Annotated in this window: 35 protein-coding genes (1 of these 35 running past the window's edge); 16 read left to right on the top strand and 19 right to left on the bottom strand. The window is 69.8% G+C overall.

Going from position 1 to position 57,671, the window contains the following annotated elements; all coding sequences use genetic code 11:
- From KY572_RS33690 to KY572_RS33680, 3 genes are all read right to left on the bottom strand, one after another.
- Positions 1 to 1,030, bottom strand: the 5' portion of a protein-coding gene (locus KY572_RS33690) for an AAA family ATPase (protein ID WP_224247774.1). It extends 227 nt beyond the left edge of the window; 1,030 of the gene's 1,257 nt are visible here — the first part of the coding sequence; it begins with the start codon at positions 1,028 to 1,030; its stop codon lies beyond the left edge, outside the window.
- A 91-nt stretch (positions 1,031 to 1,121) separates the two neighbouring features.
- Complete coding sequence (locus KY572_RS33685) at positions 1,122 to 2,027, bottom strand: flagellar motor protein MotB (RefSeq protein ID WP_224247773.1); 906 nt, start codon at positions 2,025 to 2,027, stop codon at positions 1,122 to 1,124.
- A 104-nt stretch (positions 2,028 to 2,131) separates the two neighbouring features.
- Positions 2,132 to 3,754 (bottom strand): ABC-F family ATP-binding cassette domain-containing protein, encoded by a 1,623-nt coding sequence (locus tag KY572_RS33680; protein ID WP_224247772.1) that lies wholly within the window; start codon positions 3,752 to 3,754, stop codon positions 2,132 to 2,134.
- A gap of 187 nt (positions 3,755 to 3,941) precedes the next feature.
- On the opposite strand from KY572_RS33680, the gene KY572_RS33675 reads away from it, so the two are divergent.
- The 3 genes from KY572_RS33675 (at position 3,942) to KY572_RS33665 (ending at position 9,958) form a co-directional block, all read left to right on the top strand.
- The gene (locus KY572_RS33675; protein ID WP_224247771.1) at positions 3,942 to 6,395 is read left to right on the top strand and encodes an ABC transporter permease; all 2,454 of its coding nucleotides are present in this window, start codon (positions 3,942 to 3,944) and stop codon (positions 6,393 to 6,395) included.
- Between the two features lie 114 nt (positions 6,396 to 6,509).
- Entirely contained in the window at positions 6,510 to 8,963 is a 2,454-nt protein-coding gene (locus tag KY572_RS33670; protein WP_224247770.1) for an ABC transporter permease, read from the top strand.
- 20 nt (positions 8,964 to 8,983) lie between these two features.
- On the top strand, positions 8,984 to 9,958 hold the full coding sequence (locus tag KY572_RS33665) for an NADPH:quinone oxidoreductase family protein (RefSeq protein ID WP_224247769.1): 975 nt from the start codon (positions 8,984 to 8,986) through the stop codon (positions 9,956 to 9,958).
- A gap of 27 nt (positions 9,959 to 9,985) precedes the next feature.
- On the opposite strand, the gene KY572_RS33660 is transcribed toward KY572_RS33665, so the two are convergent.
- From KY572_RS33660 to fusA, 3 genes are all read right to left on the bottom strand, one after another.
- Positions 9,986 to 11,917, bottom strand: a complete 1,932-nt coding sequence (locus KY572_RS33660; protein ID WP_224247768.1) for an ABC-F family ATP-binding cassette domain-containing protein — start codon at positions 11,915 to 11,917, stop codon at positions 9,986 to 9,988.
- 19 nt (positions 11,918 to 11,936) lie between these two features.
- Positions 11,937 to 13,412 (bottom strand): DEAD/DEAH box helicase, encoded by a 1,476-nt coding sequence (locus tag KY572_RS33655; RefSeq protein WP_224247767.1) that lies wholly within the window; start codon positions 13,410 to 13,412, stop codon positions 11,937 to 11,939.
- A gap of 119 nt (positions 13,413 to 13,531) precedes the next feature.
- Positions 13,532 to 15,646 (bottom strand): elongation factor G, encoded by a 2,115-nt coding sequence (gene fusA, locus KY572_RS33650; protein ID WP_224247766.1) that lies wholly within the window; start codon positions 15,644 to 15,646, stop codon positions 13,532 to 13,534.
- 213 nt (positions 15,647 to 15,859) lie between these two features.
- Between fusA and KY572_RS33645 the strand changes: the two genes are divergently transcribed.
- Both KY572_RS33645 and KY572_RS33640 read left to right on the top strand, forming a co-directional pair.
- Positions 15,860 to 16,222 carry a nuclear transport factor 2 family protein gene (locus KY572_RS33645; protein WP_224247765.1) on the top strand — a complete coding sequence of 121 codons (363 nt, stop codon included), beginning with the start codon at positions 15,860 to 15,862 and terminating at the stop codon, positions 16,220 to 16,222.
- Positions 16,223 to 16,373: 151 nt separating this feature from the next.
- On the top strand, positions 16,374 to 19,862 hold the full coding sequence (locus KY572_RS33640) for a GMC family oxidoreductase N-terminal domain-containing protein (RefSeq protein WP_224247764.1): 3,489 nt from the start codon (positions 16,374 to 16,376) through the stop codon (positions 19,860 to 19,862).
- Here the strand turns inward: KY572_RS33640 and KY572_RS33635 are convergent.
- On the bottom strand, positions 19,819 to 24,027 hold the full coding sequence (locus KY572_RS33635) for a protein kinase domain-containing protein (protein ID WP_224247763.1): 4,209 nt from the start codon (positions 24,025 to 24,027) through the stop codon (positions 19,819 to 19,821). The genes KY572_RS33640 and KY572_RS33635 overlap by 44 nt on opposite strands.
- Positions 24,028 to 24,186: 159 nt before the next feature.
- Here KY572_RS33635 and KY572_RS33630 point away from each other — a divergent pair, with 159 nt between their 5' ends.
- Complete coding sequence (locus KY572_RS33630; protein ID WP_224247762.1) at positions 24,187 to 24,498, top strand: hypothetical protein; 312 nt, start codon at positions 24,187 to 24,189, stop codon at positions 24,496 to 24,498.
- 12 nt (positions 24,499 to 24,510) lie between these two features.
- On the opposite strand, the gene sthA is transcribed toward KY572_RS33630, so the two are convergent.
- Positions 24,511 to 25,911: a Si-specific NAD(P)(+) transhydrogenase gene (gene sthA / locus KY572_RS33625; protein WP_224247761.1), complete on the bottom strand. Its 1,401-nt coding sequence runs from the start codon at positions 25,909 to 25,911 to the stop codon at positions 24,511 to 24,513.
- A gap of 214 nt (positions 25,912 to 26,125) precedes the next feature.
- Between sthA and KY572_RS33620 the strand changes: the two genes are divergently transcribed.
- Positions 26,126 to 26,635 carry a trypsin-like serine protease gene (locus KY572_RS33620; RefSeq protein ID WP_224247760.1) on the top strand — a complete coding sequence of 170 codons (510 nt, stop codon included), beginning with the start codon at positions 26,126 to 26,128 and terminating at the stop codon, positions 26,633 to 26,635.
- Here the strand turns inward: KY572_RS33620 and KY572_RS33615 are convergent.
- Positions 26,632 to 27,438, bottom strand: a complete 807-nt coding sequence (locus tag KY572_RS33615) for a pseudouridine synthase (RefSeq protein WP_224247759.1) — start codon at positions 27,436 to 27,438, stop codon at positions 26,632 to 26,634. The genes KY572_RS33620 and KY572_RS33615 overlap by 4 nt on opposite strands.
- Before the next feature lie 41 nt (positions 27,439 to 27,479).
- Positions 27,480 to 27,692 carry a hypothetical protein gene (locus KY572_RS33610; protein ID WP_224247758.1) on the bottom strand — a complete coding sequence of 71 codons (213 nt, stop codon included), beginning with the start codon at positions 27,690 to 27,692 and terminating at the stop codon, positions 27,480 to 27,482.
- A 258-nt stretch (positions 27,693 to 27,950) separates the two neighbouring features.
- Here KY572_RS33610 and KY572_RS33605 point away from each other — a divergent pair, with 258 nt between their 5' ends.
- Positions 27,951 to 28,949 (top strand): DUF1028 domain-containing protein, encoded by a 999-nt coding sequence (locus KY572_RS33605; RefSeq protein WP_224247757.1) that lies wholly within the window; start codon positions 27,951 to 27,953, stop codon positions 28,947 to 28,949.
- 25 nt (positions 28,950 to 28,974) lie between these two features.
- On the opposite strand, the gene KY572_RS33600 is transcribed toward KY572_RS33605, so the two are convergent.
- A complete protein-coding gene (locus KY572_RS33600; protein ID WP_224247756.1) occupies positions 28,975 to 29,697 on the bottom strand; it encodes an RNA methyltransferase in 723 nt (240 codons plus the stop codon).
- A 283-nt stretch (positions 29,698 to 29,980) separates the two neighbouring features.
- On the opposite strand from KY572_RS33600, the gene KY572_RS33595 reads away from it, so the two are divergent.
- On the top strand, positions 29,981 to 35,710 hold the full coding sequence (locus KY572_RS33595; RefSeq protein WP_224247755.1) for an Ig-like domain-containing alpha-2-macroglobulin family protein: 5,730 nt from the start codon (positions 29,981 to 29,983) through the stop codon (positions 35,708 to 35,710).
- 7 nt (positions 35,711 to 35,717) lie between these two features.
- A complete protein-coding gene (pbpC, locus tag KY572_RS33590; protein ID WP_224247754.1) occupies positions 35,718 to 38,090 on the top strand; it encodes a penicillin-binding protein 1C in 2,373 nt (790 codons plus the stop codon).
- Between the two features lie 613 nt (positions 38,091 to 38,703).
- On the opposite strand, the gene KY572_RS33585 is transcribed toward pbpC, so the two are convergent.
- Positions 38,704 to 39,453 carry a hypothetical protein gene (locus tag KY572_RS33585; RefSeq protein ID WP_224247753.1) on the bottom strand — a complete coding sequence of 250 codons (750 nt, stop codon included), beginning with the start codon at positions 39,451 to 39,453 and terminating at the stop codon, positions 38,704 to 38,706.
- Between the two features lie 5 nt (positions 39,454 to 39,458).
- On the bottom strand, positions 39,459 to 40,061 hold the full coding sequence (locus tag KY572_RS33580; RefSeq protein ID WP_224247752.1) for a DUF2378 family protein: 603 nt from the start codon (positions 40,059 to 40,061) through the stop codon (positions 39,459 to 39,461).
- A 126-nt stretch (positions 40,062 to 40,187) separates the two neighbouring features.
- On the opposite strand from KY572_RS33580, the gene KY572_RS33575 reads away from it, so the two are divergent.
- Positions 40,188 to 40,604, top strand: coding sequence for an MAPEG family protein (locus KY572_RS33575; protein WP_224247751.1), 417 nt, complete (start codon positions 40,188 to 40,190; stop codon positions 40,602 to 40,604).
- Between the two features lie 7 nt (positions 40,605 to 40,611).
- On the opposite strand, the gene KY572_RS33570 is transcribed toward KY572_RS33575, so the two are convergent.
- Positions 40,612 to 41,337: a DUF2652 domain-containing protein gene (locus KY572_RS33570; RefSeq protein WP_224247750.1), complete on the bottom strand. Its 726-nt coding sequence runs from the start codon at positions 41,335 to 41,337 to the stop codon at positions 40,612 to 40,614.
- 206 nt (positions 41,338 to 41,543) lie between these two features.
- Here KY572_RS33570 and KY572_RS33565 point away from each other — a divergent pair, with 206 nt between their 5' ends.
- Together KY572_RS33565 and KY572_RS33560 are read left to right on the top strand one after the other, a co-directional pair.
- Positions 41,544 to 43,538: a clostripain-related cysteine peptidase gene (locus KY572_RS33565; RefSeq protein ID WP_224247749.1), complete on the top strand. Its 1,995-nt coding sequence runs from the start codon at positions 41,544 to 41,546 to the stop codon at positions 43,536 to 43,538.
- Positions 43,535 to 44,254, top strand: a complete 720-nt coding sequence (locus KY572_RS33560; protein ID WP_224247748.1) for a hypothetical protein — start codon at positions 43,535 to 43,537, stop codon at positions 44,252 to 44,254. Before KY572_RS33565 ends, KY572_RS33560 begins: the two co-directional genes overlap by 4 nt.
- A gap of 18 nt (positions 44,255 to 44,272) precedes the next feature.
- Here the strand turns inward: KY572_RS33560 and KY572_RS33555 are convergent, their stop codons facing one another.
- Entirely contained in the window at positions 44,273 to 46,030 is a 1,758-nt protein-coding gene (locus KY572_RS33555; RefSeq protein ID WP_224247747.1) for a CotH kinase family protein, read from the bottom strand.
- A 304-nt stretch (positions 46,031 to 46,334) separates the two neighbouring features.
- Here KY572_RS33555 and KY572_RS33550 point away from each other — a divergent pair, with 304 nt between their 5' ends.
- Positions 46,335 to 46,808, top strand: coding sequence for a hypothetical protein (locus tag KY572_RS33550; RefSeq protein WP_224247746.1), 474 nt, complete (start codon positions 46,335 to 46,337; stop codon positions 46,806 to 46,808).
- A gap of 57 nt (positions 46,809 to 46,865) precedes the next feature.
- On the opposite strand, the gene KY572_RS33545 is transcribed toward KY572_RS33550, so the two are convergent.
- The 3 genes from KY572_RS33545 to KY572_RS33535 form a co-directional block, all read right to left on the bottom strand.
- The gene (locus KY572_RS33545) at positions 46,866 to 49,112 is read right to left on the bottom strand and encodes a hypothetical protein (protein WP_224247745.1); all 2,247 of its coding nucleotides are present in this window, start codon (positions 49,110 to 49,112) and stop codon (positions 46,866 to 46,868) included.
- Positions 49,109 to 49,906 (bottom strand): tetratricopeptide repeat protein, encoded by a 798-nt coding sequence (locus KY572_RS33540; protein ID WP_224247744.1) that lies wholly within the window; start codon positions 49,904 to 49,906, stop codon positions 49,109 to 49,111. The genes KY572_RS33545 and KY572_RS33540 overlap by 4 nt, the downstream gene beginning before the upstream one ends.
- Before the next feature lie 316 nt (positions 49,907 to 50,222).
- A complete protein-coding gene (locus KY572_RS33535) occupies positions 50,223 to 53,693 on the bottom strand; it encodes a M61 family metallopeptidase (protein WP_224247743.1) in 3,471 nt (1,156 codons plus the stop codon).
- A gap of 182 nt (positions 53,694 to 53,875) precedes the next feature.
- On the opposite strand from KY572_RS33535, the gene KY572_RS33530 reads away from it, so the two are divergent.
- Both KY572_RS33530 and KY572_RS33525 read left to right on the top strand, forming a co-directional pair.
- On the top strand, positions 53,876 to 55,327 hold the full coding sequence (locus KY572_RS33530) for an LVIVD repeat-containing protein (RefSeq protein WP_224247742.1): 1,452 nt from the start codon (positions 53,876 to 53,878) through the stop codon (positions 55,325 to 55,327).
- A gap of 92 nt (positions 55,328 to 55,419) precedes the next feature.
- Positions 55,420 to 56,442, top strand: coding sequence for an EAL domain-containing protein (locus KY572_RS33525; RefSeq protein WP_456077673.1), 1,023 nt, complete (start codon positions 55,420 to 55,422; stop codon positions 56,440 to 56,442).
- Here KY572_RS33525 and KY572_RS33520 read toward each other — a convergent pair.
- Complete coding sequence (locus KY572_RS33520; protein ID WP_224247740.1) at positions 56,432 to 57,283, bottom strand: hypothetical protein; 852 nt, start codon at positions 57,281 to 57,283, stop codon at positions 56,432 to 56,434. The two genes, KY572_RS33525 and KY572_RS33520, sit on opposite strands and share 11 nt — an antisense overlap.
- Between the last annotated feature and the right edge of the window lie 388 nt (positions 57,284 to 57,671).

Here is a 57,671-nt window from a genome sequence, read left to right as displayed (position 1 = left end):
GCAGGGATACGCGTTGGAAGCGGTCGAGGAGGACGACGGACTCCGCTGGGATCTGGCTCAGCACCTGGGGCGAGTGCGTCGTCAGGATGAACTGGCAGTTGGGGAAGGTCTGGCCGAGTTGCTCAACGACCAACCGCTGCCAGCCAGGGTGGAGGTGCAGCTCGATCTCGTCGATCAGCACGACGGCTTCGGCCGAGAGTGGCTCCTGAAGCCTGGGGTTGGCGATGGCCAGGCGGCGCGCCAGGTCCCCGGCCAGGGCGAGCAGTCCCTTCTCCCCGTCCGAGAGCTGGCCCAGCTCCAAGGTGGTTCCGTCCTTCTGGACGACCATCGTCCCGTGAGCCCGTTGCACACGAAGCCCAGAGAACCCGGGGACGAGCCTTTCGATGGCCGCGCGGACGGCTTCGAGCTGGCGGTCCCGGTGGCTGGGATTGACCTGGAGCCGTTCCTCATTCTCCAGGTCCTCTCGCTCGCGGAACCACTCGAAGAAGCGTTTGAAGTCCCGGCGGGTTCCACCCAGCGCTTCGGTGTATGCATCGAGAAAGGAACTCAGCTCGATGTCGAGTCCACCTCGGTTCGGCTCGTGCTGCAGCGGAACGTCCGTGGCTGGAATACGATTGACCGGGTAATACATTGCCAGCGGGACCCAGAGTTGCTGTCCCTCGAGAATCCTGCTCTCTGTCTCGGAGACAAGCGCCTTGACTCCTGACAGATCGCTTGACGCCTGCTGAGGAAATCCCCTGCGCATGTGCGCCAGCGACCACCGGAAGGTCTCCCCATGGAAGGTGACTTCCAGTGAGTTGAGGGTGTAGGGCTTGGCGAGTGCAATATCGGCTTCAGTGAGCTGGGGGCGCTTCCCACTCTCTTTCAGGAGTTCCGGTGGAATCTGTCCCAGTAGCAACGCCAGGCAGTCGAGGATCGAAGTCTTTCCGGCTCCATTGACTCCGACGAGCACTGTCACCTGCCCATGGAAATCCAGGGCGAGTTCGCTGAACCCGCGGAAGGACTTCATCTCAAGGCGGCGGACCTTCATCGAAGAAATCGACTCCCGGATAGAGGGGCTGACGCTACAGCCCCATCTCGGCGAAGGCGAGAAAAGCCCCCGGGGCGCCAGGCCCCGAGCGTCAGTCGATCTTGCCGGTGGAGAAGGAGGCGCCGGCGATGACGCGGAAGGCGGGGGTGTCCATGGCCACGCCGACGCCCGGCCCGCCGAGCACGTAGAGGTCCAGCCAGGACAGGGCGTGGCGGCGGATGGCCAGCAGCACCTCGGTGCTCATGCGGCCTCCGGAGAGCGGCAGGCCGAGCAGCACGCTCAGCTCGCCGCGCGTCTTCTTGCCGCCGAGCGACGTCACCGTGGCCGCCAGCCGCATCTCGTTGCCGATGATGTCGTTCTCGCGCCCGGAGTAGGAGCTGATGTCCAGCTTCTTGCGCAGCAGCGTTCCCACCTCGGCGCCGAGCTGGAACCGCTGCGACTGGAGGCCGAGCTGGAGCCGGGGCAGCAGCGCGAAGTCCCCCTTGCCGAGGGCCGCGGCGCTGCCCACGGGCAGTCCCGCGCTCACGTCCACCGCGAGGTTCACCGGCGCTCCCCGCTTGACGCTGAGCAGGCCGGCGCGAGCCCCCACCCAGGGCGTGTCCAGCCCGGAGCGGGCCGGAGGCAGCATCCCCTGCCGGCGCGTGCCGGACTGGGCGAGGATGAACGGAGCCTGCGCCCCCACCTGCAGCCACGACAGCACGCCGTAGGCCGCGGTGACGTGGGTGGTGAACTTGCCCTCCACGAGCGCCTGGTTCGTCTGCGGATCCCAGCTCTCGTCGAAGGCGAGTGGTTGCTGCTCAAACTGGAACTGGACCGAGGAGCGGAACACCCCCTGGTCGAGCGTGCGGCCCGTACCTACGACGAGCGAGCCGAGCGCGCCGGGATCGAACTGGAGCCGCTGCAGCGTGAAGGCGGGCAGGCGCTCCTGAGCGGCGGCGGCGGTGGACAGCAGGGACAGCGCGAGGACGAAGATCGAACGGACAGGGGAGCGGGACATCGAGCGCATCTTTCGTGACGGGAACGCCGGATGCACTCTACGGCCTACGCAAAACGTCTGGAGTAGAAAATGCCTGGACGCGCAGTCCAGGCACTCTCCGCGTCTCAGTTTCTCAGGCCCGGAGCCTCGTGGCCGGTGCGCGCGACGTACTCGGTGTAGCCGCCGCCGTACTGGTGCACGCCCTCGGGCGTCAGCTCCAGCACCCGGTTGGAGAGCGCGCCCAGGAAGTGCCGGTCGTGGCTGACGAAGAGCATGGTGCCCTCGTAGTTGGCCAGCGCGGTGATGAGCATCTGCTTGGTGGCCATGTCCAGGTGGTTGGTGGGCTCGTCCAGCACCAGGAAGTTGGGCGGATCGAAGAGCATCTGCGCCAGCACCAGCCGCGCCTTCTCGCCACCGGAGAGCACCCGGCACTTCTTGTCCACCTCGTCCCCCGAGAAGCCGAAGCACCCGGCCAGCGCCCGCAGCGAGCCCTGCGAGGCCCGCGGGAAGCGATCGATCAGGGACTCGAACACCGTCAGCTCGCCCTTGAGCACCTCCATGGCGTGCTGGGCGAAGTAGCCCATCTTCACGCTGGAGCCCACCGTCACCGCCCCGTCGTCCGGCTGGGACTCGCCGGAGATGAGCTTGAGCAGCGTGGACTTGCCCGCGCCGTTCACCCCCATCACGCACCAGCGCTCGCCGCGGCGCACCAGGAAGTCCAGCCCGTCGTAGATGCGGCGCTTGCCGTAGCCCTTCACCACCCGCTCCAGCTTCGCCACGTCGTCGCCCGAGCGCGGCGGCGGCTGGAACTCGAAGAGCAGCGTCTGCCGGCGCTTGGGCGGCTCCACCTTCTCGATCTTCTCCAGCTTCTTCACCCGGCTCTGCACCTGGGCCGCGTGCGAGGCCCGCGCCTTGAAGCGCTCGATGAACTTCAGCTCCTTGGCCAGCATCGCCTGCTGCCGCTCGAACTGCGCCTGCTGCTGGCGCTCGTTCTGCGCGCGCTGCTTCTCGTAGAAGTCGTAGTTGCCCGAGTACGTCGTCAGCGAGCCGCCGTCGATCTCGATGATCTTCGTCACGATGCGGTTCATGAACTCGCGGTCGTGGCTGGTCATCAGCAGGGCGCCCTCGTAGCCCTTGAGGAAGTTCTCCAGCCAGATGAGCGACTCGATGTCGAGGTGGTTGCTCGGCTCGTCCAGCAGCATGGCGTCCGGACGCATCAGGAGGATGCGGGCCAGCGCCACGCGCATCTTCCACCCGCCGCTCAGCGCGCCCACGTCCCCGTCCATCATGTCCTGGTTGAAGCCCAGGCCCGCGAGGATCTCCCGCGCGCGGCCCTCGAGCGCGTAGCCGCCCAGCTCCTCGTAGCGGCCCTGCACCACGCCGAAGCGCTCGATGAGCTTGTCCATCTCATCCATGCGCTCGGGGTCCGCCATGGCCGCCTCCAGCTCCTTGAGCTCGGAGGCCACCTTGGACACCGGGCCCGCGCCGTCCATGGTCGCGGCCACCGCCGACATCCCGGACATCTCGCCCACGTCCTGGTCGAAGTAGCCCACGGTGACGCCCCGGTCGACGGAGACCTGGCCCTCGTCCGGCAGCTCGCGCTGCATGATCATGCGGAAGAGGGTGGTCTTCCCCGCGCCGTTGGGGCCCACCAGGCCGATCTTCTCGCCCCGGTTGAGCTGGGCGGAGGCCTCCACGAAGAGGATTTGCTGGCCGTGCTGCTTGCCGATGTTGTCGAGCCGGATCATGAGATGTTCGAAGGGTTGAGAGGCGGCCTACCTAGCACAGACCTGGGGCTGGGAAGGGGATGGCCTGCAACGCGTGGCACCGCCCGAGCCTTCCCCCCAGCCTCCAGCCATCCCACCGCTCCTCACCTGGGGCGGCGCAATGGAATTCCAGTGTGCTCGTAGAGCAGGCTACCGGACAGGGGATTTCATGGCCGCACTGCTCGAAGACCTCCGCTTCGCCGTTCGCATTCTCCGCAAGAACCCCGGCTTCACGGCCGTGGCCATCCTCACGCTGGCGCTGGCCATCGGGGCCAACACCGCCATCTTCAGCGTGGTGAACGGGGTGCTGCTGCGGCCGCTGCCCTTCCCGGAGCCCGACCGGCTCTTCCAGGTGTTCCGCCGCTCGCCGGACTGGGTGGCCACGTCGCTCTCCGAGCCCCAGTACGCCTTCGTGGCCAGCCAGAGCCAGCCCTTCTCCGGGGTGACGGCCTACCCGGCGATGAACAGCGGGTTCAACCTGACGGGGGACGGCCTCCCCGAGCGCATCATGGGCACCCGCGTGACGCGCTCGTTCTTCGAGGTCATCGGGGTGCGGCCGGCGCTCGGCCGGACCTTCCATCCGGAGGAGGACGTGCCGGGCGGGCCCCACGTGGTGGTGCTGGGGCACAGCCTGTGGCAGCAGCGGTTCGGCGGCAGCCCGGACATCATCGGCCGCTCCCTGTCGTTGAACGGGGACACGTTCACCATCGTCGGCGTGGCGCCGCCCGGCTTCGGCTTCCCGGACTCCGCGCAGCTCTGGACGCCGCTGCAGCTCAACCCGGCGAGCACGGACGATGGGCACTACCTCATGGTGGTGGGACGCCTGAGGCCGGGCGTGCAGCCGGAGCAGGTGAGCGCGATGCTGGCCGTCCAGGGCGATCAGCTCCGGGCGAACCGGGCCGCGGCGCTGGATCCGGAGCGCAAGCTGGACGGCGCGCCGCTGCAGACCATGAACGCCCGGCACGTGAAGCCGGCGCTGCTGGTGCTGCTGGGCGCGGTGGCGCTGGTGCTCCTCATCGCCTGCGTGAACCTGGCCAACCTCCAGCTGGCACGGGCCGCCAGCCGAGAGCGGGAGCTGGCCGTGCGCACGGCCCTGGGCGCCAGCCCTCAGCGCATCATGGGCCAGCTGCTTACCGAGAGCGTCCTCCTGGCCACCGCGGGCGGAGTCCTGGGGCTGCTGCTGGCCACCTGGGCCATTCCGTCGCTGCTCGCGCTGGCACCCCAGGGGCTGCCGCTGCCCGAGACGGTGGGCATCGATGGGACGGTGCTGGCCTTCACGCTCGGGGTGTCCGTCGTCACCGGCCTGCTCTTCGGCCTGCTGCCCGCGCTGCAGGCCTCCCGGCCGAACCTGCAAGGCTCGCGCAAGGTGAGTGCGTCGCGCGCCACCTCCGGCCCGGGCGGCAACCGGACGCGGAAGCTGCTGGTCGTGAGCGAGGTGGCGCTGGCCGTCATCCTCCTCATCGGCGCGTCGCTGCTGGTGAAGAGCTTCGCGGCCCTGAACGCCACGGCACCCGGCATCGACGCGCAGCGGGTGCTGACGATGAAGATCTCGATGCCCGAGGGGCGCTATGGCACTCCGCAGGCGCTGGAGTCCTTCATCCACCGCGTGCTGGAGCGGGTGCAGGCCCTCCCGGGAGTCGAGGCGGCGGCCTACGCGGCCACCCTCCCGTTCGAGGACGGCGCCGACATGGAGTTCGCCATCGAGGGGCGCTACCGGGGGCCCGAGAGCAAGGAGGGGGTGGGGGACGCGTTCTACCGCCCGGTGACGCCCGGCTACTTCCAGGCCCTGAAGATCGAGCTGGTCCGGGGCCGGCTGCTGGATGACAAGGATCGGCACGGCAGCGTGCCCGTGGTGGTCATCAACGAGGCCGCGGCGCGCAAGTTCTGGCCGGGGCAGGATCCCATCGGGCAGCGCATCACCATCGGCCACTCGGTGCCGCACATCGGAGACAAGGTGCCGCGGGAGATCGTCGGCATCGTGCGCAACGTGCGCGAGGTGGGCCTGCAGGATGAGGCTCCGGCCATCACCTACGTGCCGCCGGGGCAGATGCCTCCTGGAATGGCGGCGCTGTTCGTGCGCCTGCTACCCCAGAACCTGCTGGTGCGCGCGCCGGGGGACACCGCGCCGCTGGCGGCCGCCGTGCAGCGGGAGATCCATGCGGTGGACTCGATGCAGCCGGTGACGAATGTGATGCCCATGGGAGACATCCTCGCCCGCTCGCTGGGCTCGCAGCGCTTCAACACGCTGCTGCTGGGGCTGATGGCGGGCCTGGCGCTGGTGCTGGCCGCAGTAGGCATCTACGGCGTGCTGTCGTACCTGGTGAACCAGCGGACCCGGGAGCTCGGGGTGCGGCTGGCGCTGGGCGCCACCCGGGGCGAGGTGGTGATGCTCGTGCTGCGCCAGGGTCTGTCCACGGTGGGGATCGGCGTGGCGCTGGGCATCGCCGGGGCCGTGGGGCTCACGCGACTCATGGAGCACCTGCTGGTCTACGTGAGCGCGCTGGATCCGGTGGCCTTCATCGCGGCGCCCGTGGTGCTGGTGGGCGTGGCCCTGGTGTCCACGTGGCTGCCGGCCCGGAGGGCCTCGCGCGTGGACCCCATGGTGGCGCTCCGGTACGACTAATCGCGGACTCCCTGCACTCCCCGTTGCTCTCCTGGCGGAAGAGTATGCATCCGCCCCCGGCCATGCGATCGTCTCGCGGGACCCTCGTCGGGAGGGGCTCCCTAGAGGGATTGCATGGCCGAGCTGGCCGACGATCTGCGATTCGCCGCCCGTCTTCTGCGCAGGAGCCCAGGGTTCACCGCGCTCGCCATCCTCTCGCTGGCGCTGGCCATCGGAGCCAATACCGCCATCTTCAGCGTGGTCAACGGCGTGCTGCTGCGGCCGCTGCCGTTCCGGGAGCCCGAGCGCCTGTTCCGGGTGATGCGCCACGACTCGTTCCGGGATGACGCCCCGCTCTCCGTGCCCCAGTACGCGTTCCTGATGCGCCAGGAGCAGCCGTTCTCCCAGATGATGGCCTGGCTCGTCATCGAAGGGGGCTTCAACCTCACCGGCAATGGTCCTCCCGAGCGCATCTCGGCCGCGCGCGTGACGGCCTCGTTCTTCGAGGTGCTCGGCGTCTCGCCGGCGCACGGCCGGGCCTTCCATCCGGAGGAGGACGTCGAGGGCGGGCCGCGCGTGGTCCTGCTGGGACACGAGCTGTGGCAGCAGCGCTTCGGGGCGCGCCCCGACATCGTCGGGCAGGCCATCGCCCTGAACGGCGAGGACCACACCGTCGTCGGCGTCGCGCCGCCAGGCTTCAACTTCCCGCACCAGGCCCAGCTCTGGGCGCCGCTCCGGCTCGATCTCGCCACCACGGAGGATGCGCACTACCTGGGGGTGGTGGGCCGGCTGAAGCCCGAGGCGAAGCCCTCGCAGGTGGAGGCCCTGGTGAGGGCGCAGGGGGAGCAGCTGCGCGCGAGCCGTCCCGGAGCGGTCCGCCCCGGGCAGCGGCTGGAGGCGGGAGATCTCAACTCCATGCGGGTCCGAGAGGTGAGGCCGGCGCTGCTGGTGCTGCTGGGCGCGGTGGCGCTGGTGCTCCTCATCGCTTGCGTGAACCTGGCCAACCTCCAGCTGGCTCGGGCCGCCCGCCGGGAGCGGGAGCTCTCGGTGCGCGCCGCGCTGGGGGCGAAGCCGAGCCGCATCCTTCGCCAGCTGCTCACCGAGAGCGTGCTCCTGTCCGCCACCGGTGGCGTGCTGGGGCTGGCGCTGGCCGCGTGGGCGCTGCCCGTGCTGCTCGCGCTGTCTCCCGAGGAGCTCCCGTTGCCGGAGGAACTCCGCATCGACGGGGTGGTGCTCCTCTTCACCGGAGGGGTCTCGGTGCTGGCCGGCGTGCTCTTCGGGCTGTTGCCGGCGTGGCAGGCCTCTCGGATGGATCCAGTGGGCTCGCTGCGCGTGAGTGCCTCGCGGGTGACGCCTGGCGTTCCGCGCAGTCGCATGCAGTGGGTGCTGGTGGTGGGGCAGGTGGCGCTCGCCGTCATCCTGCTGGTGGGCGCCGCGCTGCAGGGGAAGAGCTACTTCCTGCTGAGGAGCGTCGACCCCGGCTTCGATGGCCGTGACGCGCGGATGGTGAAGCTCCCCCTGCCCGAGACGCGCTATGGCTCCATCGAGGCCATCGAGGACTTCACCCAGCGAGTGCTGGGGCGGCTGAGGGGCCTGCCCGGAGTCCAGGCGGTGGGCTTCGCGCTGACGCTGCCGCTGGAGTCCGGGCTGCGGCTCAACTTCACCATCGCGGGCCGCAAGCAGGGGCCGGGCAGCGAGTCGGAGATGGGGCTGGCGCACTACCGGCCCGTGACGCGCGGCTACTTCGATGCCTTGAAGATCGAGCGGGTCGACGGGCGGCTGCTGGACGAGCTCGATCGCCACGGGAGCCTGCCCGTGGTGGTCATCAACGAGGCGGCGGCGCGCCGCTACTGGCCGGGGCAGGACCCGCTGGGCAAGCGCGTCACCTTGGGGAGCTCCATCCCGCAGCTCGCCGACCCGGAGCCCCGGGAGATCATCGGCGTGGTGCGCGACGTCCGCGAGCTGAACCTGGAGGATGCGCCGGAGCCCGTCGCCTACGTTCCCCTGGGGCAGATTCCCCAGCCGCTCCTGACGCGGTTCGTGAGGATGCTGCCGCAGAAGCTCGTGATCCGTGCTTCGGGGGACACCGAGGCGCTGGCGGAGGCCGTGCGCAGGGAGATCTGGGCGGTGGATCCCGCGCAGCCGGTGTCCGCCATGCAGGGCATGGAGCAGATCCTCGATCGCTCGCTGGAGCAACCGCGCTTCACCGCGCTGCTGCTGGTGCTGATGGCGGCGCTGGCGCTGGCGCTGGCCGCGGTGGGCATCTATGGCGCGCTGGCCTATCGGGTGAACCAGCGGCTCCGGGAGCTCGGGGTGCGCCTGGCGCTGGGAGCCACGAGGGGCGCGCTGATGTGGCTGGTGGTGCGCAGGGCCCTGTCCGCGGTCCTGGTGGGCGTGGCGCTGGGCCTGTCCGCGGCCTTCGGGCTCACGCACCTGCTGGAGCACCAGCTCTACGAGGTGAGCGCGCTGGATCCGATGGCCTTCATCGTGGCGCCGGTGGTGCTGCTGGTGGTGGCGCTGGTATCCACGGGGCTGCCGGCGCTTCGGGCCGCCCGAGTCGACCCCATGGTGACCCTGCGAGCCGAGTAGACAGGAGACGAGGAGACGACATGCGTGCACTGCAGCTTCAGCGGCTGGAGGGCCCCGAGGGGCTCTCCCTGGTGGACCTTCCGGAGCCAGAGGCGGACGATCAGGTGCTCATCGACGTGGCGGCGGCCGGGGTGAGCTTTCCGGACCTGCTGCTGACTCGCGGGCTGTACCAGATGAAGCCTCCGCTGCCCTTCGTTCCGGGCGTGGAGGTGGCGGGCGTGGTGCGGAAGGCTCCGGCGGGAGCGGCCGTGAAGGCGGGAGACCGGGTGATGGCCTTCATCATGTTCGGCGGCTTCGCCGAGGTGGCCAAGGCCCCGCCCGAGATGTGCTTCCGCATCCCCGAGCGCTGGAGCATGGAGGCCGCCGCGGGCATGGTGATGAACTACCACACCGCCCACTTCGCGCTGCACCGGCGCGGCCGGCTCCAGAAAGGCGAGACCGTGGTGATCCACGGCGCCGCGGGAGGCGTGGGAACGGCGACGATCCAGGTGGCGCGCGGGGCGGGTGCCCGGGTGCTCGCCGTGGTCAGCGATGAGCGCAAGGCGGAGGTGGCGCGGCGAGCGGGCGCGCAGGAGGTGCTCCTGTCCACGGGCGACTGGGTCCAGCAGGTGCGCGAGAAGACGGAGGGCCGAGGCGCGGACGTGGTGATGGATCCGGTGGGCGGAGACATCTTCGACCGGAGCCTCAAGTGCCTGGCGCCCGAGGGCCGACTGCTGGTGGTGGGCTTCACCAGCGGGCGCATCCCGGAGGTGACGGTGAACCGGCTGCTGCTGCGGAACATCGACGTGGTGGGCGTGGCGTGGGGGGCGTTCCTGATGCACGACCCCGCCGTCACGCGGACCATCGCGAAGGAGCTGGCCGCGCTCGCGGACCAGGGCATCGTCGAGCCGCTGGTGGGGCCCGTGTACCCGCTGGAGCAGGGCGCTCAGGCGCTGAAGGATCTGGAGCAGCGGCGCGCCACCGGCAAGGTGGTCCTGCGCGTGCGGCCCGGCTGACGGCGGACGTGGGGCAGGGGCTCCAGGTCAGGCGCCGCTGACGAGGTTCTGCAGCTCCTGCCAGCGCGCGTACAGCCGGTCCACCTCGGAGGTCGCCGCCTCCAGCTCGCGCTGGAGCTCCGGCACCTTCGAGGCGCTGCTGTAGACGGCAGGGTCGGCCAGCTTCGCCTCCAGCTCCGCCTTGCGCGTCTCGGCCGCCTCGATCGCCGCCTCCATCCCGTCCAGCTCCCGCTGCTCCTTGTACGAGAGCTTCCCGGGCTTGCGCGCCGACCTGGGCGCCTCGGACGGCGACGGGGCAGGGGCCTCCTTCTTCGGCGCGGGTGGCGCGGCCTCCGCGGCCTTGGCCGCCTCCGCCTGGTCCTTCAGGCGCCGGTACATGGCGTAGTTGCCCTCGTACCGGACGACGCGGCCGTCGCCCTCGAAGGCCAGGACGGACGTGGCCACCTTGTCCAGGAAGTACCGGTCGTGCGTCACCAGCAGGACGCTGCCGGTGAAGCTCAGCAGCAGGCCCTCCAGGACGTTCAGCGTGACGATGTCCAGGTCGTTCGTGGGCTCGTCCAGCACCAGCACGTTGGCGCCTTCCAGGAAGAGCCGCGCCAGCAGCAGCCGGTTGCGCTCGCCTCCGGACAGCGCCGCCACCTTCTGGCGCTGCATCGGCACCGGGAAGAGCAGGTCGTCCAGGTAGTCACGCAGGGCGATCTTCTTGTCACCCAGCTCCACCCAGTCCTCGCCGTGCGAGGCCGCCTCGTAGACCGTCTGCTCCGGATCCAGCGTGGCCCGCGTCTGGTCGTAGTACGCCACCTTCGTGTTCTTGCCGATGACGAGCTTCCCGTCATCCGGCGGCAGCTCGCCCAGCAGCACGCGCAGGAACGTCGTCTTGCCCACGCCGTTGGGGCCCACCATCCCCACGCGCTCGCCGCGCTGGAGCCGGAAGTCCACGCCTCTCAGCACGCGCCGCTCGCCGAAGGACTTCTGGATGCCCTCCGCCTCGATGACGGTGTGTCCCAGCCTCGGGGCCGACAGCACCTGCAGCGCCGCCACCTTGGGACGCTCGAAGCCCTTCTCCGCCATCAGCTTGCGCGCCCGCTCGATGCGCGCCTTGCTCTTGGTGCGCCGCGCCTCGGGGCCTCGCCGCAGCCACGCCACTTCCTGGGCGATCCAGCGCTCGCGCTTGTGCTGGGCGATGGACGCGTTCTCCTGCGCCACCAGCTTCTGCTCCACGTACGCCTCGTAGTTGCCGGGGTACGAGATGGCGCCCGCGCCAGGCTGGATCTCGACGATCCTGTCCACCAGCCCGTCCAGGAAGTAGCGATCGTGCGTCACCAGCAGCAGCGCGCCGGGGAGCTTGTCCAGCTCCTCCTCGAGCCAGTCCACCGTGTCCGCGTCCAGGTGGTTGGTGGGCTCGTCCAGCATCAGCAGGTCGGGCCGCGTCAGCAGCGCCCGGGCGATGGCCACGCGCTTGCGCAGGCCGCCGGACAGCTGCGCCACCGGGCGGTCCCAGTCCTTCACGCCCAGCCGATCCAGCAGCGTCTTCGCGTGGTGCTCGGTGTCCCAGCCGCCCAGCTGCTCGATGCGGTCCGACAGCGCCGAGAGCTGCTCCAGCAGCTTCTCGTGCGCCTCGGCGGGGGTGGACTCCAGCTTGCGGCTGAGCTCCGCGTGCGCCGCCAGCGCCTCCTTCAGGGGCCCCTGGGAGACGGACAGCTCCGAGGCCACCGTGGCGCCCTCGGGGAACTCGGGCTCCTGGGGCAGGTAGGTGACGCGAGCGCCCCGGCGGAGCTGCAGCTCCCCCGCGTCCGCGCGCGACACCCCCGCCAGGATCTTCATCAGCGAGGACTTGCCCGAGCCGTTCACGCCCACCAGGCCCACGCGCTCACCCTCCTCGATGGTGAGGGTGAGCCCTTCGAAGACGGTGCGGCTTCCGAAGGTGAGCTGGACGTTGGCGGCGCGGAGCAGGGTCACAGGCCCCTCTTACCTCACCTCAGAGCCACTTCGGTGAGGTGCGCACGGGAGGAGGCGGCGGCCGGGAAGCCGTCGAGGCCGGCGCGGACGCCGCTCCCGAGGAGGACCGGCCCTCCGAGCCCCGGTGCTGTCCACCCTGAGCCTGCCGGGAGCCGCCCTGGCCTCCCGAGCGCCCCTGGCCCCGTCTGCGCCCACGTCCCCCGTTGCGAGGGCCGTGTGCCTGGCCTCCACCGCCCCGGGACTCGCCGGAGCGCTGGCCGCCGCCGTGGTGCCGCTGGCCGCCCTGGGAGCGCTGGCCCCCCTGCGCCTGCCCGGCCGGCGCCGAGTCCAGCGAGGTGGGCGCCGGAGCGGACGAGCCCGAGCGGAACGGGTGGTCCGTCACCACCGGCACGTGGCGCCGGATGGTGCGCTCGATGTCCTTCAGGTACGCGCGCTCCTCCGTGTCGCAGAAGGAGAGGGCGATGCCCGCCGCCCCCGCGCGCCCCGTGCGGCCGATGCGGTGCACGTAGGACTCGGGGATGTTGGGCAGATCAAAGTTGATGACGTGGGTGATGCCCTCGATGTCGATGCCACGGGCGGCGATGTCCGTCGCCACCAGCACCCGGCAGCTCCCATCCTTGAAGGAGTCCAGCGCCCGCTCGCGCGCGTTCTGGCTCTTGTTGCCGTGGATGGCCTCCGCCGTGATGCGCGCGGCCATGAGCTGCTTCGTCACCCGGTTGGCGCCGTGCTTGGTGCGAGTGAAGACCAGCGCGCGGCGGATGGTCGTGTCGCCCAGCAGGTGCACCAGCAGGTGGCGCTTCTGCTCCCGCTCCACGAAGTAGAGCTTCTGGTCCACCTTCTCCGCCGTGGTGGACTGCGGCACCACCTCCACCCGGGCCGGATCCTTCAGCAGGCTCTTGGAGAGCGCCTGGATCTCCGGCGGCATCGTCGCGGAGAAGAACAGCGTCTGCCGCTTCTGCGGCAGCTGGGCGATGACGCGCTTCACGTCATGGATGAAGCCCATGTCCAGCATGCGGTCGGCCTCGTCCAGCACGAACACCTCGAGCGCCTTGTACGAGACGAACCCCTGGCTCATCAGGTCCAACAGCCGCCCGGGCGTGGCCACGAGCACGTCCACGCCGCGGCGCAGCGCCTGCTCCTGCGCGTTCTGCCCCACGCCGCCGAAAATCACCGCCCACGTCAGCTTCGTGAAGCGGCCGTAGGCCTGGAAGCTCTCGACGATCTGGCTGGCCAGCTCGCGGGTGGGGGTGAGGATGAGCGCGCGGATGGGGCGGCCGTGCGCGGGAGGGACGGGGCGTCCCGTGGAGAGCCGGTGGAGGATGGGCAGCGCGAACGCCGCCGTCTTGCCCGTGCCCGTCTGCGCGCACCCCAGCACGTCCCGGCCCTCGAGCGCGGGCGGAATGGCCTGCTGCTGGATGGGGGTGGGAGTGGTGTAGCCCTCTTCCTTCACCGCGCGGAGCAACGGCTCGGCAAGCTTCAGTTCATCGAACGTCATGTTTTCCTGTCGCGGGTGGCGGGCACCCGCACAGGCGGAGCCGGAAAAACGGAGAGGGCGCCTCCACCCGCGAGGCGCCCTCCCGCGACTGCATGAATGCTGCGTGAGGCTCGAGCGGACTACTTGCGCGCGGCCTGCTCGGCGGCCAGCTTCTCGCGGTAGGCCGCCATCAGCGCCTCGGCCTCGTTCTTCGGCACGGGCGAGTACTTCGCGAACTCCATGGTGAACTCACCCTTGCCCTGAGTGGCCGAGCGCAGGTCCGTGGAGTAGCCGAACATGGTGTTCAGCGGCACCTCGGCGACGGCCACCAGGTAGCCCTCGCGGTTCTCGGTGCTGATGATGGTGCCGCGGCGCTGGTTGAGCTGACCCACCACCGAGCCCTGGAAGTCCTCAGGGGCCTGCACTTCCACCTTCATCACCGGCTCGAGGATGATCGGCTTGGCCGCGGCGTAGCCCTCACGGAAGCCCATGATGGCCGCGGTCTTGAACGCCATTTCGCTCGAGTCCACCGCGTGGAACGCGCCGTCGTTGATGACCACGCGCACGCCCACCACGGGGAAGCCGATGAGGCTGCCCTTCTTCACCGCCTCCTGGAAGCCCTTGTCGCAGGCGGGGATGAACTCGCGGGGGATGGAGCCGCCCACGATGTCATCCACGAACTCGTACTGCTGCACGGCGTCGGACGGCAGCGGCTCGAGGTAGCCGCACACGCGCGCGAACTGACCGGAACCACCGGTCTGCTTCTTGTGCGTGTAGGCGAACTCGCCCTTCTGGCTGATCGTCTCGCGGTAGGCCACCTGCGGCTTGCCGGCGATGACTTCGCAGTTGTACTCGCGCCGCATGCGCTCGATGTAGATCTCCAGGTGCAGCTCGCCCATGCCGCTGATGATCGTCTGGGCGCTCTCCTCGTCGCGGTGCACGCGGAAGGTCGGGTCCTCCTTGGTGAACCGGTTGAGGGCCTTGGAGAAGTTGGCCGTGCTGGTGCGCTCCTTGGGAGACACCGCGAGCGAGATCACCGCGTCCGGCACGTGCATGGACGTCATCGTGTACTGCACGGTGCCGTCGGTGAACGTGTCGCCGGAGGCGCACTCCACGCCGAACAGGGCGATGATGTCACCGGCCTGTCCCTCGTTGATGTCGTTCATCTCGCTGGCGTGCATGCGCACGATGCGAGGAACCTTGACCTTCTTCTGGTTCGACTGGTTGATGATGAAGTCGCCCTTGGACACGCGGCCCTGGTAGACGCGCATGTACGTCAGCTGACCGTAGCGACCGTCCTCCAGCTTGAACGCAAGGCCCACGAAGGGCTTGGCCGGATCGGACTCGAGGACGACCTGCGCCTCGTTGTTCTTCTGGTCCAGCGCGACGTTGGTGGCTTCCTTGGGGTTGGGCAGGTAGCCGCACACCGCGTCCAGCAGCAGCTGCACGCCCTTGTTCTTGTAGGCCGAGCCGCACATGACCGGCGTCATCTTCAGGGCGATGGTCGCCCGGCGGATGGCGGCGCGGATCTGATCGTCGGTGATGGCCGCGTCGGCCAGGAACAGCTCGCCGAGCTGGTCATCCACCTCGGCCACGCCCTCGATCATCTGCTGACGGCGCTGCTTGGCCTCGTCGACCATGTCGGCGGGGATGGCCTCCTCGCGGATCTTCTCGCCGTTCTCACCGTCGAAGTAGAACGCCTTCATGCTGACCAGATCGATCAGGCCCTGGAAGCGGTCCTCGGCGCCGATGGGGAACTGGAGCTTCACCGGGTGGTGGTGGAGCTTCTCCTTCAGCTGGGCGGCCACGCGGTCATAGTTGGCGCCGGCGCGGTCCATCTTGTTGACGAACGCGATGCGCGGAACCTTGTAGCGCTTCATCTGCCGGTCCACGGTGATGGACTGGGACTGAACGCCGGACACGGAGCAGAGCACCAGGATGGCGCCATCGAGCACGCGGAGCGCGCGCTCCACCTCGATGGTGAAGTCCACGTGTCCCGGGGTGTCGATCAGGTTGATGTTGTGGTCGCCCCACATGGCGTACGTGGCGGCGGACTGGATGGTGATGCCCTTCTCGCGCTCGAGATCCATCGAGTCCATCTTCGCGCCGACGCCATCCTTGCCACGGACCTCGTGGATCTCGTGGATGCGGCCCGTGTAATAGAGGATGCGCTCGGAGAGAGTCGTCTTGCCCGAGTCGATGTGGGCGGAGATGCCGATGTTGCGAATCTTTTCGATGGGTACGTTGGAGGCCACGATCCGGTCCTTCTGTTCTTGAAAAACGCCTGGGGGAACAGGGCAGGCGGGGCCTCTACTTCCCACAGGTTGAACTTTCCAGCCAAATCCGCATGCCGATGGGGGCACACGTGCACCCACCCCCGCCTACCGATCTGGTCTGACACCTTATATAGGGGAGGCCCGGCCGCTGCAGCGCGAGGCGCCCGCCGAGCATTTCCGAGGGGATCAACCATGAGTGCGAGCGAAAACTTCTCCGTGGCCCGAGCCTGGCTGCGTGCTTTCAACGCCCATGACGTGGAGGCGCTGGTGGCGCTCTATGCGGAGGACTGCACGCACACCTCGCCGAAGATCCGGGTGCTGCACCCGGAGACGGGCGGCAAGCTGGTGGGCAAGCAGGCGCTGGCGAAGTGGTGGCGGGAGGCGATCGCCCGGCTGCCCGGGCTGCGCTACGAGGAGACGGCGCTCACGGCGGACGAGGACCGCGTCTTCATGGAGTACCTGCGCCACGCTCCCAACGAGGCGCCCATGCCGGTGGCGGAGGTGCTGGAAGTGAAGGGCGGCCGGATCGTCGCCTCGCGCGTGTACCACGGCTGAGCCGGGGCCCTTCGCCCGCCGAGCAGGCAGGGCGGAGGGGCTCGGGCGTCACATCGGAGCCGCGCCGGATCTGCCCTGGGGGGAGGAAGGCGGTGCTTCGTGGGCCTGGATGCGCCAGGTCCCCGCGGGCCCGTTCTCCCAGGAGGCTTCCGTGGCACCCTTGTTCAGTCTCCGAGGCCAGGCGGGCGACGATCCGCTCGATCGGTTGTCGGCGAGAGGGCGCTTTCTGCTCTCGATGGGCGTGACCGCCGGGGTGACAGTGGCGCTGGTGCTGGTCATCACCCGCGTGCTGGACGTCGTCCGCTTTCCCAGCTCCTGGCTCATGGTGGGCGAGGTGGCGACCTTCAGCCTGATCTTCGCGCCGCTGGTGGTGGCCTTCCGCAAGTCGAGCTCGCTCCTTCACTACGCCCTGGTGCTGGTCCCGCTGTACGTGCTCGACCTGTATCTGGAGCACCACTATCGGGCCCAGGGGCTGCCCGCGCTCTGGGACTACACGCCGGGCACGTTCGTCGAGCGGCTCCAGCCTCCCGCGCTGCGCTTCCTCCTCACGCTGTCGGTGGATGCGGTGCTCATCGGCCCCGTCTGCCTGTGGCTCAGCCGGCTCGTGGCTCGGGCGGTGTCCCCTGGCGGCGAGCGCTCAGCCGGCGCGCCGCTCTTTCCCAGGGAGTGGACCGAGGAGCCGGTGGCCCGCCCTCCGCGTGACAGCGGCTTCTGGGTGCTGCGCGTGCTGGGGCTGGCCTACCTGGGCTACCTGGTGCTGCTGCTGCTCGGGGGGGTGGGGCCCGCGGCCTGGCCCGCCCAGGTGCGGATGCTCTTCGACATGACGTACCAGAACGCGTGGCTCGCGATCAGCACCGTGGCGAAGATCAGCCTGATGGCGAGCCTGGCCTTCGTCGGCGCCTACCACCGGGGGCTGAGGTGGACGTGCACGCTCGCCATGTTCGTCGGGCACGCCACCTCCGTGGCCGGCTCGCTGGCCTTCCACGCGCTCACCCCGGCGACGACGCCCTATCGGGACTTCCTGCTCGTCTCGGCGGGAGTGGATGGCGTCATGCTCCTGCTCTTCCTCTGGGTGATGGCGCGCTCCCGGAAGGAGTCCCTCACCCGTGGGAGCGAGACGCTCCCCGCGTCGTTCTCGCTGCCCACGCAGATCTGGCGGTACGTCCTGCTCACGATCGCGGGCTATGCGGGGCTCGTCGTGGTGGTCTCGCTCCTCGGGCGCTTCGGGCTGCTGCCCGTGGCGGAGTGGAACGCCCTGTTCGCGTCACCGGACCCGGGGCTGGGCAACTCCCTCACGCTCTACGTCACCCTGGCCCTGGTGTGTGGCCTGATGGCGCGCTCCCAGCGCGTGCGCGAGGGGCTCACCGGTACGCTCTTCTTCTCGCTCGGGATGGCCAGCCTCGTGGGGCTCGTGCTGCTGGGCGTCGGGGGCGCCACGGTGCTCCGGCCGGGCGGCGAGGTGCTCCCCATCCCCGGCTACCTCCTGGCCCACACCCTGGAGTTCGCGGCGGTGGTGGCCGTGCTGGCGGCCCTGCGCAGCCTCTACTTCAACGTGGAGTACACCATCACCAGCTTCCATGCCCCCAGCGCCCAGGCCATCGCCAGCATCCACGATGCGCTGCTGCCCGCGGGCGAGCGCGCGGACGTGCTCCAGGCGGTGGACCGGTACGCCGCGGAGATTCGCGGGCGCAAGCGCGGCCTGATCAACTTCCCCTTCTGGCTGGTGGAGATGGTCCTGCCGCCGCTGCTCGGGCTGCGCCCCACCTTCTCGGTCATGTCCCCCGAGGAGCGGAAGTTCTTCCTGCGCAAGCGCCTCCTGCGGCCCGAGGAGGAGCGGCGCCGCGCCTTCGTCCCCGAGGTGGCGCACCTGGCCTTCCAGCTCGCCGTCTCCGCCCAGTCGCTGGTGCTGTTCGCCGCCTACGCGGGGCGCACCCAGCACGCGCGCATCGGCTACGTGCCTCCGGGAGCCCGGGCCCGCCTGCAGCCCGAGGAGACTCCCTCCGCGCCGCCGCCCTCCGCCGTGGCTCCGCTGCCTCGGAGCGAGCGCGATCCCGCCAACTGGCGCCCCGAGGGAGGCCGGGAGCGCAGGACCCTGGCCCCGCGCGTGGCGACGCCGCTCGAGGGCCGCGCGCTGCTGCCGGACGTGGTGGACTACCTCATCGTAGGCTCGGGGCCCGGGGGCGCGGTGATGGCGTACCGCCTGGCCAGCGCGGAGCCGGGCGCCTCCATCGCCGTGATCGAGCGGGGAGCACGCTACTCGCCCCTGCAGGACTTCACCGAGTACGAGCTGGAGATGGTGGCGCGGCTCTACAAGGAAGGCGGCATCCAGCAGACGAAGCGCGCCGACATGATCATCCTCCAGGGCGAGTGTGTCGGCGGCACCAGCGTCATCAACAACGCCGTCTGCTACCGGATGCCCGAGCGCGTCCGGACGCGCTGGGAGCAGGAGTATGGGCTGGACCTGAGCGCGCTGCCCGGGGAGTACGGGCGCATCGCCCAGGAGCTGGAGATCGGCCCGCTGTCGCCGGAGGGCATCAACCAGGTGGTGCGCGCCTCCTTCGAGCGGGCGGTGGACACCCTCAACACGGAGCGGGGCGGTGGCGCGCTGGAGCCCGCGCGCGTGGTGGAGGCCAACGCGCCGCAGTCCGTGGGAGACGGGCTGTGGAACCTGGGCAACAAGTACCTGTGCAAGCGCTCCATGCTGGAGACGTACATCCCCTGGGCGGAGGCTCGCGGGGTGGACTTCATCCCCCTCAGCGATGCCGTCAGCTTCGCTGCCTCCGGGCGGCGCGTGGAGTCGCTGCTGGTGCGCTCCGTCGGCGGGGCGCTGCACCGCATCCGGGTGCGCAAGGGCCTCGTCATCGCGGGTGGGGTGATTGCCAGCAGCCACCTGCTCATGCGCAGCGGGGTGGACGGCGCCGTCGGCCAGCGGATGAGCTGCAACTTCGCCCTGCCCGCCGCGCTCGAGCTGCCCGCGGTGGTGGATGCCTTCGATGGGGATCAGATCACCCTGGGCAGCGCGGATCCTCAGGGCCGCGCCATCTTCGAGACCTACTTCAATCCTCCTGGCGCCTTCTCCCTCACGCTGCCGTTCTACTTCGACCGCCACCGCGCGGTGATGGAGCGCTACCGGCACCTGGTCAGCTTCGGCGCCCTGGTGGGCTCCGAGTCCAACGGACGCATCGAGCGCCGTGGAGATCTGCTCAACGGTCGGTCCTTCACCTGGCAGCTGGGCCCCGAGGATGAGGCCCATGTGCGCTATGCGCTGGTGACGCTGCTGGAGCTGGCTCGGGGCGCGGGAGCCCGCCGTGTCATCCTGCCGACCCGGCCCGGGGTGGAGATGGAGCCGGAGCCTCACCTCATCCGCGAGTTCGCCCGCCGGCTGTCGCTGCGGCCGCTCCGAATGGAGGACCTGCTCGTCAACACCGCGCACCCCCAGGGCGGAAACCTCATGGCCGGTGGGCGCTCGGCGCATGCCTCGGAGCGGGTGGTGGACGAGTCCTTCCGTGTCGTCGGCTTCGACAACGTGTACGTGTCGGACGCGTCGGTGTTCCCCACCAGCGTCACCGTCAACCCGCAGTGGACCATCCTCGCGCTCAGCTCATTGGCAGCCCGGCAGGTGCTCCAGGCGCAGGCGTGAGGGAGAGCTGGGAGAGCAGCGCCCGGGCCTCCTGGAGATCCGGGGGCTCCTGGCGCGTGTGGAGCCGGTCGCAGTGCCTCCGCAGGAGCCGCCGCGCCCGCTCTGGCTGGCCGCGGTCGCGAAGCTGTCGAGCCAGGCTGGCCGACACGCGCAGCTCGACGAGCCGGTTGTGCTGGCGCCAGGCGATGACGAGCGCCCGCTCGAGCTGGCGTCGGGCCTCATCCTCCTGGCCGAGCTGGCGCAGCAGCTCACCATGGATGCGCGCCTGCTCCGCGTCCTCCATGTGGACCCCTGTCTTCCGGGTCCACTCGAGGGACTCGTGCAGCGCCTGGAGCCCTTCCTCCGTGTGTCCCCGCCGCAGGTGGAGCTCGGCGACGCGAGCCAGGGCCGCGGGCAGGTGCGTCCACCAGCCGCTGCGCGTCCACTGCTCGATGATCTGCCGCATGAGGCCGAACCCATCCTCGACGTGTCCCTGCTCGGCGAGCGCCCAGCCCCGGGTGAACAGCACCACCAGCAGCCAGGCGTCGAAGTGGTGCTCCCGGCAGAGCGCCAGCGCCCGATCCGCCCGCTCCAGGGCACACGTGGCATCTCGAAGGTGCACGCAGCTCAGGGCCGTGTAGGTGAGCGCGAACGCGGACGTTCGGGGATCGCCCAGTCCTCGCGCCAGGCGCAAGGCCTCCCGGGTCTGCCGCCGGCCCAGGGTGAGCTGGCCCAGGAGCGCGTGGATCCCCGAGGCGATCACCAGCGCGCCCACCGCCGGATCGATGCCGTACTCCAGGAGCAGGGCGGGGTGCTGCTCGGGGCGGAAGCGTGCGAAGGCCACCGCCCGCCGGCTCTGCTCCGCGGCGGCCACCAGCTCTCCGCGCATGAGCAGCGCGGTCGCCATCATCCGATAGCCCTCCACCAGGATGGCCGCGTCCCGGGTGCGCCGGCCCCGGGCGACCATGGCCTCGGCCAGGCGGTGCATCCGGTCGAACTCGGCCCGCCCGAAGTAATAGGAGGAGATTCCCCAGGTGAGCAGCCCCAGGCGGAACGTCCCTTCCTGGCCCTCGAGCAACAGCTCCTCCGCGCGCGCATAGGCCCGCTCGACTTCGGGAGCGCGGAAGCCCTGGATCCGCATCAGCGACATTCCCATCATGAGCTGGAGCAGCAGCTCGTGCCGATGGCGCTCCGCCTCGTCCGGCAGCGCTCGCAGCAGCTTCATCGCCTGGGTGAAGTGTCCCACCGCCTCCGGATCCGCCGAGCGTCGCTCGGCCAGCTCTCCCGCTCGTGTCCACCAGCGCAGGGCGGGCCCGGCGGCTCCCGCCTGGGTGTAGTGGTGGGCGAGCACCTCCGGCCGCTGCTCCACGACGTCGGGGAAGTGCTCGGTCAGCGCCTGGGCGATGCGCGCGTGGTGCTGCCGCCGCGAGCTCCGCGTGAGGGACAGGTACGCGGCCTCCTGGAAGAGCACGTGTCGGAACTGGTAGCCGGGTGGGGTGGCGGCCTCCTGGCGCGTGAGCAGTCCGGACTCGAGCAGGCCCGCCAGCTCCGGCTCCAGCGCCTCCGGGGCCTCATCCCAGAGCCAGGTGAGCAGGGCGGCGCTGAAGTCCCGCCCCACCACGGCGCAGCGCTGCGCCAACGCACGCTGCCGGGGCGGCAGGCAGTCCAGTCTTGCCAGCAGCAGCTCGTGCAGGGTGATGGGGATGGAGGGCCGCTCGATCGCGGCGCCGGAGTGGGGGGCGCGTGTGAGCACCATTCGCGCCATCTCCTCCACGAAGAGGGGCACGCCATCCGTCCGCGCCACGAGATCCGTCACCACCTCGGTGGGCAGGGCCTGGCCTCGGGCGACCTCCTTCACCAGGGCGGCGGCCCGCTCCGCCGGCAGGCGCCCCAGCACGAGCCGGTGCAGGGCCGGAGGTGAAGGCCAGGGCGGCTGGAACTCGGGACGGGCGGTCAGCACCAGCAGCAGGCGCTTCCCCTCGAGCCTCGGGATCAGCAGGCCCAGCAGCGCCACCGTGGAGGGATCCGCCCAGTGCACGTCCTCGAGGATGGCGAGGATGGGACACCCGCCCGAGACCTTCCATGCGAGGGACAGCAGCGCCGCGGCCAGCTGCTCGCGCCAGGCCTTCTGTTGGGCCGGCTCCAGCCGGGGGATGAGCAGGAGCGCGGAGGGAGACGGGCAGAGCAGCTGCGCCAGGATCCCCGCGTGCTGCGGCTCCAGGCCCAGCGTGTCCAGGTGCTCTCGCAGGGATGCCTCGTGCGCCTGGGGGCCCAGGTGGAGCAGGGAGCGCAGCAGCTCGATGACGGGGTGGAAGGCGCTGTTGCGGAGCTGGGGCCAGCACTGGCTCCGCGCCATCGCCGCCTCCTCCGGAAGCACCTGGCCACACAGTTCCTGGGTAAGGCGGGACTTGCCCAGGCCCGCGTCGCCGATGAGCAGCACGCAGCCGCCCTGGCCGCGCATGGCCTGCTCCCAGTGCTCGGTGAGCGCTCGCAGCTCCTGCTCCCGTCCCACCAGGGGGGTGAGCCTGCCGGCCTGCAGCACCCGGGTGAACCGCAGCGGAACCTGACGGGGGCCCCGCACCCGGTGGCGCTCCACCAGGGGCCCATCCGCCCCGCCATCGAGCGAGCGGGGACCCAGCGCCTCGGCCTCGAAGGCGCCGCGCACCAGCGTCCACGTGGTGCCGCTGAGCAGCACCGTGCCGGCCATGGCCTGTCGGGCCAGCCCCGCGGCCACGGCGGGCGCCTCGCCCTGGATGGCCAGGAGCCCGGCGGGATGGGAGTCCGAGAAGCTCCGGTCCAGCACCACCGCGCCCGTGTGCACGCCCACGCTCACGGTCAGCCGGGAGTGGGGCAGGTGGGGCAGGGCTTGCTGTAGGGCCGCGGGCACCGTCCCGGTCAGATCCAGCGCGGTGCGCACCGCCTGCTCCGAGTCATCCTCATGCGCTCGGGGGTAGCCGAAGCACGCGAGCCCCTGGTTGCCCAGGCATGACACCACGGAGCCTCCGTGCGCGCTGATCCGCTGGGAGAAGAGGCGGTGGAAGGCGGCTTGGAGATCGCCCGCGTCCTCGGCATCCAGCTCCTGCGCGCCGCCGGAGCCTCCCAGCTGGCAGGCGAGCAGGGTGAGCTGGCGGCGCTGCTGGGGCGTGGGCGTCGGCTTCGCAGGCGCGGGGCCGAGCTGCTCGCCGAGCTGCTCCAGGAGCAGCACCACGCGCTGGTGGAGTTCCACCGCGGTGGGGAAGCGGGCCTCGGGGGACTTGGCCAGGGCTCTGGCCAGCAGCGCCTCGACGGCCTCGGGAAGCTGCGGGAGGCGCTCGAGCACCCAGGGCACGGGCTCCGGGGCCATCACCTTCTCACGGAGTTCCTCCACCGAGTCCGTCGGGTAGAGCGGCTCGCCCGTGAGCATCTCGTGCAGCAGGACACCGGCCGCCCAGACGTCCGTCCGTGCATCCTGGGGGGCGCCGCGCCACTGCTCTGGAGCCATGTACGGGGGCGAGCCGGCCATGGGCAGGTGTGGCGGCACGGAGGCGGTGGCCGTCGAGGTGACGTGCGCCAGGCCGAAGTCGAGCAGCTTCACCCGGCCCTCGCGCGTGAGGAAGATGTTGCGCGGCTTGAGGTCGCGGTGGATGACGTGCCGCGCATGGGCGTGGGCCAGTCCCGCGGTGATGGCCTCCAGCAGCTCCAGCGCCCGGCGTACCCCCAGCCGCCCGCGTCGCAGCAGCACGGACAGCGGCTCTCCCTCCAGGTACTCCATCACCAGGAAGGGCACCCGAGGCGCCCAGGACGGGGTGTCCCACTCCGCGACATCGAAGATGCGGACGATGTGCTCGTGGTCGAGCTGGGCCACCGCTCGCGCCTCCTGCTGGAGCAGCGAGCTCATCAGCCCTCCAGGCAGCTTGCCGCGAGGCAGGAGGAACTTCAGCGCCACGGTGCGCTGCAGCGCCTCGTCCCACGCTCGGAAGACGCAGCCCATGGCTCCGCCGCCCAGCTTCTCGAGGATCTCGAAGCGGTCTCCGCTGGGGCCGCCCAGCCGCATGCCTGGGGTGGGCAGCCGCAGCGGCGTGGGTGGCTCGGCGATGGCCTGGAGCAGCGAGTCCTCGAAGTCCTGCTCCTCGCCCGCCTTGGAGGATTCCGTCGTGCCCGAGAGGGAGGTCTCTGGCTCGTTCCCCTGGTTGGCTTCCATGTGCATGACAGGCCCTGGCAGGGATTCTCGAAGAGGATGCGCACTCCCCGTGCACACCACCACCTGCCGCGCAGGGCGCGACGGTGGACACTCGGTGGAGCGAAGACTCCCCCGCCCGAGGAGGGATGAAGTAGGGTGTCACCCCGGCTCTTGGCGGAGGTACACGTGGCGAACCCCGACGCATTCGACAGGGACTTTGGCTATCTGATGCCCTTCCTCGACAAGGTGGCGGCGGCGGCCACCGAGCTGGAGGATCCCGCGGCCCGCGATGAGCTCTCGCGCATCCTCTCCGAGGAGAAGGTGCGCTGGAACCGCGTGCGAGAGCTGCTGCGGGGGGCCGCGGGCGGCAAGGGCACCCCCTCGAGGCCTGCCTCGGCGCCGGCGCAGACCCTGGCGCGCTCCTCCGCGGATGGCATCAACCGCGTGGCGCCCCTGATGACGGGGCTCACGGTGGGCAGCCTCAAGAACAGCCGCTGAGCGGCGCCTGGCTCACCGCGCCCCGGCCTGGAGCTGCTGGAGCGCGTCGTAGGTGGCCGTCTTGTAGGCCTCCGAGAGCGTGGGGTAGTTGAAGCACGTCTCCACGAAGAGCTGCGTGCCGGCACCGGCCACCAGCGCCGTGAGGCCCACGTGCACCAGCTCCGCGGCCTGCTCGCCCAGCACGTGCACGCCCAGCAGCTTCAGGCTCTCGCGGTGGAAGAGCAGCTTCAGCAGCCCGTGCATCTCTCCGATGATCTGTCCGCGCGGGTTGGTGACGAAGGCGGCGCGGCCCGCCACGTAGGGGACGCCCTTGGCGCGCAGGGACTCCTCCGTCTCGCCCGCCATGGAGACCTCGGGGATGGTGTAGATGCCGTAGGGCAGCACCTGGGCGGGCTTGAAGGGCTGGCCGAAGGCGTAAAGCACCGCCAGGCGCGCCTGCTCCATGGAGGTGGAGGCCAGGGCTGGGAAGCCGATGACGTCTCCCACCGCGTAGATGTGGGGCACGGACGTCTGGTACGCGGGGCTCACCTCCACGTGGCCGCGAGGGCCCACCTTGACGCCGAGCTCCTCCAGCCCCAGCCCCGCGGTGTTCGCGGAGCGGCCGGAGGCCACCAGCACCTGATCCACCTCCAGCGTCTCTCCGCCGGAGAGCGTCAGCCGGATGGGCTCGGCGGCCTGCTCCGGCACGTGGATGGACTCCACCGAGTAGCCGAAGCGCATCCGCACGCCGAGCGCCTCCATGCGCTGGCGCAGCAGCCCGGAGAACTCGTCGTCCAGGAAGGGCAGCAGCTCCTTCTTCAGGTCCACCAGCGTCACCGGGGTGCCCAGCGCGGCGAACATGCAGGCGTACTCGCAGCCGATGACGCCGCCGCCCACCACCACCAGCGCGCGTGGCAGGGAGGACAGATCGAGGATCTCGTCCGAGTCGTGAACGCGGGGATCGCCGAAGGGGTAGAGCGGCGGCCGGTAGGGCGAGGAGCCGGTGGCGATGAGGACGCACTCGGTGGTGAGCCGGCGGTCGGGCTGGCCCTGGCGGCGGACGAGGACGGTGTGGGCGTCCGAGAGCGAGCCCTGGCCCTGTATCAGCTCCACGTTGTTGCACTGGAGGTTGTGGCCGATGCGCGTGCGCTCGGTCTCCTTCACGCGGCGCTCGCGGTAGAGGAAGTCGGACACCGTGGCCTGGTGGCGCAGGGTGCTCTCCACGCCGTAGAGGCCGCGGGCGCGGTAGCCGGAGAGGTAGAGGGCCGTCTCGCGCAGCGTCTTCGAGGGCAGGGTGCCGGTGTTGGCCGCGGTGCCGCCGAGCACGGGCTCGCGCTCCACCACCGCCACGCGCTTGCCCAGGCGCGCCGCCTGCACGGCGCCCTGTTCCCCCGCGGGGCCAGAGCCAATCACCACCAGATCGAAGTCAGCCATTCCCGGAGCACCCTTCCACTGAGCAGGCGGAAGGTACGCGAGCGGGGCCGGGGTTTGAAGGAGCTTGCACGGCGAGTGTGGGCCTCAGGGCCCGAGCTGTTCGTTGAGGAAGGCCCCCGTGCGGCGCATGGCGTCCCGGCTGCTCTCCACGCCAGGGACGTGTCCTCTCCAGCGAGGCGGATCTCGCGCTCATACTCGGGAATACAGCGGGACGGTGCGGGCCCACCCGGATCTCGAGCTCCTGTACGATGAGCAGAACCTCGTGTGGAGCAGCGCGGATCTCGCCGTGGTCTTCCTGTCCACGCCCGTGGATGAGGAGGAGAAGCTTCCGGTCTACAAGCTGGCGGATGCGGAGGTCCGAACGGGCGATCGCATCACGATGGTGGGGTTCGGATTGGGAGAGACGGGGCGCCCCTTCGGGGAGCGCCGGTATGGGGAGAACAGGGTCTCCTGGATTCGGAGGATGGAGTCCGGCAGCGTGGAGTTCATTGCTGGCTCTCAGCGCCTGGAGGATGGGTCCGCCGCCTCGCATGCCTACGGGGGTGACAGCGGCGGAGGCTGCTTCAGCGCGGGCGACAACACCGTGCTCGTGGGCGTCATCGGATCGAGAGCTGAAAGCGCGAAGAAGGGGTCGTTCTCGGTCATGACCAGTGTCTTCGCGCATCGGAAGTGGCTGGAGGCGCAGATCCAGGAAGCGGCCAGCCTGGACGCCACCGCGCGCTAGTTCTGGCCGCTGTAGCGCAGGCCGTGGGAGATCTCCTCAGGGGTGAGCTCGCGGAAGGTACCTTCGGGCACGTCCAGCAGCACGTCGCCCACGGCCTCGCGGTGCAGCGCCTTCACGGGCAACCCCACGGCTCCGAGCATGCGCTTCACCTGGTGATGGCGGCCCTCGGTGACGGAGACCTCCACCGTGTGGGCATCCCGGAGCTTCACCTTCGCCGGCCGGGTCGGCCCGTCCTCCAGCATCACGCCTCGGCGCAGCGGCTCGAGCTTCTCCTCGTCCGCAGTGCCCTGCACCGTGGCCACGTACCGCTTGGGCAGGTGCGTCTCCGGAGACGTGGCGTGGGCCACGAGCTTCTCGTCATTGGTGAAGAGCAGCAGCCCCGTGGTGCCCCGGTCCAGCCTGCCGATGGCATGCCAGGTGTAGCGGGACAGCTCATCCGGAAGCTGGGGAAGCAGCACCTCGTAGACCGTGCCCGTGCGGTGCTGGCTCACGGTGGAGGTGAGCACGTCCGCGGGCTTGTGGAAGGCCAGCACCCGCGTCTCCACCTCGCGCTGCACTTCCACTCCGTCCACCCGGAGCACGGCGCCCTCCGGCACCGGGGCGAGCGGCTGCTTCGCCACGCGGCCGTTGATGCTGACGCGGCCGGCGCGGATGGCATCCTCCGCCTCGGCGAGCGGGAAGACTCCGGCCCGGGCGAGCGCTCGCGACAGCCAGTCAGGCTTCGCTTTGCCCTCCCAGCGGCTTCGGCTCGGGGGCTTGTCGTGGGATGCCGAGGGCCGACGGGGAGGGGGCTTGCGGGCCATGGGAGGGCACTGTACCCGCTACGGCGCGCCGGGAGCGCCTTTCAGTGCCGGGTGGACTCAGGAGGATGGTCCGGATCCTCTCCCTCGGCCGAACCGGGCGTCTTGCCGGGCTCTCCCGCAGGCATCTTCCGCTCCTTGTCGGGGCCCTCGGCGGAGTGAGGCGTGCGGTTCGGTGCCTCCGACGGCGCGTCGCGCTTCGGCTCCTGCTCCGGGCTGGCGCTCATACCGGTGTCTTCGTAAGGCATGTGATCCATGTTGTCTTGCTCCCGATGGGATGACCTTTCCCAGGAAGGTAGGTCCCCCAAGGGGAGCCGGTACGCGCTGCCTCCCTGCTCGTCCGGCGAGCCAGGAGGGGAGGGCTTTGGCGCGCTCTGTCCGAACTGGGCTGCTTGTCATACCAGTTCGCTACCGGTCCGAGCACAGGGCGCCCAAGGTTTCACGGGGGCGGAATCGGCTTGCGGTCGCTCGACAGGTCGATCACCCTCCGCGCTCCGCCGCCCTTGGAGGACTGCATGTCGCGCGTTGCCCTCTTCCTCATCCTGCTCGCCACGCCGGCTCTCGGCTCCGAGCCTCCCAGCCCCCGTCGACCCGTCAACACCTACTCCATCGTGGCGCGTGACCCGGCTACGGGTGAGCTGGGGGTGGCGGTGCAGTCGCACTGGTTCTCCGTAGGGCCGCTCGTCGCCTGGGCCGAGGCGGGCGTGGGCGCCGTGGCCACCCAGTCCTTCGTGGATCCGTCCTATGGGAAGCTCGGGCTGGACCTGATGCGCGCGGGCCGCTCCGCACCGGATGCGCTCAAGGGACTGCTGGCGGCCGACAGCGGGAGCGCCGTGCGGCAGGTGGGCATGATTGACGCTCAAGGCCGCGTGGCCTCCCACACGGGCGAGCGGTGCGTCGCCGCCGCGGGCCATATCGTCGGCGAGAACTTCGCGGTGCAGGCCAACATGATGGAGAAGGACACCGTCTGGCCCGCCATGGCCAAGGCGTTCCGGGAGACCAAGGGGGATCTCGCCGCGCGCATGATGGCCGCGCTCGAGGCCGCCGAGGCCGCCGGTGGAGACATCCGAGGCAAGCAGGCCGCGGCGCTGATCGTCGTCTCCGGCAAGCCCACCGGGAAGCCGTGGCTGGATCGCAAGTTCGACCTCCGCGTGGATGACCACCCCCAGCCGCTGGAGGAGCTGAAGCGGCTGCTCACGCTCCAGCGCGCGTACAACCTGATGAACGAGGGGGATCTCGCCGTCGAGCGCAATGACGCCAAGGCCGCCCTGGAGGCCTACTCCGGAGCCCAGGCGCTGGTCCCCAACAACGCCGAGATGGTCTTCTGGACCGCCATCTCGCTCGTGGGCATGAACCGCGTGGACGAGGCCATCCCGCTGTTCCAGAAGACCTTCAAGATGGACCCGCGCTGGCGCGAGCTGCTCACGCGCCTGCCCAAGGCCGGGCTGCTGCCGGACGATCCGAAGCTGATGGGGCGCCTTACCGGAGCGGGGAGCGGGGCCGGCAAGAAGTAGGGCAGGGGATGCCTTCCGCCTGGCTTCAGCCCGAGCTCAGGCGCTTGCGCAGCGTGTGGAGCGCCGCCAGCCACAGCCGGGCCTCGTTGCGTGTCAGGCGCGAGCGGCGCAGCGGGGCGAACAGGTCCCTCAGCCCGGTGCGCCCTGGGTGCTCGTCCACCAGGAAGCTCCCTGCCTTCAAGGTCGCCTCGAGCGTCTCCTCGACTCGCGCCAGCTCCTCATCCGACGCCGCCACCGGGAGCGGAGCCGGCGGGGGAGGAGCCGCCGCCAGCGAGGCCATGCGCACCTCGTAGGCGTACAGCAGCACCGCCTGGGCCAGGTTGATCGACGGCTGCGAGGGATCCGTCGGCACGGCGGACAGATCGTGGCAGCGCTCCACCTCAACGTTCGTCAGCCCGCTACGCTCGTCCCCGAAGACAACCGCCACCGGCCCCTGCGCCGCCCGGGCCACCAGCTCCTCTCCCACGGCTCGTGGAGACAGCCGCCGCTTGCCCTCCACCTTGCGCGAGCTCGTCCCCACCACCCACACGCAGTCGGCCACCGCCTCCTCCAGCGTGTCCGCCTGACGCACCCCGTCCAGCACGTCCTCCGCGTGGACCGCCAGCCTCCGGGCCGGTCCCAGGTCCTCCGCCTCTGGCCGCACCCACGTCCACTCGGACAGGCCGCAGTTCTTCAAGGCCCGCGCGGCGGCACCGAGGTTCTCCGCGTTGCGCGGGCGCATCAGGACGAAACGGATGGGAAGCACCATGGGGTGTGGCTCGGACTCGTGAGACCCAGGAGAATCTCTTGGGCCTCCATATATAGGGTCTCGCCGCCCCCGTTGACCGCCGTGAGCATGACGCCTAGCGTCGCCCGCTGATCGCTGCCCTCTCGGTGGATCCGGAGCCGTGGCTCCCGGGACACCGTGTGGGCCCTGAGACGCGCGGGGGGCGCCGTCGGGCCGTGGGCAGGCGACCACACTTCCCCTTGCTCGCGGCGCCGGCACTCCCGGCACGCCGCGTGAAAAGTCGATGCCGTCCTTTGGAGGAAACATGGGTCCGCAGTCTGTCGTGACGCCGAGTCGGCTCCGCTCTACCCGCGCGCGGTGGTGGGGCGCGGCGCTCCTGGTGGCCACCACTCTCGTCGCTTGCAAGGAAGACAAGGCAGGGCCGCCGCCCGCTCCGCCCTCCGCCGGGGCTCCCGCGCCCGGCTCCACCAGTCCGGGCTCGGCCCAGGCTCCGCAGGCGAGCGAGGCGCCCGTCACCCCCGAGTCGCTCTCGCCCGTCATCAAGGAGCTGGGCGCCGAGGGCGTCGTCCCCGACAAGGTCGTCTTCGAGTTCTCCCGCAACGTCCAGTACTCCGATGGCGAGGGGAAGAAGGGCACCGTCGTCCGGTTCTCGCCCGACGTGGGTGGCTACCTGGAGTACTTCCGCAACAGCTCCGCGCTCTCCTTCACGCCGGGCAACGGCTTCGATCTGGGGACGACGTACACCGTCACCCTCGACTCCGTGGAGACGCCGTCCGGCGTGGTGAAGGCCCCGTCCGAGGGCGCGTGGACGCACACCTTCACCACCCCGAAGCTCGCCTTCCTCCGCATGGCCCCGGCCCAGGTGGACACCGTCAAGGGCCTGGTGGTCGCCGAGCTCATGTTCTCCGGCCCGGTCGATGCGAGCGCCGTGCAGCGCTACGCCAGCTTCCAGGTGGACGGTAAGCCCATCAGCGACGTCAAGCTGACCTCCCACGCCACCCAGCGCTACGTGATCGTGGCGCAGCTCACGAGCCCGCAGCTGCGGCCGGGAGCCACCGTGCGGCTCGCGCTCAAGGCGGGGCTGGTCTCCCCCAAGGGTGGCGGCAAGGCGCCCGCGGCGGAGGACTCGTTCGAGCTGCGCGGCGGCAAGCGCATGGACATCACCAGCGTCACCGTCGCCGAGGGCAACACCGGCTTCTACCTGGAGGTCAGCTGCCGCGACGTGGAGATGAACGCGCCGCCCAGCCCCGACGAGGGCGAGTGGGACCCGTACTACTACGACAACGACAACCTGGGCTGCGTGGTCGACGACACCGTGGCCGCCGACGCCATCCACTTCACCCCGCCGGTGAAGTTCTCCATCTCCCCGTCGCGCCGCGGCTTCCGCATCTTCGGTGACTACAAGCGCGGCACGTACACGCTGAAGATCGACGCGGGCCTGCTCTCCGCGGGCGGCGGCCGGCTGCTGTCCACCTACCAGAACCGCTACTCCATCAGCGCGCGCAAGTCGCAGCTGGCCTTCACCTCGGCGGGCCGCTACCTGCCGCGCAGCGCCTGGCGCAACCTGCCGCTCAACTACCTCAACGTGGACACCGCGGAGCTCACCATCCGCCACGTGCCGCCGGAGAACCTCGTCTTCTGGATGAGCGACGACGAGCGGGAGGCCACCGACGAGCGCACCTCCAACGTGCTCGTCAGCAAGAAGCTCCCCCTCAAGCCCGCCGAGGACACCCTGTCCACCACCTACCTGGACGTGGGCAGCATGGTGCCCTCCACGACGCGCGGCGTGGTGGAGGTCTCCGTCAAGCGAGACGACGCCCAGGCCGCCGCGCGCATCCTGCTCACGGACCTGAGCCTCGTGGCCAAGCGCGGAGGCTCCAGCGCCGGCAACGGCCAGCAGGAGGTCTCCGTGTGGGTGCTCGGCATGGAGTCCACCGAGCCGCTGTCCGGCGTCGAGGTGTCGCTGGTGAAGAAGAGCGGCCAGTCGGTGGCCCGCTGCACCACCAGCGGCGCGGACGGCTGCAAGCTCCAGGTGCCCGCGCAGACGGTGGACACCGCGGCCCCCTTCGCCCTCATCGCGCGCAAGGGCGAGGACCTCACCTACCTGAAGTACAGCGAGCTGAAGACGGAGATCGCCAACTCGGACGTCCAGGGCGAGCCGTACCGCGCCCAGGCGCCGTACCGCGCGTCGATCTACTCGGACCGCGGCGTGTACCGCCCGGGCGACACCGCCCACGTGGCGGCGATCCTGCGCGATCAGGAGGACAAGGCGCCGCCCGCGGGCATGCCGGTGGAGCTGCGCGTCATCGACCCGCGTGAGCGCGAGTTCAAGAAGGTGGCGCTCAAGACGAACGAGGCGGGCCTGGTGTCGCTGGATCTGCCCTTCGAGGCCTTCCAGGACACGGGCAGCTACCGCGTGGCGCTGCGCGTCGCGGACCGAGAGGTGGCCACCTACGGCCTCCAGGTGGAGGAGTTCGTCCCCGAGCGCATGAAGGTGACGGCCAGCGTGGACAAGGCCGGCTACCAGCAGGGCTCGGTGGTGCCGGTGAAGGTGGAGGCGGCCTACCTCTTCGGCGGCTCGGCCGAGGGCAGCCCGGTGGAGCTCAACTGCCGGCTGGAGCCCTCCGAGTTCAAGCCGAAGGAGAACGCCCAGTTCACCTATGGCGTGTGGCGGCAGAAGGCCACCGAGGCCAAGGCCGTCACGCTCGGCCAGGTGAAGGGAGAGATGAGCGACAAGGGCCAGGCGCTCGTGGAGTGCCCGGCGAAGGAGACCGCCGGCGGCTTCAAGGGCCCGGCGAGGCTGGTGGCGCAGGCCAGCGTCTTCGAGGCGGGCAGCGGCCGCTCCACCGTGGGCGACGTGACGGTGCCCATGCACCCGGAGGCCTACTACGTGGGCCTCCAGTCCGGCGTGCAGAAGGTGAACGCGGGCAAGCCCTTCACCGTCACCGGCGTGGTGGTGGACTGGGAGGGCCGGCTCGTCACCGACGCCAAGGCGCTCAAGCCGCTCGAGGTGGAGTACCTCCGCCTGGAGGAGGAGTACGGCTACTACTACGACGAGTCCGAGGGCTATGAGCGCTACCAGCGCTACGTGCGCCCCGTGCGCGAGGGCCGCTCCACCACCAAGGTGGAGGGCGGCAAGTTCCAGCTCCAGGTGACGCCGTCGCAGGACGCCGCCGGCTTCATCGTCCGCGTGCGCTCCGGCAACGCGCAGACGGATCTGCACCTGGAGGGCAACGGCCGCTACTACTGGTACGGCGATGGCGAGGCGCGCGTGGACCAGACGCCGCGCCCGCTCAAGCCGGCCTCCATCGCCCTGGAGCTGCCGAAGGCGGGCAGGCTCAACGAGCCCATCGCCGTGAAGTTCAAGGTGCCGTACCGCGGCCGGGTGCTGCTCACCGCGGAGACGGACCAGGTGATCGCCTCCGAGTGGAAGGCGGTGGAGCCGGGCGAGGTGTCGTGGACCTTCACGCCCAGGAGCTTCGCGCCCAACGTCTACGTGGCCGCCTTCCTGGTGAAGGATCCGCACCTGGAGTCCGCCGAGGCTTTCATGCCGGACCGGGCCTTCGGCGTGGGCAGCGTGACGCTGGAGCCCACGGACTTCACGCAGACGGTGAAGCTGGACGTGCCCAAGGAGGTGCGCTCCAACAGCACCCTCACGGTGAACCTGGAGCTGGGCCCGCAGGAGGGCCCCACCTTCGCCACGGTGGCCGTGGTGGACGAGGGCATCCTCTCGCTCACGCGCTTCAAGAGCCCGGACCCGCTCAAGGAGCTGTTCGCCAAGCGCGCCCTGGGCGTGGAGACGTTCGAGACGATCGGCTGGACGCTGCTGGTGCCCCCGGGTGGCAACTCGCGCTCCACCGGCGGTGACGAGGAGGGCGCGGCGGGCCGGGTGCAGCCGGTGAAGCCCGTGGCGCTGTGGAGCGGCGTGGTGTCCGTGCCCGCCAGCGGCAAGCTGAGCCTCCCGTTCAACCTGCCCATGTACCGCGGCGCGGTGCGCGTCATGGCCGTCACCACCGGCCCCAAGCGCGTGGGCCGCGCGGACGCCCAGGTGCTGGTGCGCGATCCGCTGGTGCTCCAGACGACGCTGCCGCGCTTCCTCACCCAGGGAGACGAGATCCAGATCCCCGTCTTCCTCACCAACCTCTCGGGCAGCGCTCAGGAGGTGAAGGTGTCCCTCACGGCGGAGAACCTGCCGGTGCCGGGCCTGGCCATGCCGGCCTCCGTGGGCTCGCCGCTGCAGATGCTGGGCAAGAGCGAGGGCCGCACGCGGCTGGAGAACGGGAAGGCGGCCACGCTCGTCTTCCAGGCCAAGGCCATCACCGCGGTGGGCGCCGCCCGCCTCAAGGTGACGGCCGAGGGCGGCGGCTTCACGGCCTTCGAGCAGCTCGACGTGCCCCTGCACCCGGCGGGCGCCCGCGAGCGCACGGTGCAGCGCATTCCGCTGGAGTCCGGCCGCGTGGACCTGGCGCAGTACCTCCAGGGCTGGGTGCCCACCACCGAGAGCTCCACGTTCTGGGTCACCACCAACCCGTATGCCGAGTCCCTTCAGCACCTGAGCTACCTGGTCCGCTACCCGTACGGCTGCATCGAGCAGACGACGTCCTCCACGCGCCCGCTGCTCTTCGTCTCGCAGCTCATCGACAACGTGGACCCGACGCTCACGGGCAACAAGAAGGTGGAGGACATGGTGATGGCCGGCGTCAACCGCCTGCTCTCCATGCAGACGCCCTCGGGCGGCTTCGCCTACTGGCCCGGCCAGACGGAGCCGGTGGCCTGGGGCACCGCCTACGCCACGCACCTGCTCCTGGACGCCCAGAAGCTCAAGTACCCGGTGCCGCAGGACCGGCTGGACGACGCGGTGGCCTGGCTCGGCCAGGAGCTCAACCGCAAGGAGAACAACGTGCGCCGGGACGACCACTACGGCCAGTCCTCCGAGGCCTACATGCACTACGTGCTGTCGCTGTCCGGCAAGGGCCGCAAGGCGCGCGTCCAGAAGCTCATCGACGAGCTGGGCAAGCAGAAGGCCTTCTCCGGCGAGGAGCGCGAGGAGGAGCACCTGCTCAAGGCCGCCCTCTACCTGGCGGGCGATCGCCGCTACGAGAAGGAGCTCAAGAGCCCGGACCTCTCGCCCATCACCGAGGAGCGGCGAAACTCCTGGTCCTTCTACTCGGATCGCCGCCGCCGCGGGCTGATGCTGAGCACGTTCCAGGATCTGTTCGGCAATGATCCGGCGGCCGAGCCGCTGGCGCAGCAGGTGGCCCAGTCCCTCATCGGGCACCACAGCTCCTACTACACCACCCAGGAGCTGGTCTGGAGCATCACCGGCCTGGGCAAGCGCGTCTCCGGCGCGGCCTCCAGCTTCACGCCGCCCACGCTGGTGGCGGACGGCAAGGAGGTGGCGCCGCAGGCGAACGAGGGCGGGAAGACGACGCGCGCCTCGGATCGCACCTGGGCGCTGGCCCGCGCCAGCGAGCGCAAGGGCCTCACGCTCGAGCTCAAGGAGAAGGGCGAGGGCAAGCTCTACCTCATCGTCAACAGCGAGGGAGTGCGCTCCAGCGGCCAGGCGAAGACGGGCGGCCAGGGGCTGACGCTCAGCCGCACGTACCGCAAGCTCGACGGCACCGCCGTCAGCCCGGGCGACTCCGTGAACCTGGCGGACCTGCTCTACGTGGAGATCGAGCTCAAGAACACCAGCGGCGAGCGCATCCAGAACATCGCCCTGGTGGACCGGCTGCCGGCGGGCTGGGAGATCGAGAACGCCCGGCTCGGTCGCGGTGGCGCCGTGCAGTGGGTGAGCACCGAGGAGCTGTGGACGGCGGACTACGTGAACATCCGGGACGACCGGATGGAGGTCTTCGGCACCCTGCAGTCGGGCGAGTCCAAGAAGGTGGTCTACGCCGTGCGCGCGGTGACGGCTGGAAAGTTCACGCTGCCGCCGGTGGAGGCGGAGGCCATGTACGATCCGCGCATCTGGGCGCGTGATGCCGGCCAGGCCGTCGAGGTGTCCGGCCCCTGGAAGGACTTCCTGCTGTAGGCCTCCCATGCGTCTGCCTCGCCTCACCCGGAGAAGGCTCGCCGTGGCACTGCTCCTCCTCCTCGCCCTGGGCGGGGTGGGGTGGGGGGCGGCGTGGCTCGTGCCGCTGCCCGAGCGTCTCTCGTCGCCGCACTCGGTGGTCATCGAGTACCGGGACGGGACTCCGGCGCACGTCTTCCTCGCGCCGGACGAGCGGTGGCGCGTCCCCACGCGAACGCAGGACATCGACCCGGCCTACCTCCGGGCGCTGCTCGCGCTGGAGGACAAGCGCTTCGCCTGGCACCCGGGGGTGGATCCGCTGGCGGTGGCGCGCGCGGTGGTGTCCAACGTGACGAAGGGGCGCCGCGTGTCCGGCGCCTCCACGCTCACCATGCAGCTGGTGCGTGTGCTGGAGCCCCGGCCTCGCACCCTCGTATCCAAGGTCATCGAGTCCTTCCGGGCGATGCAGCTCGAGCTGCGCCTGTCCAAGGACGAGATCCTGGCCAACTACCTCCAGTTCGTCCCCTACGGGCGCAACGTGGAGGGCGTGGAGGCGGCGGCGCTGGCCTACTTCGGGCACCGCGCCACGCACCTGAGCCCGGCGGAGATCGCCACGCTGCTCGCCGTGCCGCAGAACCCCAACCGGCGCTTCCCCACGCCGCAGAACGGGGCGCGGCTGAAGGCGGCGCGGGACGAGGTGGCGCGTCGGCTGCTGGAGGAGACGGCGCTGCCGCTGGGGCCCCCGGAGGCCCGGGCCAGGCCCGAGGAGGTGCTCGCGGAGGTGCGCAACACCCCCGTCCCGCGCGAGCTGGTGCCCTTCCCCCGGGAGGCGCCGCACGCGGCGATGTGGCTGCGCGCGCGGAGGCCCGAGCTGTCGCGGCTGCGCACCACGCTGGAGGCGGGCACGCAGCGGCTGGCCGAGCGGCTGATGCGCGACGCGTCGGCGGAGCTGGCCACGAAGGGCGTCCACAACGGGGTGGTGGTGGTGGTGGACCACGAGCGCGCCGAGGTGCTCGCGCTGGTGGGCAGCTTCGACTTCTTCGATGCCCGGCACGGCGGGCAGATCATCGGCTTCGACACGCCGCGCTCGCCCGGCTCGGCGCTCAAGCCGGTGCTCTACGCGATGGGGATCGATCGCGGGCTGGTGTTGCCCGAGCACCTGGTGGCGGACATCCCCGAGTCCTATGGCGGCTACGCGCCGCGCAACTTCGACGGGCGCTTCATGGGGCTGGTGCGGATGGAGTACGCGCTCTCCCAGTCGCTCAACCTGCCGTTCGTGAACCTGCTGGGGCGCATCGGCGTGGAGCGCTTCCTGGGCACGCTCCGGCAGGCCGGTGTGGACAGCCTGCAGCCCGATCCCGGCTTCTACGGCCTGTCCGCGGCCGTGGGAGGCCTGGAGGTGACGCCGCTGGAGCTGGCCGGGGTGTATGTGGCGCTCGCGCAGGAGGGCCGCACGCGCCCGCTGAAGGTGCTGGACGACGGCAAGCCCGCCGCGGAGCCGCGCGAGCTCTTCTCTCCGGGAGCCTCCTGGCTGACCCGACGCTCGCTCGCGCTGAGAGACCGGCCGGACTTCCCCGCGCGCCGCCAGCTCACGGGCATGCCCGCGCAGGTGCACTGGAAGACGGGGACGAGCTTTGGCCACCGGGACGCGTGGGCCGCGGGTTCGGGGCCCCGGCACACGGCGGTGGTGTGGCTGGGCAACTTCGACAACACCCCCAGCGTGCACCTGGTGGGCTCGGAGGCCGCCGGGCCGCTGCTCTTCGATCTGCTGGAGGCCGTAGGCCCGCGGGGGCGCGCCTCGGTCAAGGAGGACAGGGTGCCTCCCGCGGATCTCGCGGAGGTGGAGGTGTGCTCCTACTCAGGACACCTGCCCACGGACGCGTGCAAGGATCGCAAGGCGGTGTACGCGCGGCGCTCGGCGGTGCCCACGCAGCCCTGCCCCTACCACCAGCGCGTGGAGGTGGACGCGAAGACGGGGCTCGCGGTGAGCCCGGTGTGCCGCGCGGGCCGGGAGACGGAGTCCCGGGTGTATCTGACATGGCCCTCCAGCATCCGCCGCTGGCTGACGGAGCAGCACCGCAGCCTGCCCGAGCCCCCCGCCCATGCGCCCGGGTGCGAGCCGGGCGGCGCCGAGCACGCGCCGGAGATCCTCTCCCCCTCCGAGGGGCAGGTGGCGCTGCTCATCCCCGGCGTGTCGGCCGATCAGCAGGAGGTGCCGCTGGAGGCCGAGGCCGCGCACGATCGTGAGCTGACGTGGTTCGTGAACGGGAAGTTCCTGGGTAAGGCGAAGGCGGACGAGCGGCTCTGGTGGACTCCGGCCGTGGGCACCAACGAGATCCTCGTCACCGACGATCGCGGGCTCAGCTCCCGCCGGCTGCTGGTGGTGCGCGAGCGCCCCTGAGCCTCATTGTGAACTCAGCACCTCAAGGAGGAGAGCCCGAAGCGCCCCCATCGGGAGATTGGGTAATGGGGGGAGGAGGACCTGGCGCCGCGCCCGCATCTGGGGAGGACGCGAGCCCCTCGCTACCTGCGTCTGGTGGCGAAGGTGCTACAGGCTGCTCGGGCTCTGCTCCAATGATGCGTCGCAGGATTCGACCGTCGGCGCTGATGGCATAGCGAGCGCCTGAATCCACCGAAACGTATTTCATCCCGCAGGCCGTGATGTCCTCCGAGATATCGACGAAGATGAGCTCTCCCTGACGGATGACGCGGTAGCGATAGGCCTCTTGCCTGTCCCAACAAGGCGGCTCCTTCCTGCCTGGTGGGAGGAAGTCATTGGCGGCAATCATGAGGGCCCGCAGGGTCGCGCCGTCCAGCTCATAGGGAATGCTCTCACCGCCAACCTGGACGGCGGGGCGCGCAAAGAACCGTGGGAATTCAATCGAGCTGTCGGTCCCGATCGGGGGCGAATGCTTGCTCTGGAGAACACAGCCAGTGAGCATCACCGCAAGCCAAAGGAGTCGTTTCCCTGATCTCATGAAGCACCCTGAGGCCTGACGTCGGCGGGTACCACGCTATCTGCTCGGCTCGAAGGTAAACTCGGTTTCATTGATCCAGGTGACACTTCCCGCCTTCTCTGCGAGCCAGAGGCCTTGCGCGTCGGACTGCCACTTCATGACCTCTGAGCTTCCCCAGCGATACTCGTAGAACCCATCACAGGAGTGGGGTGAAGGCTCGTAGGTGTTCGCGATGAAGGCGATGACACCGATGGGGATTCTTCCTTCTTCTGTGTCAACGAACTTCCCGTGAATCATCGCGGTCTTGATGACCGCACGGATGTCTCTCTCGGAGATGTTGGTGGGGACAGCGGGGTGATTGTGGAGGAAGTAGAGATACTTGAGGCTGTGCTTGGGGTAACGAGGATCACTCACGAACGCGGGAGCCCTGCACCGCCGCTCGCCCTGATTGTCCAGGGGAACCGCTTCGGTGCTCTCGACGAGCAGGCTCATGTCATAGGTTCTGTCGGGAGTGTAGTACAGCCAGGCGCAGTACTCGGTCGAGGCTCGCCAGCGCACGCCAAAGTTCGGATCATCCCTGCGGCCCGCTGTCGCGCGGGGCTTTGTGAGGATGAGCGGGCACGCGGCGAGCAATGCGTCCATGCGAGAGTTGAACGGCCCGAAGTGCGGCATCGGTCCTTCAACGCTCTCAGGAAAGTTCCTGGGGTCAAAGCGCACGACGCCCGGCGGTGGCGTGGAGGGGACGCATGCCAGCGCGGTGCAGGCAAGAAGGCACAGCCAGGGGCGGTTCCTTGCTCCTGCGTCCATGCGCCTCAGTCCTTCTCCTTCAAGAGGAAGGTGGCGCGGCGGGCTGCCTGATCCGTCCCCGTGAGCGCGAACCGGGGAGAGTCATGCCCTCGGATGAGCTCCGCCGACGCATCCAGGAAGCCGCGCATGAAGCTCGCGTCGATGCCGGGGTGCGAGCCCAGGGCGGGGAGGAACTCGGGGAGGATCTCCAGCGTGATCTCGAGATCTCCCCCGGGCAGCTCGTTGGCGTGGGACGCCAGGAAGTTGCCGCCCGTGCGCAGCGAGCGCGCCATCTGCCCCAGGGCGCGCTGCCAGCCCAGCTTGCGCAGCCCCGCGAAGAGCGCCTTGCCCATCGTGGTGTGGCTGTAGCCGTCGGCGACCTTGCGGCCGGTGGCGTACATGGCCTCGGTGCGTGGCAGCGCCGGGAAGAGGATCTGCGCGCATGCCCAGACGGTGTCGTACCAGACGGTGAGCGGATAGGCGACGAGCAGCGGACGGCTCAGGTCCACCCCGGCGGCCTCGATGCTCCGCATGGCCTCCGGGTCGAGCTTGCCCCGCATGGCATGCATGACCAGCGCCTCAAACATCTGACTGAAGATGACCGGCTCGTTCTGGGAGGACGCTGTCATGGGTACCTGGGATGGTCAGCCCCCGGGATCCGGCCTGTCAAGGCGCGAGAGCCGTCCAAAACCATGAATGCGGCCCGGACCGCGTCTATGGTCGTCTTGACGACCCGCGAAGAGGTGGAGATCCCGATGGCAAATCCGATTCTTGGCACGACGTTGTTGGCGGTACCGGCGACGGCGCTCTATGGCGCGCTCTGTGGGCTGCTGATCCTCGCCCTGGGGCTGAACGTCAGCCGCGTGCGAGGCAAGCACAACCTCTTCCGTGGAGACGGGGGCCACCCGGAGCTCCAGGCCGCCATCCGCGCGCACGGAAACGCCGTGGAGCACGTGCCCCTCCTGCTGGTGCTGCTGCTGGTGGCCGAGCTGTGCGGTGGGAACTCGACGCTGCTCCACGTCTTCGGAGGAGCGCTGATCGTGGCGCGGCTGCTCCATGCGGTGGGGCTGATCCGAGGCGTGTCCGCCATCCAGATCCCGGGCGCGCTGACGACCTATGCCCTGGAGGCGGCGCTCCCCGTCTACGTGCTCATCCTGCGGCCCTGGGGCTGAGCGCCGCTCACTCGCTCGGCTTGTCCACGATCTCGACGTTGCGGAAGTCCTGGCAGGGCTCCTTGAAGCCGAGCAGGTACTTCAGCGAGCTCAGCTCCAGCCCCAGCTTGTGCCACAGCTTGCGTGGCACGCTGGGCGCCAGCGCCGCAGGCAGCTCCGCGGCGATCTCGTTCAGATCGATGTAGTGGGTGGCCGTGCGGCCCACGCCCTCGAACTCGTGCTCGAGCCCCCGGGTGAAGCGGCGCAGCTCCGGATCGAGCTTCTCGAGCACCGGGTCCGTCATCAGCACGTACTCGCGCACGGGCACGTCGTTCTTGAGCATCCGGTGCACCAGGATGACGTCCATGCCCGCCAGCTCGGTGAGGTGCTTCACCCGCTGGAAGGCGACCTCGCCGGCATGGGTGACGAACTTGAGCGTCAGCGAGGACACCTGCATGCACCCGTCGCACTTGCACATGCGGTCGATGATGAGCTGCTCGCGCCGGGCGAGGAAGGCGCGGCGGATGTCGGCGAGCTGCCGGGACAAGGCGGTGTAGTTGGTCCCCGTGGCGTAGAAGAAGGCCGCGTCCCCCTCGAGCTTGGCGAGCTTGAACTGGCCAGACGCGTCGATGACGGCCTCCAGCAGCTGCGCCACCGTCTCCTGCGCGTGAGCGAGGCTGAAGCGGTGCTGCTTCATGAAGCGGGTGTACCCGCCGATGTCCGCGATGAGCAGCAGCGCCTTCTCGATCGCCATAAGGGTGTCGAGACTACCCCAGGGGGGACAGGCGGCATAGCGTCCCGAGGGCAAGGAGACTCCCTCATTGCCCTCACCTGGGAAATGCTGCATGAGTCTCGGTCACGCGCGCGCTCGTGACTGCCTGTGGAACCCGGCAGTGTCTGCGTGATCGGCCCGGCGAGACGAGCGTGCGCATGACACCGAGACCCGCAGGGGGGTTCATCATGCAGCGGCAGCGTCGTCTTTCCCGATATGCCTGGGCCCTGGCCCTGGCGCTGGTGGCCGTCAGCAGCGCGGCTTGTGGCGGAGAGGACCCGGATGATGGGCCCGAGCCTGGCCCCATCGGCACGCCGGACGGCGGCTCGGGGAATCCGGATGGTGGCACCAACCCGACCGATCCCAACGGCAACCCGAGCAACGGCACCTCGTGGACGGTGCTCGTCTACATGAACGCGGACAACGATCTCGAGCCGTTCGCCCTGCAGGATCTCAACGAGATGATGCAGGTGGGCTCGGGGCCCAACTTCAACATCATCGTCGAGGTGGACCGCAGCCCGCGCTATGCCACCGGTGGTGTCGGCGGTCTGCCGGACTTCAGCGACACCAAGCGCATCAAGGTGCTGCCCGGCAGCATCCAGGTGCTGCAGGAGATGGGAGAGGTGGATCTCGCGGCACCCCAGGCGCTCTCGGACTTCGTCACCTGGGGCATGCAGAACTTCCCCGCGGACCGCACGGCCATCCTGTTCTGGGACCATGGCAGCGGCTGGACGGGCTTCGGGGTGGACGAGACGACGGGCGCCGGCCAGCTGCTGACGCTGCCGGAGATCGAGCAGGGCCTGCGCACGTCGCTGGGGAGCAAGCGCGTGGCGCTGCTGGGCTTCGATGCGTGCCTGATGGCCAACTACGAGACGGCGCTCACCCTGGCGCCCTTCGGGCACTACCTGCTGGCCTCCGAGGAGGTCGAGCCGGGGCATGGCTGGGACTGGCGCTCCTTCTCCGTGGCGCGTCAGAACCCGGGCGCCGATCCGATTGCCCTCGGTAACAGCATCATCCAGGGGTTCCGCGCCCAGGCGAATCAGACTCCCTCGGGGGATGCCGCCATCACCCTGTCGCTGGTGGACCTGAACGCGCTGTCCGGCCTGGAGACGGCGGTGAAGTCCTTCACGGATGTCGTGGCGGCGGGTGGCGAGGCGCGCATCTCCGCGGTGGGTCGGGCCCGCGAGGGGACGCGCTCCTACCAGTCGGGCTCGGGGGACCCTACCCAGGATCTGCACCTGTATGATCTCCGGGATCTGGTGACGAAGGCGGCCGCCGCGGATACGGCGCTCTCGAGCTCCGCCGCTCAGGTCCAGCAGGCCATCGGGCAGGTGGTGAAGGCCAACTTCGCGGGGACGGCTCGCGCGGGGAGCTTCGGCCTGACGGTCTTCTTCCCGCCAGGGGCCACGTTCGTCTCCCCGGAGTATGGCCAGCTGACCCGGGCCGCCGCGTGGCGCTCGTTCCTCCAGGGCACCTTCACCAACGCGGTGTCTGTTCCGACGTTCGCGGCCCCCAAGGGAATCAAATGGTCAGGCACGACGGAATCGGTGCGCATCAGCAGCACCCTGGCGACTGGGGCGGCCGCCTCCATCGCGCGGGCCACGCTTTTCTACGGCCTGCAGCTCGGCAGCTCCTACTTCCTGCTGGGCGATGAGCCGGCGGAGGTCTCGGCCACCGAGGCCGTGGGCTCCTGGGACCGCTCGCTGCTGGTGGTCTCGCAGGGGACGAACGAGGCCTATGCCTACAGCAACATCGAGTACGGCAGCGATTACGCCTCGCTCAACATCGACTTCGCCTATCGGGCGAGCGCGAGCGCCCCGGTGCAGCTGTGCATCCGCCAGATGGTGTTCCAGGCCACCTCGGCGGGCCTGGTGAAGGTGGTGGACCGCTACTACCTGCGCAACGGCAATGCCTGGGGTGAGCTGTCTCCGCAGCCCGGCTCGACGCTCAATCCCATCGTGCGTCAGCTGTTCGTGGACAGCCAGGGCAACACCACCAGCCAGTACGTGTACTCGGCGCAGACGCCGTTCGTGGCCACGGCCGCGGGAGACGGCTCGATGGTGTTCAACATGAACCTGCAGTTCCGTGCCATTGCCAAAGGCACCCCCGTCGTGGTGGCGCTGGATGTCCGAAACGCGAGCAATGCCGGTGACTTCGTCATCGGCGCCGGGAGCCTGCCATGACGGGGACTGGACTCTGGAAGAGGAGGGCGCTCCTGGCGGTGCTGGGCGTCACCGTGGCGCTTGGATCGGGCTGCTCCCATCCGAGCTCCGGCGCTTCGGCCCCGGAGCGCACGGAGCCTGCTCCCCAGGCCGATCCCGCTCCGACGTCCTCGCCGAAGCCGACCTTCCAGGGGGCGGAGGCGCAAGGCCCGGTCGGGAGCCCTGGACTTCCTCCTCCTCCCGCAGGGGGCCCGGTGGTGTTCGGCGATGGAGGAGGGCCGCCTGCGACGGGAAGTTCCTCCCTTCCCGCCGTGCAGACCGTGCCGCCTGCTCAGGAGGTGGGCCTTCCTCCGGAAGCGGGCCAGGTGCGAATGGTGGCCGAAGGGTGCCTCGCGCACCCTGACCGCGGGAGCGCGTTTCCTCCCGCGGCCCCATCGCGCACGGCGAGCCGGGCAGGTAGCTCCCAGGTCCAGGTGACGCCGGTGGCGAACGGCGTCAGCCTCGTCCACCCGCTCGAGCACGCGTGCTGCCTCACCGCTCGCGCGCAGGCTCAGGTGGAAGGCCAGCGCGTCACCATCGTGGAGACGCTGGAGGGCGAGCCCTGCCGGTGTCGCTGTGGCTCCACCGTCCGGAGCGCGGTGCGGCTGGCGCCCGGCTCCTATTCCTTGCGCGTGGTGGTCCGCGAGCCGGGCGGAGAGCGGCAGCTGTTCGAGGGCCCGGTCACGGTGGCGCGCTGAGAGGCGCCACCGGGCCGGTCAGCGCGCCTCCCACCCCTGGGTGCCCTGCACGTAGCGCTGTCCGTCGGGCAGCGCTCCGTAGAAGAGCACGTCGAAGGAGCCCACCACGGACACGCCGTCGAACACGCCGACCTCGCCCTTCGCCGGGAAGGTCAGCCCCAGCTCGGACGCGGTGAAGCGCCGCCGCTCTCCCGGCGCCAGCGTCACGCTCGGGAGCACCGTGGCCACGGGCCGGCTCACCAGCTCGCGCAGGCTCACGCGCAGGTTCGTGGTCAGCGTCTTGCCGGCCAGCGACACGGGCTGGGCGCCGCGGTTGGCGAGGACGATGGCGCCCGCGCGCGGGTCGAACTCCTCGATGACGAGGCTCGGCTTCTTCGCGGCGTACCGGTCCAGCTCGGCGAGGATGAACTGGCGGCGCTTGGAGACGTAGTCGTGCAGGAAGGCGCGGCCCGCGTGGAACCGCTCGTAGTCCATGTGCGGGTCGTCGCGCATGGCCGGCTCCACCAGCTCGTGGAGCGCGTCGATGTGCGGGTTCAGCACCTCCGGCTTGAAGAGCTCGTCCAGGGCCTTGTCCAGGTAGACGAGCAGCCGGGCCCGCAGCTCCGGGTTCAGCACCACGCGGCTGCCCAGGTTGGAGAACACCGGCAGGTAGCCCGGGTGCTCGAACTTGCGCCGGTCGTACATCTTCTGCGTCCACGCGTCGGTGAGGGTGAACGGGAAGAGCGGGTGGTCGACGAGCGGTCGGGCCTCTTCCACCGGGATCGGGTACCACCAGCGCGCGTCCACGTTGTTGAGATCCCACGGCACGTACACCCAGCGCCGCGTCACCTGGTCGTGGATGAAGTAGCTCTCCGAGTCCTCCACGTAGTTGTTGGACATCAGCGCGTCCATGACCATGGAGCGCAGCAGCCACTCCACCTCCAGGTGCTGCGCCAGGGTGCTCGCGAGCTGGGGCTCGGGCGTGTGGTTGATGATGTCGAGGACCCGGGTGAGCTCGGTGTCGGGCTCCTTCTCGTTCGTCTTCTTGGTCCAGTTGCCCTGGTAGGGCACCTTCCACGTCTTGAACTCGTTGTCCTTCCAGCCGCACCGGTAGATGGTGGCGTCGTCATCCGCGAAGTCGTGGGCCTCCAGGAACGGCTTGCCCACCTGCTCGATGTCGAGGACCGGCCCCTGGTACATGCCGTTCACCGAGAGGCGGACGAACTTCGTCCTCGGCGCCGGCACGCGCATGGCGGCCAGCACGTCATAGGAGAGCTTCTCCGCCAGCATCGTGGCATCGGCGTACTCGGCCACGAGGTTGAGCGAGCTGCGCCCCTCGAAGCGCACGCCCTTGGGGAAGCTCACGTTCCAGCTCTTCTTGGGGAAGAGGCGGGCCGAGGCGCCTCGCAGGCGAACCTTCACATTGTAGGTGTTGCCGTTGGCCTTGAAGACGGCGTCCTGCTCCGGCGTGTTCGGCTCGGCCAGGAACAGCCTCAGCACCGCGTCTGGCATGACCAGCTCGTAGCTCTGCATGGAGGTCTGCACCGGCGGCAGCACGAAGGGCCGCTGCGCCTCCGGAACGGAGGGAGGCGGGTCGGGCGGTGGCTCTGGCGGCGCGGGCGGCGTGGGCGGCCTCACCACGGGAGGCGAGGGGGGAGGAACCGTGTCGGGCGGACCGACGGTGGGGAGGTCCTCGCTCTGGGTGGCCGGAGGAGCGTCGGTGAGCGGTGGGACGCTGACCTGGCAGGCGAACAGCAGTGTCAGGAAGGTCGATAGAAGGATTCGCGAGAGTCTCATCGACAGGCTGCTGAGCAAGGCCTGTGCCCTGCCGTCCAGGGGCTCTGGAGGCGGTCTCACGGGATGGAGTGGGAACGGTGTTGGCCCACGTACCCTCGGTCACCTTCAGGTGTGAGCCATCTTCCGCCGTGCGAGGCGAAGACGTTGGGCTGGGTACGAAACGGTTTGCCCTGCGCGGAAGGGGGCTTGCCTGCCTGCTCCTCGGCGGAGGGGGCGCGGCGTGCGACAGGGAGCAGCTAGCGGCCCGATCCCACCCCTACCTTTGAAAGAAGGAACTGCCTGCGACAGTGAGGGAGCCGCTCATATGGAGTCCTGGAACCAGACGTCGACCGATGTGGTGCGCTCGCACGCGCCCGACGGGGTCAACAAGCGCATCGACGAGCGAGTGGAGCGCTGCGTGCGCCACATGGCCCAGCAGGAGCGGCCGGAGATCAGCCGCTACCTCGACAAGCTCGAGCGCGAGTGGGATCTCAACCGGGCGGTGACGGTGGTGGGCTCGGCGGTGGCGCTGGCGGGGCTGTGGCTGGCGCGGCGGGATGGCGGCCGCTGGCGCATCCTCGGAGGGGTGGCGGCGGGGCTGATGCTCCAGCATGGCCTGCTGGGCTTCGGGCCGCTGGCCGAGCTGGTGCGCGCGATCGGCGGGGTGCGCACGCGCAAGGAGATCGATCTGGAGAAGTTCGCCCTCAAGGCGCTCCGGGGCGACTTCGAGCGCATCCCGAAGAACGACGGCGGGCCCCTGGCCCGGGCCAACGCCGCGCTCGTGGCCGCTCAGTCCTGAGCGGTCGCACGAGGCGGGAGGTCCAGCAGCCCGAGGGGCTCGGGAGGCGGTGCTGCGTCAATAGATGTTGACGTTGTGCCGAGCGGTGCCCAGGCCGGGACCGCTCGCGGTGAGCGTCATGAACCCCGGGTTGTTGGACATGAAGTAGAAGCTCGCGGTGCTCTGCCCCGTGGGAACCGGGACGGTGTTCGACTCATTCAGACAGTTGGGATCCGTGTAGAAGCGGAGGTTGAAGGAGGAGAACTCCGAAAGGCTGATGGGGAGGTCGTTGGTGCTCGGCGAGACATTGCCGAAGCTGTCCAGGAGCTGCACGGTGGTGGTGGGCGAGCAGGTCCAGACCATCACGGACGTAGGCGCTGAGAGGAAGATGATCGTGCTGGGCTGACCCGGGGTGATGGTCTCGTTCTGGCTCTTGGAGAACGTGCCCAACGCCGCCGTCACCGTCACGGTCTGCGCCCGAGTCGACCTGAAGAAGAAGCTCGCGTCGCTCGAGCCCACGGGGAGGGTCACCGTCGAAACAGGGGGCCCTGAGCAACCCGAGCTCGCGAAGATTTGGAACCCGTCCTGGGGAGACACCGCCAGCGTCACGGTCGTGTTGGACGTCGCCTGGGCCGGGTTGTTGTAGCTGTCCCGCAGCTGCACCGTCGTCGCCGAGGAGCAGTTCCCCGCCTGAACCGTCTGGGCGGCGGTGGTGAACTCGAGCGCGGAGGGGACCGCGGCCTGGATGGTCACGTTCAACGTGCCGGGACTCATGCTCCCGGACGTGGCGCGGATGGTGGACGTGCCAGCCTCGGTGCCTCGGAAGAACATGGTGGCCGAGCCCGAACCCGTATTGATCGGCACGGTCGAGCTGGCGGACGGACACCCCACCGTGCGGGAGAACGTCAGCGGCCTGCCGCTGGAGACGGACAGGCTGATGCTCGTGGTCGTCGTTGCCACCGTCGGATTGTTGTACGCGTCCAGCAGCGAGAGGGTGATTTGGGTCGCGTTGCAGTCACCCGCCGTCGCCGTCGAGGGGCCGGTGAGGCGGACGGCCGCCGGAGGCCCTGCCCGGATCGTCTGGGGCTGCGTGCTGCCTGTGAAACTGGGGGCCGCCGCGGTGATGGTCACGCTCCGTGCCGCCGTGCCACCGAAGTAGAACGCGGCGGTGCTCTGCCCAGAGGACAGGGTGACCGTCGACACGGGCGAGCCGGTGCAGCCCGGGTTCGTGAAGAAATTGAAGTTCGTATTCGGCGAGGCCGCGAGGGTGATCGTCGTGTTGGCTGTCACGGGCGCCGCATTGCCCTGCGCATCCTGGCTCTGGACCTGCACCTGCGACGAGCAGACGCCCGCCTCCAACGTCTGCGGTGAAGTGACGAAGACGATCCGGTTGCCAGCTCCCGGATTGACCTGGACGCTCTGGGAGGCCGTCGGCAGCCCGCTGAGCGTCGCGGAGATCGCCACGTTCCCCACGACCTGACCCTGGAAGTAGAACGTCGCGGCGCCGGTCCCCGCGAGAATGGTGGTGCTCGACGCGGCCGCGGTGCACGAGGCATCCGCGTAGAAGGCGAATCCACCATCCGGATTCGACGCCAGGCTCACGGCGGAGGGCGTGGTGACGCGGGAGTCGCTGCCGCTCGCATCCTTCACCTGGACCGTCCCCTGCGTGCAGGAGCCGGCGGTCACGGTCGTGCTCTGCAGGGTCAGCGCGAGGGAGCTCGGAAGCAGGCCACAGGCGTTGGGGCCGCACGCGGTGGCATCACACCCCGGCCTGCCATCGCAGTTGAGGTCCCGCGTGTTCGAGCACTCCTCCACGGCGCCCGGATTCACCTCGTGAACGACATCATTACAGTCCGCTCCACCGGCGGCGGCGCTGACATACCCATCGGCATCTTCATCCTGTCCGGGCTGCAGCGTCAGGGTCGCCTCGGTGCGCGCGCCCTCGATGATGGAGACCGTCGTCGTCACGAAGGAACCATTGGGCGTCCGGGCGACGGTGTCGCCCTGGCAGTCTCCGTCCTGATACGGGCGCGCGGCGAGCTCCAGCTCCGGACGCAGCGAGTTGCTGGGGAACGAGACCCGCAGCTCGTTCTGGGTTCGAGGCAGCCAGTCCTGGAGGAGGGCGGCGTGGGTGGAAGGATCCCTCAGCTCGACGAGGACACAGGAGGCGTTGACCGCGGGGGCGAGCACCACTGTGACCTGGAGCCCCTCTCCGCAGCGGCCCGGGTTGCGCTCGCAGAACTCCTGCTCGGCCTTGTCGAAGTCGGCGCAGCCCATCCACACGGAGAGCAGGGCGAGCCCCAGGACACGGACCCCGAGCTTCACGGCCACCTCCCCTGCACGAAGGCGGAGGTCCCGTCGGTGCCCACCGTCAGTGCCGTCTCGCCCGACGACGTGGGGCCAAAAGCGTACCAGCCCAGGGCGAAGCCCAGCCCGGCGGCTCCGGCTCCCAGCAGTCCCACTCCGACGGACTGGAAGGTGCGACCCCGGTCGGCGGCGCGCTCCGCATCCTCGCGGGTGGCGAGCTTCGGATCGTCGTTGTTCAGGTTGGACAGCTCCTTTCGGGACATCGCGTAGGAGGTTCCACCCAGCACCATGAGCACGCCTCCCGCGATCGCGGGGACGAGGACCTGGGGACGGGTGAAGCTCCGTCCGCTCACCCCGACAGGCGCATCGCCGGAGCGGGAGGTCAGCGAGCTGTCCGGGGTGGTCCGAGTCCCGCCCTGGTTCACCTGGGGCGCGTCCTTGGGAGGCGTGGGAGGAGCGGGAGTCTTCGGCCTGGCGGCCAGCTGCTCCTGCTTCACGGTCTCGCGCAGCTGCTCGAAGCGCTGCGCCACCTTGGGAGACACCGTCATCGGCAGCTTCGCATCCGGCTGCGCGAGCAGGGCCTTCCGGAAGGCGGCGTCGGAGGCTTCCCGGCGGTTCATGTCGGCCAGGATGACTCCCTCGTACAGCGACAGGGTCGCGTTGTCGGCCGGCGCCTTGGTGATGGCCCGAGCCTTGGCGATCTGCGCCAGCGCGCTCTCGTACTCGAGCGCGTCATAGAGGGCGGCGATGGAGAGGAAGTAGGCCTTCACCTCGGGACTCGTCTGGGCGAGCGCGATCGCCGGACGCAACAAGAACAGTCCGAGGACCACCCACCCGAGCAGCCCGAACCGGCTCGCACGCGCGGGGCCGCGAGGCCTCCGAGCCTCATGAGAAACCGGACGCTCCGCGTCGCTCGACATCACGGCCGGAACGCTCCGGCGGGGCAGCACTGGACCTGGCATGAGTTGAATTCCCTTGGCCTGGCGCATCACTCCTGCTGCGCGCCGGCGCCACCTTCCTGGGGCGCGGGGATCAACTTACCAAGCCGGTCCGTCGGCACAATTCACCAAAGGAAAAGGGGGCGCGGCGCTCATGCCGGCCCCCCTTCATGTCACCTCGAAGCCCTGCTTACTGCCCGGGCATGCCCGTCCGTCCGATGTAGGCCCCGGGCGGCAGGTTCGGAGGCGGCCTCACGTCGCCCTCGCCCCTGCGATCGAAGAAGCCGTTGAGCCCGGCGATGCCGATCGAGAAGTTGGTCACCCAGCCCGGATCCGGCTTGCCGGCCTCGGCGCCGATGTCCACCGGCCGCGCGAAGTGCAGGCGCATCAGCAAGGGCCCCAGCGAGAGGTTGAAGCCCAGCGCGAAGTCCAGCGTGCGGCGATCCCACATGCGCCGGCTCGAGTTGCCCACGCCGCCCACGTCCACGCCGGCGATGGCCTCCAGGTCGCTCAGGAAGGCCACGCGGATGAGATCATTGAGCGGCACCTGCAGCTCCGCCGTGGAGTAGGCGAAGTGCCGGCCGAGCAGCCAGTCCTCGTCTCCGAAGTTCACGCCTCGCAGCGTGTCGAAGCTGGAGAGGAAGTACGAGCGCGCGTACCGGCCGCCCACGGTGGTGCCGCCCGCGGCGCGGATGAAGATGTTGCTGCGCCCGTAGATGGGGAAGTAGCGCTCGAGGTCCAGCCGCAGGTTGCTGTAGGCCTGCTCGTTGAAGGGCTGCGCGCCCACCGTGGCCTCCAGCAGCGCCGAGCTGCCCGACAGCGGGCCCGTGGCGTAGTGGTAGCGGATGGTGTTGTAGCCAATCTGCCCCGTCAGCTCCGTCTGGAAGCGCGCCTGGTCGTTGGCGCCCATCCACGGCGTGTACAGGTCCTGGAACGCCGGGTTGAACGAGGGGTTGTTCAAGCGGAAGGCCGTGTACGAGTCGATGAAGTACGAGGCTCCGCCCGCCGTCACCTCGCCTTGCACGTAGAGGAAGGAGCTGAGCGGGTAGCGCACGTTGGCCACCGCGCCGTAGTAGCGCTCACCGGAGAAGAAGGAGACGCCCTGGTCCGCGAAGCTCTCGTCCAGGCGGAAGCGCAGGGACTGGAAGAGGCCCACGCCCCACGTCGAGCGCTTCTCCTGGTTGATGTAGAGCAGCACGCCGTCGGTCAGCTTGAGCGAGCCGTAGATGGCCATGCTGAGCAGCGTGGCGTGGTTGCGCATCCGGTCGCTCGCCATGGCGAACACCTGGCCGAAGAAGCCACCGCTGCCCGCTCCGGCGAAGCCCATGATGGGGCCCAGCTCGATGTTCTGCCGGGCGAACGCCTGGTAGGGCTCGGCGCCCGTCAGCGGCATGAACGCCAGCGGGGCGGGCGGCGCGGGCGGCGGCGCGGCCTCGGTGGGCAGGCTCAGCATCTTCGGCGGCCGCAGCAGCGCGGGCCGGCGCTCGCCGGACTGGTGGAACAGCACCCACAGGCCGCCCTCCGGGCCGGCGCCCGGCTCGAAGATGCCCGTGGTGACGTCCGTGCGCCGCACCACCGAGCCATCCGGCATCAGCTCGTGCAGATCCGAGCTGCTGTGGCGCCACGCCACGAAGAAGATGCGGCCGTCGGCCAGCGCCACCGGATCCGCCTCGTCGCTCTCGCGGCTGGTGAGGCGCTCGGGCGCGCCGGGTACGTCCGGCTTCACGCGGAACAGGTTGTAGAAGCGGTGCGACGTGGCGTCCGACGTGTAGATGATGCCGCTCGGGCCCCAGGTGATCTGCCGCTCGGCGTACATGTCATCGGTGAGCTTCCGGGGCCTGGCGTCCGGGCCCTGCTCCAGGTTGAGCACGTACACGTCCCGGATGCCCTCGTCGTTGATGCCGATGAAGGCCAGCGACTTGCCATCCGGCGAGAAGGCCACCGTGGGCACGCCCAGCAGCCCGTGCTGCCCCACGCGGTAGGCCGTTTTGTCTCCCAGGTCCAGGTCCACCGACACGTTCGTCTGGCGCTGGAAGCCGGTGCGCACGGCGCTGCGGCGCACCAGCTCGTCGCTCGTCTTCTGCTCGGAGCTGTGGTTGTAGGCCTGGACGTAGATGACGTCCCGCCCGTTCACCTCGGCCACGTACGAGAGCCGATCCTTCGCCAGCGCGAAGTTGCGCCCGAAGATGGGGTGCAGGGACTCCGCGCCGGGCACTCCGTCGCCGGCCACCTTCTTCGCGCTGCCCGGAGCCTTCGGATCCACGAGGTAGAGCCGGCTCTCTCCCGTCTCCGGGATGATGGTGCGGTACATGATCGCCCGCCCGTCCGGAGAGCTGTTCACCGCCGTGCTGATGCCCTCGCGCTCCTCCAGCAGCTCCAGCGCCGGGGCCGACTGCTCGGAGCTCAGGTAGTCCTTGAAGGCCCGCCGCTTCATCCAGTTCTCGAAGCGCGCGGAGATCTTCTTCGGATCGTCCCCGGTGAGCCGCTCCAGCAGCTCCTCGAACTTCATGGACGGCATGTCCTTGCCGCCCGAGATGAGCCGGGGCGACTCGTTGAGCACCTTCTGGATGAAGCCCGCGCCGTACTCCTCCTCCAGGAACGTCACGCGCGCCTGGCCCACCTTGTAGATCCACAGGAAGCCGTACGGCCCGGGCGAGAAGAAGTCGAGGAAGGCGTAGCCCTTGGCCAGATCCGGGTTCACCATCAAGTCGCGCACCAGCATCTCCGCCTCGGGATCCAGCCCGCGCTTGGCGTAGAACTCGGCCAGGCCTTCGATGAACCACAGCGGCAGGGACTGGAGCGGATCTCCGAACGTCTTCTTCGTCTCCGCGACGGTGCGCACCTTCTGGATGGTGAACTGGTGGGCCAGCTCGTGGGTGCTGATCTCCTGGAAGAGCCGGTGGTCCCCCAGGTACGGCAGCGACAGCTTCAGGTCCTCGGTGCTGGTGACGCCCAGCGTGCCCTCCGACACGGCGAACACATGCGTCTGCAGGAACTCCTGGTAGCTGTTGTAGAGGATGTAGGGGAATGTCTCCGTGGGGACGTACTGGAACTGCTCCACCAGGTAGCGGTAGGCGTCCTCGATGAGCGGGGCCGCACGCTCGGCCACCTGGCGCTCACGCTCATAGAAGTAGAAGCGCACACCGCCCGTGGCCGCGCCCAGCGAGGTGGCGTACTTGGGGCCACCGTCCGGCGAGGTGCCTCCGTCCGCGCCGCCATGCGGGAGCATGGCCAGGGGCGGGGGCGGGAGCGCGAAGGCCATCAGGCCGCCGTCGGGGGCGGGCACTCCGCCGTCCGGGGCCCCCGCGCCGGCCACCGCCGTGTCGGGCACCCCGGTTTCCTCGGGCGCGGAGGTGATGCGCTCGGTCTCCGGGGGCGGCTCCGTGGAGGGCACGTTCGCCGTGCCTCCCGGGTCCATGGTGGTGACGTTGGGGTTGGGGCCCGCGGGCGCTCCCGGCGGCTGCGGGTTGGCGGTCCTCTCGGGAGCCTTGGCCTCGCCCTTGGCGGCAGGGCCCACGAGGATGTCCACGTGGCGCCACTCGAACTCGAACGTGTTGACGGAGCTGCGGTCCGCCCGGCGCGGGTAGACGAAGACCTGAGCGAAGGCCAGCCCTGGCAGCAGCACCAGGAGCGCGGCGGTGAAGAGGGGGCGTCGGTTCACAGGTAAGACCTCAGGGTCTTGGGGGTCAGGCGACGGAGCGTACGTAGGGATGAAGGCTCTCCCCCGGGAGGGGGAGGCACAAGCTTAACGTGCGGTTCTGCTCACCTCTGTACTTCCACGTCGCCGCGCAACAACTCGGGTAGGACTTTCGTCCCGGCGTGTCACTCGGTATGGATGGGGCTATGATTCGCCTCTTTGCGCTGACTGTGGGTGCCCTGCTCTTCACCGCGGGGTGTGGAAAAGACAACGCCCCGGCCCGGAAGGACTGTGAGCTCGAGAAGCTGGACCTGTCCTCGTGCGACCGGTCCGGCCTCGGCTCCATCCAGGCCCAGGGCATCTGGAACATGGACATCGCCTTCGATGATGGGGAGCGCTCCTCCGGCGTCATCAACTACCTGGGCCAGCCGACGCTCTCGGGGCTGCCCATCGCGGGCACTCGTGTGGAGCCGGAGCTGTTCGAGCTGACCAGCGAGGTGACCGCCACCAACGGCACGCCGCTCAAGTACCTGTTCGCCGGCTGCCGCTCGGCCTCGCCCACCCAGGTGGAGGGCTTGTTCCGCCGCTGCTCCAACGGCACGCTGGATCTGGCGGGTACCTTCCGGGCCACGCGCATCCAGCGCCGCGCGAGCGAGGTGGACGCGGCGGGCATGGAGCTCGTCGCGGAGATCGCCGTGCCGAAGGGAGTGCCCCAGGACGTCTTCGTCTCGGGAGGCTACGCCTACGTGGCGGCGCGGGAGGCGGGCTTCTACGTCTACGACATCTCCAACCCCGCGGCCCCGAGGCTGGTGGCGAAGCAGGAGCTCGAGAGCAGCGACGGCGACGTCTGGCACCAGATCTGGGTCGCCAACCAGACGATGTACATCGCCACCAGCAAGCGAGGCGTGCTGGTCTACGACGTGTCGGATCCCACGGCGCCCAAGGCGGTCAAGTCGTTCCCGTCGGAGGCGGTCGTGGTGCGCTCGGTGACGATGGACGGCACCTGGCTGTACGCGGCCTCGCCCTCGCCGAACGCGGAGGTCCTCGTCTTCGACGCCACCAACCCGCGCGAGCTGGTGGTGGCCAAGCGCTACTTCGTCGAGCAGAGCCAGCCGGCGCTGGGCGACCGTCCCTATGATCTCGTGGCTCGCGGGGGCCGGCTGTACGTGAGCCACTGGTCGTACGGGCTGACGGTGTCGGACGTGGCCAACCCCCGGCAGCCCAAGCTGCTGGGCCGCTTCGCGTACACCAACGCCACCACCCGCACGGTGGACGTGGGCACCATCGGCAGCCGCACGCTGGCCTTCGAGTCGGGGGAGGACTGGGGCGCGCACCTGCGCATCCTGGACGTCAGCTCGCCGTCCATCATCACCCAGGTGGCCGAGTTCTCCATGCGCCCGGAGGTGGCGCTGCGCTCGGCGAAGCTGTCGGGCACGAAGCTGTACCTGGCGCACTACCAGGACGGGGTGCGCGTGCTGGACGTTTCCAACCCGAACGAGCCGCGCCAGGTGGGCTACTTCAACACGTGGCGGGAGACGGACACGGGCCGGGGCGCCTCCTTCTTCGAGGGCGTTACCGATGTGACCGTCCCGGGAGACGGTTATGTCTACGCCACGGAGACGTCCCGCGGTCTGATGATCCTCCGAGAGACCCCCTGAGCCTCGACGGGAGCCCCATGGTGAACGAAGCCCTGCTCGCGCAGTGTGGACGGTGTCAGACGCTCCCCGCCCCCATGGAAGGCCACGGGCGCTTGTTCCTGTGGCTCCCGCTGGGGCACAGCCTGGGCAAGCTGATGGCCTTCCTCCGGGAGTCGGGCCTGGAGCACCAGCTCCGGCCCGAGGCCCGCTGCGTGGTGGTGCAGCTGGGGGAGGGCGACCGCGGCAGCTTCGCCGCGAAGCTGGGCGGCTGCATGACGGGCGAGGAGCTCCGGGGCACCCGGGCGCTCTTCAAGGGCGGTTCGCAGGAGCCGGACCTCACGGACTTCCCGAAGGTGGGCTCGCTGGAGCAGTTCCTCTCCGTGAGCCAGTCGGGGTGGCTGGTGGAGCTGCTGGCCGAGAAGCGGCTCACGGCGCACTTCCAGCCCATCGTCCTGGCCCAGGACACGCGGCAGATCTTCGCCTACGAGGCCCTCATGCGGGGCAAGGCGGTGGACGGCTCGATGGTGTCTCCGGGGAAGATGATGGAGACGGCGCGCGGGGCGGATCTGCTCTTCCAGCTGGATCTGGCGGCGCGCACCACGGCCATCCGCGAGGCGCAGCGGCACGGGCTGCGCGTGCCCATCTTCATCAACTTCACGCCGACGGCCATCTACGATCCGGCGTACTGCCTGCGCTCCACGGTGGCCACCATCAAGGAGGCGAACATCGCGCCACGCAACGTGGTCTTCGAGGTCATCGAGACGGACCACGCCGAGGACACGCGGCACCTGCGCTCCATCATCGACTTCTACCGGCAGGCGGGGTTCCGGGTGGCGCTGGATGACCTGGGGGCGGGGCACTCCTCGCTCAACCTCATCCACCAGCTGCGCCCGGACATCATCAAGCTGGACATGGAGCTCATCCGGAACATCCATGAGGACGCGTACAAGGCGTCCATCACGCAGAAGCTGCTGGAGATCGCCCAGAAGCTGAACATCCGCACGGTGGCGGAGGGCATCGAGACACCCGAGGAGCTGCGCTGGGTGCGCTCGCACGGGGTGGACTACCTGCAGGGCTACCTCATCGCCCGGCCGCAGAGCCCTCCGGCGGAGACGACGCCGTACTTCACTGGGTGACGACGGTCGCCCCGGGCGTGTCGAGGTTCTCGCGCCGGGCCTGTCGCAGCTGCCAGTCCGCGGCCAGCAGGTGCCCTCGGGCCTGGTAGGTGTCGCGCCGCCCGGTGGCCTCGAGCGCCTGGGCGATGAAGCCGCGAGCGTCCTCGATGAGGATGACGGTCTGCCCGCTGCCCGTCGCGGTGGCGCTGTCGAGCACCTGCGCGAGCGCCGTGTCCGCCTCGGTCAGCGCGTCGCCGATGGCCAGCTCGCCCACCGCGAGCGCCTGATCGGCGGCGACGAGCCAGGTCCGGGCGCGCTCCAGCTCGCTCAGCCGCTCCTGGCGCAGGCGCTCCATCTCCCCGGCGCGATCCTGGATGCCGGTGAGCTGCTCCTGGACGAGGCCGGTGTTGGCGGTGCTCGCCTCGAGCTGGGCCTGTAGCGCCTGGACCTGGGCGCGCAGCTGCGCCACGTCCTGCTGCGGGTTCCCGGTGGAGGCGGGGGCCTGCGCGGCCTGGGTGCCTTCCGTGGCGCCTGCAGCGTCCGTGATGCCAGCGGTGCCGGCTCCACCCACTCCGGTAGTGCCCAGGCCTGTGGCCTGTCCGGCGGCGGCCGCGTCCGCCGCGGGGACGGAGCGCGTGGTGTCATTGCGGCCGCCCACCTCAAGGGCCGGCATCTGGATGTTGCCGTCCGTGAAGTCCTGTCCCTCATCGGTGGCGTCGGCGTTGAGGAGCGCCCGCTCCCAGGCCTCCCGCAGCTCGATCGCGGCAGGGTCCTGGACGTCGGCGTCAGGAGGAACGGCGGGAGTCACCTCGGGCGTCTGCCCGAGCAACAGGCCAAGGGAGAGTGGGAGCCAGGCTTTCATCGTCCAGGAAGCTGTTCACTCCTGGACGCGATGACACCGGGGCGCCTGCCCGCTCGCCTGCCTTGCTCGGCGGCCAGACGGGCAACGAGGGGCGCGCCGGTGCTCCTGGAGGAGCTGCTCCACGGGGCGGTCTGGGGGCTCCGCGGAGGCCATCGCCTCGACGGCGGCGTCACCCGCGAGATACTCGGGGCCACGCGCGCGGACGGGCGTGGCCCCGAGCTGGGATCAGAGGTTGATGCGAAGGCCCCCGCCCACCTGGAACGTGGGAGCGGGTACCAGGGGCTGGCCGCTCTGGGACAGGAAGGGCGGATAGTCCATGGCGAAGCGGAACTCGCCGCCCTTCTCGCCGTAGTTGACGGAGGCATAGGCCTCCACGCTCAGGTACGAG

The sequence above is a fragment of the Hyalangium gracile genome, from assembly GCF_020103725.1.
GTDB lineage: Bacteria > Myxococcota > Myxococcia > Myxococcales > Myxococcaceae > Hyalangium > Hyalangium gracile.
This window is presented reverse-complemented; position numbering and strand designations above follow the sequence as displayed.

What these genes read in the sequence shown, in the direction of transcription:
- KY572_RS33550 (WP_224247746.1), top strand. Translation starts at nt 46,335, where the DNA reads ATGGAGTCCTGGAACCAGACGTCGACCGATGTGGTGCGCTCGCACGCG.
- KY572_RS33615 (WP_224247759.1), bottom strand. Translation starts at nt 27,438, where the DNA reads ATGGCCCGCAAGCCCCCTCCCCGTCGGCCCTCGGCATCCCACGACAAG.
- KY572_RS33645 (WP_224247765.1), top strand. Translation starts at nt 15,860, where the DNA reads ATGAGTGCGAGCGAAAACTTCTCCGTGGCCCGAGCCTGGCTGCGTGCT.
- KY572_RS33575 (WP_224247751.1), top strand. Translation starts at nt 40,188, where the DNA reads ATGGCAAATCCGATTCTTGGCACGACGTTGTTGGCGGTACCGGCGACG.
- KY572_RS33635 (WP_224247763.1), bottom strand. Translation starts at nt 24,027, where the DNA reads ATGCACATGGAAGCCAACCAGGGGAACGAGCCAGAGACCTCCCTCTCG.
- KY572_RS33520 (WP_224247740.1), bottom strand. Translation starts at nt 57,283, where the DNA reads ATGAAAGCCTGGCTCCCACTCTCCCTTGGCCTGTTGCTCGGGCAGACG.
- KY572_RS33670 (WP_224247770.1), top strand. Translation starts at nt 6,510, where the DNA reads ATGGCCGAGCTGGCCGACGATCTGCGATTCGCCGCCCGTCTTCTGCGC.
- KY572_RS33595 (WP_224247755.1), top strand. Translation starts at nt 29,981, where the DNA reads ATGGGTCCGCAGTCTGTCGTGACGCCGAGTCGGCTCCGCTCTACCCGC.
- KY572_RS33570 (WP_224247750.1), bottom strand. Translation starts at nt 41,337, where the DNA reads ATGGCGATCGAGAAGGCGCTGCTGCTCATCGCGGACATCGGCGGGTAC.
- KY572_RS33580 (WP_224247752.1), bottom strand. Translation starts at nt 40,061, where the DNA reads ATGACAGCGTCCTCCCAGAACGAGCCGGTCATCTTCAGTCAGATGTTT.
- KY572_RS33555 (WP_224247747.1), bottom strand. Translation starts at nt 46,030, where the DNA reads ATGAGACTCTCGCGAATCCTTCTATCGACCTTCCTGACACTGCTGTTC.
- KY572_RS33565 (WP_224247749.1), top strand. Translation starts at nt 41,544, where the DNA reads ATGCAGCGGCAGCGTCGTCTTTCCCGATATGCCTGGGCCCTGGCCCTG.
- KY572_RS33680 (WP_224247772.1), bottom strand. Translation starts at nt 3,754, where the DNA reads ATGATCCGGCTCGACAACATCGGCAAGCAGCACGGCCAGCAAATCCTC.
- KY572_RS33585 (WP_224247753.1), bottom strand. Translation starts at nt 39,453, where the DNA reads ATGGACGCAGGAGCAAGGAACCGCCCCTGGCTGTGCCTTCTTGCCTGC.
- KY572_RS33600 (WP_224247756.1), bottom strand. Translation starts at nt 29,697, where the DNA reads ATGGTGCTTCCCATCCGTTTCGTCCTGATGCGCCCGCGCAACGCGGAG.
- KY572_RS33665 (WP_224247769.1), top strand. Translation starts at nt 8,984, where the DNA reads ATGCGTGCACTGCAGCTTCAGCGGCTGGAGGGCCCCGAGGGGCTCTCC.
- KY572_RS33675 (WP_224247771.1), top strand. Translation starts at nt 3,942, where the DNA reads ATGGCCGCACTGCTCGAAGACCTCCGCTTCGCCGTTCGCATTCTCCGC.
- KY572_RS33530 (WP_224247742.1), top strand. Translation starts at nt 53,876, where the DNA reads ATGATTCGCCTCTTTGCGCTGACTGTGGGTGCCCTGCTCTTCACCGCG.
- KY572_RS33610 (WP_224247758.1), bottom strand. Translation starts at nt 27,692, where the DNA reads ATGGATCACATGCCTTACGAAGACACCGGTATGAGCGCCAGCCCGGAG.
- KY572_RS33605 (WP_224247757.1), top strand. Translation starts at nt 27,951, where the DNA reads ATGTCGCGCGTTGCCCTCTTCCTCATCCTGCTCGCCACGCCGGCTCTC.
- KY572_RS33685 (WP_224247773.1), bottom strand. Translation starts at nt 2,027, where the DNA reads ATGTCCCGCTCCCCTGTCCGTTCGATCTTCGTCCTCGCGCTGTCCCTG.
- sthA (WP_224247761.1), bottom strand. Translation starts at nt 25,911, where the DNA reads ATGGCTGACTTCGATCTGGTGGTGATTGGCTCTGGCCCCGCGGGGGAA.
- KY572_RS33560 (WP_224247748.1), top strand. Translation starts at nt 43,535, where the DNA reads ATGACGGGGACTGGACTCTGGAAGAGGAGGGCGCTCCTGGCGGTGCTG.
- KY572_RS33655 (WP_224247767.1), bottom strand. Translation starts at nt 13,412, where the DNA reads ATGACGTTCGATGAACTGAAGCTTGCCGAGCCGTTGCTCCGCGCGGTG.
- pbpC (WP_224247754.1), top strand. Translation starts at nt 35,718, where the DNA reads ATGCGTCTGCCTCGCCTCACCCGGAGAAGGCTCGCCGTGGCACTGCTC.